The organism is Pseudomonas sp. UBA6699 (assembly GCF_002454615.1).
In the GTDB taxonomy this organism is placed as follows: Bacteria; Pseudomonadota; Gammaproteobacteria; order Pseudomonadales; family Pseudomonadaceae; genus Aquipseudomonas; species Aquipseudomonas juntendi.
On the sequence record NZ_DKJF01000053.1, the window covers coordinates 1 to 50,278 of the forward strand.

Here is a 50,278-nt window from a genome sequence, read left to right on the forward strand (position 1 = left end):
CGCGACACAAGGCCGCCCCTACAGGACGGTGCCGGTTTCACAGGCGCCGCTATCCTTTAGGGGCGGCCTTGTGTCGCGAAAGGGCCGCACAGCGGCCCCAGCGGTCTATCAGGTTGTCACAGCGCTGCAATGCGCGCGTGCTGCTCGGTGAAGTTGGCCAGGGCCTGTTCGGACTCGGCCAGCTTGGCGCGCTCCTTCTCGATCACCGCAGGCGGGGCCTTGTCGACGAAGGCAGCGTTGGACAGCTTGCCACCCACGCGTGCCACTTCGCCCTGCAGGCGCTGAATTTCCTTGTTCAGGCGCGCCAGCTCGGCATCCTTGTCGATCAGCCCGGCCATCGGTACCAGCACTTGCAGGTCACCCACCAGCGCAGTAGCCGACAGCGGTGCCTCTTCGGCATCGCTCAGCACGGTGAACGATTCGACCTTGGCCAGCTTCTTCAGCAAGGCTTCGTTCTCTTGCAGGCGGCGCTGGTCGTCGGCGTTGGCGTTCTTCAGGAACAGCGGCAGCGGCTTGCCCGGGCCAATGTTCATTTCGGCGCGGATGTTGCGCAGGCCGACCATCAGCTCTTTCAGCCATTCGATATCACCTTCGGCGGCAGCATCGATGCGGCTTTCATTGGCCACCGGCCATGGCTGCAGCATGATGGTCTTGCCTTCGATACCGGCCAGCGGTGCGATGCGCTGCCAGATTTCCTCGGTGATGAACGGCATGAACGGGTGTGCCAGGCGCAGCGCCACTTCCAGCACGCGCACCAGGGTGCGGCGGGTGCCGCGGGCGCGCTCGACCGGGGCATTTTCGTCCCATAGCACAGGCTTGGACAGCTCCAGGTACCAGTCGCAGTACTGGTTCCAGATGAACTCGTACAGCGCCTGGCTGGCCAGGTCGAAGCGGAACTGCTCCAGCTGGCGGGTCACTTCGGCTTCGGTGCGCTGCAGCTGCGAAATGATCCAGCGGTCAGCCAGGGACAGCTCATAGGCCTCGCCGTTCTGGCCACAATCCTCGCCCTTGTCCAGCACGTAGCGGGCAGCGTTCCAGATCTTGTTGCAGAAGTTGCGATAGCCTTCGACGCGGCCCATGTCGAACTTGATGTCGCGGCCTGTGGAAGCCAGCGAGCAGAAGGTGAAGCGCAAGGCGTCGGTGCCGTAGCTGGCGATGCCTTCGGGGAATTCGGCCTTGGTCTGCTTGGCGATTTTCTCGGCCAGCTTGGGCTGCATCATGCCGCTGGTGCGTTTTTCCAGCAGGGCGTCGAGGGTGATGCCGTCGACGATGTCCAGCGGGTCCAGCACGTTGCCCTTGGACTTGGACATCTTCTGGCCCTGGCCATCACGCACCAAGCCATGCACGTACACGGTCTTGAATGGAACCTGCGGGGTGCCGTCCTCGTTCTTGATCAGGTGCATGGTCAGCATGATCATGCGCGCAACCCAGAAGAAGATGATGTCGAAGCCCGTCACCAGTACGTCGGTGGAGTGGAACTTCTTGAGGAATTCGGTCTGCTCCGGCCAGCCCAGGGTAGAGAAGGTCCACAGGCCCGAGCTGAACCAGGTGTCGAGCACGTCGTCGTCCTGGCGCAGCACCACATCGGCGCTCAGTTGGTGCTTGGCGCGCACTTCCTGTTCGTTGCGGCCAACGTAGACCTGGCCGGCCTCGTCGTACCACGCCGGAATGCGGTGGCCCCACCACAGCTGGCGGCTGATGCACCAGTCCTGGATGTCGCGCATCCACGAGAAGTACATGTTCTCGTACTGTTTGGGCACGAACTGGATGCGGCCGTCTTCTACGGCAGCAATGGCAGGCTCTGCCAGCGGCTTGGTGGACACGTACCACTGGTCGGTCAGCCAGGGCTCGATCACGGTACCGGAACGGTCGCCTTTCGGCACTTTCAGGGCGTGGTCGTCGATGCTGACCAGCAGGCCCTGGGCGTCCAGGTCGGCCACGATCTGTTTGCGCGCCACGAAGCGGTCGAGGTTGGCGTACTGCGCCGGCAACTGGGTGTCGACCTGCTCGTTGACGCTGCCGTCGAGGTTGAAGGCCTGGGCGTTGGCCAGCACGACGGCATTCTTGTCGAAGATGTTCAGCAGCGGCAGGTTGTGCCGCTTGCCGACTTCATAGTCGTTGAAGTCGTGGGCCGGGGTGATCTTCACGCAGCCGGTGCCGAACGCCGGGTCGCAGTAGTCGTCGGCGATGATCGGAATGCGGCGGCCCACCAGCGGCAGCTCGACGTACTTGCCGATCAGTGCCTGGTAGCGTTCGTCATTCGGGTTGACCGCCACGGCGGCGTCGCCCAGCAGGGTTTCCGGGCGAGTAGTGGCAACCACCAGGTAACCCTCGCCTTCGGCGGTCTTGGCGCCATCGGCCAGCGGGTAGCGCAGGTTCCACAGGTGGCCTTTTTCGTCGTGGTTTTCCACTTCAAGGTCGGAGATGGCCGTGTGCAGCTTGGTGTCCCAGTTGACCAGGCGCTTGCCGCGGTAGATCAGGCCATCTTCGTGCAGGCGCACGAAGGCTTCCTTGACCGCTTCGGACAGGCCGTCGTCCATGGTGAAGCGCTCGCGGCTCCAGTCGACCGACGAGCCCAGGCGGCGGATTTGCCGGCTGATATTGCCGCCGGACTGATCCTTCCATTCCCAGACCTTCTCCAGGAACTTCTCGCGGCCCAGATCATGGCGGTTCTGGCCCTTGGCCTCGAGTTGGCGCTCGACCAGCATCTGGGTGGCGATACCGGCGTGGTCGGTGCCTGGCTGCCACAGGGTGTCGCGGCCTTGCATGCGGCGGAAACGGATCAGGGCATCCATGATCGCGTTGTTGAAGCCGTGGCCCATGTGCAGGCTGCCGGTGACGTTCGGCGGCGGGATCATGATGGTGTAGGACTCGCCTGCACCTTGTGGAGCGAAATAGTTCTCGGACTCCCAGGTGTTGTACCAGGAAGTTTCGATGGCGTGCGGCTGGTAGGTCTTATCCATGCGCGGCGGGACCCTGTGCATTTATTCGGGAAAGCCGGGAAGTATAACCAAGCTGGGGGCCGCAGGCGACAAGCTGCTGACAACTGTCGGAACTGTGTTGCCTGCTGCCACAAGCCCACCACAGGCATTGAGGTCCCTGTAGGAGCGAACATGCCCGCGAAGCAGGCACACCGATGTGCGGTTTTACTCGGAACGCTTGATCAACCGCTCGATGCGCGCATCCAGCCGGCGCTTGATTTCGTTCTCGATATGCGGGGTGAAGTCGTTGATCACGTCCTGCATGATCATCTGCGCCGCGGCGCGCAGCTCACTCTCCAGGTGCAGCAGGGTGTCCTGGCGGCGCGTCTGCGGGTCTTCCTCGGGCGCAGCCGCCTCGGTAACCGGCGCGTCCGGCAACAACGGAAGTTGCTCGACCGTTTCGGTCAGCAGGGGGGGTTGCAGGTCGGCATCGCCGAGCAACTGGCGGATCGACTCAAGGTCGTCGAGCAGGTGAGCCGAGTCGGGCAGGGGGGAGTGCTTGTCCATCGTCGTCAAAGTCGCTGTAAGCGGTGGTCTTGCAGAGCATAGCCCTGTTCACGGTAGAAACGGAATCGCTCTCGCGCCGATTGGCGAATGTCGGGCGCCTCGACGACGATTTCCGCCACCCGCTCGAACTGGCCGACAAAGCCCGGCACGCTGGCGCCCAGGTTGATCAGCAGGTCGTGATGGTCACCGGCGTGTTCCGCCAGGCCCAGGGCCACGCCGGCGTCGGCATGCACCTCGGCCAGGTCGTGGGGCACGAAGGCTTCGCCCTTGAAGCGCCACAGGCGCAGGTCCAGTTCGTCGCGTTGCTCGGCATCCTGGCAATGCAGGTAGACCCGGTGGCCAAGGCGCCAGGCCTTTTCACACAGTTTGCAGGCGAAATCGAGCCGCGCCGACAGCGAGTCGGTAGGCAGAATATAGAAGTCGACTTTGCTCATGGTCGGTATGGCCGGCCGGTGGCGCGCCAGGCACCACCGGCGTCATGGCCTCAGGCGCCAGCGCGGTCCAGCAGGTACTGGGTCAGCAGCGGCACCGGGCGACCCGTGGCGCCCTTGTCCTTGCCGCCGCTGACCCACGCCGTACCGGCGATGTCCATGTGCGCCCAGTTATAGGCCTTGGCGAAACGCGACAGGAAGCAGCCTGCGGTAATGGTGCCGGCCTTCGGCCCGCCGATGTTGCCCATGTCGGCGAACGGGCTGTCCAGTTGTTCCTGGTACTCGTCGAACAGCGGCAGTTGCCAGGCGCGGTCGTCTGCGCGCTTGCCCGCGTCGAGCAATTGCCCGACCAGGTCGTCGTTGTTGCCCATCAGGCCGGAGGTGTGGCTGCCCAGGGCGACGATGCAGGCGCCTGTCAGGGTAGCGACGTCGATCACCGCCTGTGGCTTGAAACGCTCGGCGTAGGTCAGGGTATCGCACAGCACCAGGCGGCCTTCGGCGTCGGTGTTGAGGATTTCCACGGTCTGGCCGCTCATGGTGGTGACGATGTCACCCGGGCGGGTGGCGCCGCCACTTGGCATGTTCTCGGCGCAGGCCAGCAGGCAGACCAGGTTGATGGGCAGTTGCAGTTCCAGCACCGCACGCAGGGTGCCCATGACGCTGGCGGCACCGCACATGTCGTACTTCATTTCGTCCATGCCGGCGCCGGGTTTCAGGCTGATGCCGCCGGTGTCGAAAGTGATGCCTTTACCTACCAGCACGAAGGGCTTGTCGGCCTTCTTGCCGCCCTGGTAGTTGAGCACGATCAGGCGTGGCGGCTGGTCGCTGCCCTGGCCCACGGCGTAGAAGGCGCCCATGCCCAGGTCCTTGATTTTCTTCTCGTCGAGCACTTCGACCTTCAGTGCCTTGTGCGCCTTGCCCAGGTCCTTGGCCTGCTCGGCAAGGAAGCTCGGGTGGCACAGGTTAGGTGGCAGATTGCCCAGGTCGCGGGTGAACGCCATGCCGGTGGCGATGGCGCTGGCGTGCTTCACCGCGCGCTCGACGTCGGCCTGGCCGGCCTTGTCTGCCAGCAGGGTGACTTTTTTCAGTGCGCGCGGCTCGACCTTCTGGCTCTTGAAGCGGTCGAACACGTATTCGCCGTCCTGCAGGGTTTCGGCCAGCAGGCGGTACTTGCCGTAATGGGCATCGCGGTTGCTGACGGCGATATCGTCCAGGGCCAGCACGGCATCGGCGCCGTTGAGCCCCTTGAGCACACCGGCGACGCTGGCGACCAGCTTGCGCCAGGCGCGGTCGCCCAGGGCTTCGTCCTTGCCACTGCCGACCAGCAGGACGCGTTCGGCCTTGAGGCCCGGAAGGTTGTGCAGCAGCAAGGTCTGGCCCGGTTTGCCGGCCAGGTCACCGCGTTTGAGTACCGCGCTGATGGCACCCTCGGTGGCCTGGTCGACGGCCTTGGCCACCGCGCCAAGTTTGCGATTTTCACCGACTGCAATGACCAGGGTGGCGGTTTTTACCGATGCAGCAGCTACGCTTTTTACAACCAGTTCCATGTCAGGGTCCCCGAATGATCGATACAAATGGCGCTGTACATTGCAGCGCTCTGGACGGGCCTGGCCGCGTCGTCGCGCGCCAGCGGAAAAGCTGCCAGTTTGAGCCTGCCGCCCGCGTGCTGACAACCCCGTTATGCGCCTTCACGCGCCGCCAAGTGACAGGCGCAGCCAATCACAGGATAATGCGCGCACTTTACATGGAGGTTCGCCTTTGGCGAACCGGCATTGGTCTTGGATGTACTAAGTCATTGTTTGGCGCCATTGCATGGCAGTCCACCCTGACAACCCAGGAGTGTCTGGTTTGATCGTCTTTCGTTATCTGTCCCGCGAGGTCCTGGTGACCTTGAGCGCCGTCAGCGCCGTGCTGCTGGTGATCATCATGAGTGGGCGCTTCATCAAGTACCTGGCCCAGGCCGCCCAGGGCGTGCTCGACCCGGGCGTATTGTTCCTGATCATGGGTTTCCGCCTGCCGGGTTTCCTGCAGCTGATCCTGCCCTTGGGGCTGTTCCTCGGCATTCTGCTGGCGTACGGCCGCCTGTACCTGGAAAGCGAAATGACCGTGCTCTCGGCCACTGGCATGAGCCAGCAGCGCCTGCTGGGCATGACCATGGCGCCGGCTGCACTGGTGGCGCTGCTGGTGGCCTGGCTGAGCCTGAGCCTGGCGCCACTGGGCGTGGCCCAGGTGCAGCAGATCATCGCCCAGCAGGACACCCTGACCGAGTTCGACACCTTGGTGCCAGGCCGTTTTCAGATGCTGCGTGACGGCTCGCGGGTCACCTACACCGAGCAACTGTCGGACGACCGCGTCAAGCTCGGTGGCGTGTTCATCTCCGAGAAACGCTTCAATCAGGACAAGACCAAGGACCGTGCGCCGTCGGTGCTGGTGGCGGAAAAGGGCCACCAGGAGATCCAGGCCGATGGCAACCGTTACCTGGTGCTGGAAAACGGTTACCGCTACGACGGTAACCCCGGCCAGGCCGACTACCGGGCCATCAAGTACGACACCTATGGCGTGTTGCTGCCCAAGCCGGAAGTGGCCGAGGAAGTGACCGAGCGCGAGGCCATTCCGACCCTCGACCTGTTCGGCAAGACCGACCTGCGCGAACGCGCCGAACTGCAATGGCGGCTGTCATTGCCGATCCTGGTCTTCGTGGTGACCCTGCTGGCGGTGCCGCTGTCGCGGGTCAACCCGCGCCAGGGCCGCTTCCTCAAGTTGCTGCCGGCGATTCTTCTGTACATGGCCTACCTGACAATGCTGATTTCCGTACGTGGCGCCCTGGAGAAGGGCAAGTTGCCGATTGCCTTGGGCATGTGGTGGGTGCACGGGCTGTTCCTGCTCATCGGCCTTGGCCTGATGTACTGGGAGCCATTGCGCCTCAAGCGTGCCGCCCGCCGTGCGGAGGTGGCCCATGGCTAAGCTCGACCGCTACATCGGCCAGAGCGTGCTGCTGGCCATCCTGGCAGTGCTGGGGATCATCCTCGGCCTGGCCTCGTTGTTCGCGTTCATCGATGAGATGGGCGACCTGAGCGACACCTACACGGTGATGCAAGCCGGTTACTACGTCTTGCTCACCGCGCCACGGCGGCTGTACGAAATGCTGCCCATGGCTGCGCTGATCGGCTGCCTGATTGGCCTGGGCAGCCTGGCCAGCAGCAGCGAACTGACCATCATGCGTGCGGCCGGTGTGTCCATCGGGCGTATCGTCTGGGCGGTGATGAAGCCCATGCTGGTGCTGATGCTGGTCGGCCTGCTGATTGGCGAATACGTGGCGCCGGTCACCGAGAACAAGGCCCAGGCTGACCGCTCGCTGGCCCAGGGTGGGGGCGAGGCGCAGAGCTCCAAGCGTGGCATGTGGCATCGCCAGGGCGAGGAGTTTGTGCACATCAACGCCGTACAGCCCAACGGCCTGTTGCTCGGCGTGACCCGCTACCGCTTCGACAGCGAGCGCAAGATCCAGACGTCGAGCTTTGCCCGGCGTGCCCAGTACACCGACGATCACTGGTTGCTCAGCGACGTCAGCACGACCTTCTTCCGCGGGGACCACACCGAGGTGGTGAAGGCCCCCACCGAGCGCTGGGACGTGTCGCTGACTCCGCAACTGCTGAACACCGTGATCCTGGCGCCGGAGTCGCTGTCGATCACCGGCCTGTGGGACTACATCCACTACCTGTCCGACCAGGGCCTGAACAACGCCCGTTACTGGCTGGCGTTCTGGACCAAGGTCCTGCAGCCGATGGTGACTGCGGCACTGGTGTTGATGGCCATTTCATTCATCTTCGGCCCGCTGCGCTCGGTGACCTTGGGCCAGCGGGTGTTCACTGGCGTGCTGGTGGGCTTCGTATTCCGCATCGGCCAGGACCTGCTCGGCCCTTCGAGCCAGGTGTTCGGCTTCCCGCCCTTGCTGGCGGTGGTCATCCCGGCGGGCATTTGTGCCCTGGCCGGTGTGTGGTTGCTGCGCCGGGCGGGGTAATGGCTTGAGCTGGAGATAATGCTTGTCTGTTAAGCGTTACTGGGGCTGCTTTGCAGCCCTTCGCGGGCACGCCCGCTCCCACAGGTTTGGCGCTGAACTCAAGAAATGCGCGATCCCCTGTGGGAGCGGGCGTGCCCGCGAAGGGTCGCAAAGCGGCCCCAAATTACTTAACTGACAGGCATTAACCCTAGGTCGGCTTTTTCATTGGGGCTTTCTATTTCTTCTGTTTCGGCACACGCACCAACTGGCTTTCGGAATAGATGTCATGCCAGCCCCGCTTGCGTTTGTCGATCAGCGCCCAGAAGAAACCCAGCCCCAGGCACAACCACGACGCCATTGACACCACAAAGCGCAGCAGTGCCTGCCACAGGCTGATCGCCGAACCATCTGCGTTCTGTACCCGTACGCCCCACACCTGCATGCCCAGCGTCTGCCCGCCGTGGGTCCAGAACTTGGCGAAAAAGCCGAACAAGGCGAACAGCAGCACCGTGGACAGCAACGGGTCGCCGTCCAGTGCGCCTGCCTCGGTCAGCTCGCGCATGCGGGCTTCGCCAATGATCGCCATCTGGATCATCTTGTAGGCCCCAGCGGTCACGATCAGCAGCGCGGTGCACAACAGGAAGTCGTAGAACATCGCCGCCAGGCGTCGGCCCAGGCCGACCGGCGGAAAATCACCCTGGGGTGTGAGCAAAGGCTTGGACATGCAAAACGGCTCCAGAAGATGAAGCCGCTATTCTACGGGCAAAAAAAAGCCCCTGCACTTGGCAGGGGCTTTTGCAGTCGGGTTCGGCTTAGCTTGCAACCTGGACTTTATCCGCTTGCATGCCTTTCTGGCCCTGCACGGCCTCGAAAGTGACCTTTTGGCCTTCTTTCAGGCTCTTGAAGCCGTTGCCTTCGATTGCGCGGAAGTGCACGAACAGATCCGGACCGCTTTCTGGGGTGATGAAACCGTAACCTTTTTCGTCATTGAACCACTTGACGGTACCGTTCTGACGTTCAGCCATTGTCTTATTTCCTATGGAGCTCGAATTTTGATGACAGTTACTTTCGCACGTTGTGTAAGCGAAAGATTACTGGGCTGGGTTGCAGGAAAGTAAGAGACGTCGAACGGGTTGTAGCAACGCTTGGCTACTGGCCCAGGTCACGAACTATTGCGACCCATGCAAACACAGTGGAATGACTCTACGCCAACTCCCGAGCGAAAAACAAGCCCTCGGCCACGCGGAAAAACGGCCTTTTTTCACGCACCGATCACCATCGTGCAAACGGCATGGTGGCTGGCCTGGCGCCATGTTCAAAAGTTACCGGGCAGGTTTCGGAAACGAATATGCCACGCCTGCCCGCAACCTTTACAAAGCCGATTCACCCACGGTAGTAACGTTGCGCCACGAAAGGCATTTTGCTGACTTTCAAGGCCACCTTCTTGCCACGCACCACGGCAAATAGCGCGGTGTCGATTGCCGCATGTTCACTATCGATATAACCCATTGCAACGGGCGCCCCAAGTGTCGGGCCAAAACCGCCGCTGCACACTTTGCCGACCAGTTTATCGTTGGCATCGACAATGTCCGCGCCTTCGCGTACAGGCGTTCGCTCTTGCGGCAACAGGCCGACACGTTTGCGTGCCACACCGTCGCGCTGCTGGGTAAAGATGGCCTCGGCGCCCGGGAACCCACCCGCACGCTGGCCGTCGGCGCGGCGCACCTTGGAAACCGCCCACAGCAAGCTGGCCTCGACTGGGGTGGTTTCGCTGTTCATGTCGTGGCCATACAGGCACAGGCCGGCTTCCAGGCGCAGCGAATCACGGGCACCCAGCCCGATCGGCTGTACTTCCGGTTCGGCCAGCAGGCGGCGGGCCAAGGCTTCGGCAGCGCCGGCCGGCACCGAGATCTCGTAGCCATCTTCGCCGGTGTAGCCCGAGCGGCTGACGAAGCAGTCTTCGCCCAGCAGTTTTACCCCCCGCAACTGCATGAAGGTCATGTTGGCCACTTCCGGCGCCAGCCGCGCGAGTACATGCGCTGCCGCCGGGCCCTGCAGGGCCAGCAGCGCACGCGCCTCGAACAGCGGCTGCACGTCGCAGGCGTTGCCGATCTGCGCTTGCAGGTGAGCCAGGTCCTGCGCCTTGCAGGCCGCGTTGGCCACCAGGAACAGCTTGTCGTCGCCCAGGTTGGCGACCATCAGGTCGTCAAGAATGCCGCCTTGCGCATCGGTGAACATGGCATAGCGCTGCATGCCCACTGGCAGGTCGATGATGTCTACCGGCACCAGGCTTTCAAGGGCTTTGGCAGCGTTGGCACCGTGCAGGATGATCTGGCCCATGTGCGACACATCGAACAGGCCGGCCTGTTCACGGGTATGCAGGTGCTCCTTGAGGACGCCCAGCGGGTACTGCACCGGCATGTCATAGCCCGCGAACGGCACCATGCGCGCCCCCAGCTCCAGGTGCAAGGCATGCAGTGGGGTCTTGAGCAGTGTTTCGGACATCGGTGACTCCTTGCTTTCGTTAGTGGGTCAACACTCGATGATGTTGACGGCCAGGCCGCCACGGGCGGTCTCTTTGTATTTGCTTTTCATGTCGGCGCCGGTCTGGCGCATGGTGCGGATGACCTTGTCGAGCGACACGTAGTGCTGCCCGTCGCCGCGCAAGGCCATGCGCACCGCATTGATCGCCTTTACCGAGCCCATGGCGTTGCGCTCGATGCAGGGCACCTGGACCAGCCCGCCAATGGGGTCGCAGGTCAGTCCCAGGTTGTGTTCCATGCCGATTTCGGCGGCGTTCTCCACTTGCTGCACACTGCCGCCCATCACCTCGCACAGCGCCCCTGCAGCCATCGAGCAGGCCACCCCGACTTCGCCCTGGCAGCCCACCTCGGCACCGGAGATGGAGGCGTTTTCCTTGTACAGGATGCCGATGGCCGCAGCCGTGAGCAGAAAACGCACCACCCCGTCTTCGCTGGCACCGGGCACGAAGCGCATGTAGTAGTGCAGCACCGCGGGGACGATACCGGCGGCGCCATTGGTGGGCGCGGTGACCACCCGCCCGCCATAGGCGTTTTCCTCGTTCACAGCCAGCGCATACAGGTTCACCCAGTCCAGTACCGACAGGGCATCGCGCAGGCTGGCCTCCGGGTGCCGGCTGAGCTGGCGGTACAGTGCCGGTGCCCGGCGCCTGACCTTGAGCCCACCCGGCAGAATGCCCTCATGCTGGCAGCCGGCTTCGACGCAGTCCTGCATCACTTGCCAGATGCGCAGCAGCCCGGCGCGGGTTTCTGCCTCTGGGCGCCAGGCCTGCTCGTTGGCCAGCATTACCTGGCTGACCGCCAGGTTGTGTGTGGTGCAGTGGCCAAGCAGCTGTTTGGCGGTGGTGAACGGGTAGGCCAGGGCGGTGCTGTCCTCGACAATGCGGTCGTGGCCGGCGGCGGCTTCGTCAACCACGAAGCCGCCGCCCACCGAGTAGTACTCGCGGCTGCGGATTTGAAGGCCGGCGTTGTCGAATGCGCGGAAGATCATGCCGTTGGGGTGGTAGTCCAGTGGCTTGCGGATCATTGCCAGGTGCTGCTTTTCATTGAAGGCAATGGTGTGCTCGCCCAGCAGCTTGAGCTTGCCACTGCTGCGGATCGCCTGCAGGCGGGCGGGGATGCTGTCGGTATCGAGGGTGTCCGGCTGTTCGCCTTCAAGGCCGAGCAACACAGCCTTGTCACTGCCGTGGCCTTTGCCGGTGGCACCCAGTGAGCCATACAGCTCGGCCTTGACGCTGGCCGTTTTGGCCAGCAGGCCATCACGGCGCAGCCCTTCGGCAAACCGCGCAGCGGCGCGCATCGGGCCGACGGTGTGGGAACTGGAGGGGCCGATGCCGATCTTGAACAGGTCGAAGACGCTCAAAGCCATTGCTCGTTCCCTCCAGAAAGAAAAGGCGAGTGCTGCGCACTCGATCGCCGGCAAGCCAGCGCCCACAGGTACGACGTTCCTGTGAGAGCAGGCTTCTTACAGGTGCAGCACAACCCTTGCAGGCAGTGGAGCCCTTGTGGGAGCCGGCGAGCCGGATCAGGCGTCCTGATAGCTCTCGATCGACGGGCAGGCGCACACCAGGTTACGGTCGCCGAATACGTTGTCGACGCGGCCGACCGGTGGCCAGTACTTGCCTTCCACCAGGCCAGGCAGCGGGTACACCGCCTGCTCGCGGCTGTAACCGTGCGCCCATTCGCCAACCAGCTCGGCCGCGGTATGCGGGGCGTTTTTCAGCGGGTTGTCGTCTTTGTCCAGGCTACCGTCCTCGACCGCGCGGATTTCTGCGCGGATCTGGATCATGGCGTTGCAGAAGCGGTCCAGTTCTTCCTTGGACTCGCTTTCGGTCGGTTCGATCATCAGCGTGCCGGCCACCGGGAAGGACATGGTCGGGGCGTGGAAGCCGAAGTCGATCAGGCGCTTGGCCACGTCGTCGACGCTGATGCCGCTGGTGTCCTTCAGTGGGCGCAGGTCGAGGATGCATTCGTGTGCTACCAGGCCATTGCCGCCGCTATACAGGACAGGATAGTGCTCTTCCAGGCGGCGGGCGATGTAGTTGGCGTTGAGGATCGCCATCTGCGACGCACGCTTGAGGCCGGCACCGCCCATCATGCGGATGTACATCCAGGTGATCGGCAGAATGCTGGCGCTGCCGAACGGCGCGGCGCACACCGCACCCTGGGTATTTTGCAACTGCGCATGGCCGGGCAGGAACGGCGCCAGGTGCGACTTGACGCCAATCGGGCCCACCCCCGGGCCGCCGCCACCGTGCGGAATGCAGAAGGTCTTGTGCAGGTTCAGGTGCGACACGTCGCCGCCGAACTTGCCCGGCGCGCACAGGCCGACCATGGCGTTCATGTTGGCGCCGTCGATGTACACCTGGCCACCGTTGTCGTGAATGATCGCGCAGATTTCGCCGATCGCTTCCTCGAACACGCCGTGGGTCGATGGGTAGGTGATCATGATCGCGGCCAGGCGCTCGCGGTGTTCGATGGCTTTGGCGCGCAGGTCCTCGACATCGACGTTGCCGCGGGCGTCACAGGCGGTAACCACCACCCGCATGCCGGCCATGTTGGCGGTAGCGGGGTTGGTGCCGTGGGCAGAGGAGGGAATCAGGCAGATGTCGCGGTGGCTTTCGCCACGGCTGCGGTGGTAGGCACGTATGGCCAGCAACCCGGCGTACTCGCCCTGCGAGCCGGCGTTGGGCTGCAGCGACACGGCATCATAGCCGGTAGCAGCGCACAACATTGCTTCCAGCTCGGTGGTCATCTGCAGGTAGCCCTGGCTTTGCTCGGCCGGCGCAAAGGGGTGCAGGTTGCCGAACTCGGCCCAGGTCACCGGGATCATTTCGCTGGCTGCGTTCAGCTTCATGGTGCAGGAGCCCAGCGGGATCATGCTGCGGTCCAGCGCCAGGTCCTTGTCTGCCAGGCGGCGCAGGTAGCGCATCAGTTCCGTTTCGCTGTGGTAGCGGTTGAATACCGGGTGTTGGAGGATGGCCGACTGGCGCAGCAGGGCCGCGGGCAGCAGCGAACCGGTGCTGGCAGCCAGCGCGGCGAAGTCAGGCAGGGGCTGGTTGCCAGCGAACAGTTGCCACAGGGCCTGCACGTCAGCCTGGGTGCTGGTCTCGTCCAGCGACAGGCCCAGGTGGGCGGCGTCGACCTGGCGCAGGTTGATACCTTGGGCGCGGGCCTGCTCATGCAGGCTGGCAGTGGCGGTGCCGGTGGCCAGGGTCAAGGTGTCGAAGGCTGTTGCACCGACCACTTGCAGGCCCAGGCGGTTCAGGCCGGCTGCCAGAACCGCGGTCAGCGCCTGGGTGCGCTCGGCGATGCGCTTGAGGCCGGCCGGGCCGTGGTACACGGCGTACATGCTGGCGATATTGGCCAGCAGCACCTGGGCGGTGCAAATGTTGCTGGTGGCCTTCTCGCGGCGGATGTGCTGCTCGCGGGTTTGCATGGCCAGGCGCAGGGCGGTCTTGCCGAAGCGATCGATCGACACGCCGACCAGCCGGCCTGGCATGTCGCGCTTGAAGGCGTCACGGGTGGCGAAGTAGGCCGCGTGTGGGCCGCCGAAGCCCAGGGGCACGCCAAAGCGCTGGGCGCTGCCGATGGCCACGTCGGCATCGAACTCACCCGGTGGGGTCAGCAGGGTCAGGGCCAGCAGGTCGGCTGCCACGGCGACCAGCGCGTTGGCGGCATGGAAGCGCTGCACCACTTCACGGTAGTCGAACACCTCGCCATTGCTGGCCGGGTATTGCAGCAGCGCGCCGAAGAAGGCACTGGCATCGCCCAGCTCGCGTTCGTCGCCGACCACCACGTCGATGCCCAACGGCTCGGCGCGGGTGCGCAGTACGTCCAGGGTTTGCGGGTGGCAGTGCACCGACGCGAAGAAGCTGTGGCTGGCCTTGTTCTTCGACAGGCGCTTGCAGAAGGTCATGGCCTCGGCTGCGGCGGTCGCTTCGTCGAGCAGCGAAGCGTTGGCGATCGGCAGGCCGGTGAGGTCGCTGATCAGGGTCTGGAAGTTCAGCAACGCTTCCAGGCGGCCCTGGGATATTTCCGGCTGGTAGGGCGTGTAGGCGGTGTACCAGGCCGGGTTTTCCAGCAGGTTGCGCAGGATGGGGGCCGGGGTGTGGGTGTTGTAGTAGCCCTGGCCGATGAAGCTTTTGAACAGCTGGTTCTTGCCGGCGATGGCCTTGAGTGCTGCCAGCGCGTCGGCTTCACTCTGGCCGTCGTGCGCGCCGAGCACGCTGGTGCCCTTGATGCTGTCGGGGATGACCGCCGCGGTCATGGCGTCCAGCGATTCGAAACCGAGGGCGGCGAGCATGGCCTGCTCGTCGGCGGTGCGCGGGCCGATGTGCCGGGCGATGAATTCGTTGGCGGTGCTGAGGTTGATGGTCATGGCGCAGTCCTCAGGCTTCAGCGTTGGCTTTGATCAGGCGGTCATAGGCGTCCTGGTCGAGCAGGGCGCTGACTTCGCTGATGTTGGCCGGGGTGAAGCGGAAGAACCAGCCTTCGCCCATCGGGTCTTCGTTGACCAGCTCCGGGCTTGAGTCGAGCTGTGCGTTGACTGCAACCACCTCGCCGGTCAGGGGCATGTACACGCCGCTGGCAGCTTTCACCGACTCGACGGTGGATGCTTCGCTGCCTTTCTCGTACTGCTGCAACTCGGGCAGTTGCACGAACACCACATCGCCAAGGGCGTTCTGGGCGAAGGCGGTGATGCCCACGGTGACACTGCCATCGGCTTCGACGCGCAGCCATTCGTGATCTTCGGTGAAACGCAACTCGCTCATGCGGAATCCTCGGGCGTTGGGCGCGGTGTGCCCGCGCTCTTGGGTCGGGATTCCCATAGCAATAATGCGGCCAATTTCAAAAAAGGCTTATAAAACAATAAGTTAAATTTTTATTGAGGCGCTCGATTTTTGGCGGTGGAACGAAAACGCTACATCGCACGCGGGTTGAAAAAGCGTTTCTCTATCAAACCCTTGTGTAACCGCATGCGTACACCGATGTAGCGTTTTCCATACGGTGTAATCAAAGCGTTACAGTGCCGCGACGCCTGTTTGGCACGTTACTGCCAACCCCATAGTCGGGCGACGCCACAGGTACGGTAAAGGGCATCAACCTGCCATGAACAGCGGCAGTGCCAGATAGAGTTTGATCACGATGACATTGATGATGTCGATGAAGAACGCCCCCACCATGGGCACCACCAGAAAGGCAATGTTCGAAGCGCCGTAGCGCTGGGTCACTGCCTGCATGTTGGCAATGCCAGTGGGCGTGGCCCCCAGGCCAAATCCGCAATGGCCGGCAGCCAATACCGCTGCATCGTAATTGCGACCCATCACCCGGAACGTCACGAAAATTGCGAACAGCGCCATGATCAGTGTCTGTGCGGCCAATAATGCGAAGAACGGCAAGGCCAGCGCTGCCAGGTCCCATAGTTTGAGCGACATCAAGGCAATGGCCAGGAACAGCGACAAACTGACATTGCCCAGTACCGAAACTTCCCGTTCGAACACACGGTAGAAGCCGAATGCGGATAGCCCATTGCGCAGCAATACACCCACGAACAGCACACACACAAACGTCGGCAGTTCGAATGCAGTTCCTTTGAGTGCGCCATTGAGCAAAGAACCGGCAAGCAGGCTTACCGCAATCAGCGCCAATGTTTCTACAAATGAAAACGATGTTATCAGGCGCTCTTTGTCAGGCCGCTCGAAACCCTGGGGCAGTTGCGGCAGTTCCTCATCGGCCCCCGGCGTTTTCACCCGCTTGATCAGCAGCCGGGCAACCGGCCCGCCGATCAGGCCGCCCAGCACCAGCCCGAAGGTGGCCGAGGCCATCGCCAGTTCCGCAGCCGAGGCCAGGCCGAACTTTTCGCTGAACGTGGCGCCCCAGGCGGCGCCGGTGCCGTGGCCGCCGGACAGGGTGATCGAACCGGCCAGCAGGCCCATCAATGGGTCCAGCCCCAATGCCGAGGCCAGGCCGATGCCCATGGCGTTCTGCACCAGCAACAGGCTGGTGACCACCAGCAGGAAGACCACCACCACACGGCCGCCTTTTTTCAGGCTGGCAAAGTCTGCGCTCAAGCCGATGGTGGCGAAGAAGGCCAGCATCAAGGGTGTTTGCAGTGAGGTATCGAACTGCACCTGCACATCGAAACTGCGCAACGCCAGCAGGGCAAAGGCGACGACCAGGCCACCGGCAACGGGTTCCGGAATATTGTAGACGCGCAACAAACCAATCCGTGCAACCAGCCCGCGCCCCAATAACAGGACGAGAGAGGCGGCTACAAGTGTCCCGTAAAAATCGAGTTGAAACATCAGGTGCTCTCGTTATATCCAGTAGCGAACCACGCTCCGCACTTGGGCGGATCAGTGGGATGACAAGTGGCAATACACCGTCACCATTCTACGAGGCATATGTGGGAGAGTATCTTTCACGCGCGTAGGAAAGGTCTGAACAACTACCGGGTTATTGCAACGACTATCAGCCTTTGCCGGGTATTCCATATTTACGCAAGCGCTGGGCAATGGCGGTGTGCGAAGTGTGCAAGCGCGCAGCCAGTTGCCGGGTGGAGGGGTAGCTGGCGTACAGACGTTGCAGCAGCTCACGCTCGAAATCGCCCACGGCTTGCTCCAGGCTGGCCACTTCGCCATCTTGCCCGCGCGCCACCGAGGTGCCGGCGATGTCCAGGTCATCGATGTCCACCAGGTTGCTTTCGCAGATGGCCGCCGCACGGAAAATCACGTTCTGCAGTTGGCGCACGTTGCCCGGCCACGGGTTGGCCAGCAGCGCCGAATGGGTGGCCGGGGTCAACCGGCAGGCTGGGCGCTGGATCTGCGTGCAGGCCTGCTGCATGAAGAAGTGCGCCAGCATCAGGATGTCCTGGCCGCGGTCGCGCAGGGGCGGTACCTGCAGGTTGAGCACATTCAGGCGGTAGAACAGGTCTTCGCGGAAGCTGCCTTCGGCCACCATGCGCTCCAGGTCGCGGTGGGTGGCGCTGATGATGCGCACATCGACCTTCACTTCGCGGTCGCCGCCCACCCGGCGGAAGCTGCCGTCACTGAGGAAGCGCAGCAGCTTGGCCTGCAGGTACGGTGACATTTCGCCGATCTCATCCAGAAACACCGTACCCTGGTTGGCCAGCTCCATCAGCCCCGGCTTGCCGCCGCGTTGCGCGCCGGTGAAGGCGCCGGGTGCGTAGCCGAACAGTTCGCTCTCGGCCAGGCTCTCGGGCAGGGCGGCGCAGTTCAGCGCCAGGAACGGTGCCGCCTGGCGGCTGCTGATGGCATGGCAGGCGCGGGCCACCAGCTCTTTGCCGGTGCCGGTTTCGCCATGCACCAGCAGCGGCGCATCGAGTGCGGCAACGCGCATGGCGCGTGCTTTGAGGGTACGGATGGCCGGTGACTCGCCCAGCAGGGCGTCGAAGCCCTCGGCGTGGTCGTGGTGCAGGGCCGACAGGCGTTCGCCCATGCGCGATGGCGGGTAAAGCGTCAGCAGGCCACCGGCGTTGGTAATGGGCATGGCATCGAGCAGCAGGCTGTGGCCGTTCAGTTGCATCTCGCGCATGGGCAGGTGGAAGTTGTTGTCCAGAAGCGCCTGCAGCAGCCCGGCGTCGCCGAACAGCTCGCCCACCGAGCGCCCGGCCGATTCGCGGCCGCACAGCTCGATCAGCGCCGGGTTGGCCAGCAACACCTTGCCGGCGCTGTCCACGGCCAGGACCGGGTCGCTCATCGCTGCCAGCAATGCATCCAGTTGCAGGTGCCGACGTTGCCCGGGAAGGATGTCGACCACGTCCACCGACTGAACCCCGTGCACTTCGAACAGTGCGTCGTGCAGCTCTTCGAGCACCGCGGGGCTGAGCGTCGGGGCGTCGATGTAGACGTTCGGCGGGACCATCTCCACGGCGTCCAGGTTGAGGTTGCGGGCACCGAGCAGGGCTAGCACTTCCTGAGTGATGCCGACGCGGTCGATGAAGCTGACGTGGATGCGCATGGGGACGTAGAGGGTGGTGGCCGGGGAGGGCGGTAGTATGCCTCAACATCGCCGGGGCTGCCTTGCAGCCCCAAACTTGTGAAAATCACTCCAGGTGTTCTCGCTTGATCGGGTCGCCCGACTTCACATCCAATTTTTCGCGAATGTCCGCGAACATATGGTCATAGAGCTTGTGCGGTGAACTCAGGTTTTCGAATTTCTTCGGCGACGGCAGGTACGCTTGCGCCCTGCGCGTCAGCAGCATGAGAAAGCTGGGCAGGGCCTGGTCCTTGGGCAGGAAGAACGCTTCATCGACTGCCTTGCCTTCGATGCTGCCATGCATGCGGAACTGAATGCCTCTACCTTCCTTGGGGTCCGACACTGCCTCGTATTCGATGTTCAGGTCATAGCTGTGGTCATCTTTGTTCAGCGCAATGCGCTCGATGTGTACATGACCGGGGTGGTACTGGGCCATGGAAAGCTCCTTGGGAAGGTCGAAAATGACGGGCCGCGCAGGCCCGCCCACTGCATTCAACGGTAGCTGATCCCCGGCTTCGCGGTCGAAACCCGGGTGCCGGCTGTGCCTTTGACAATTTCCTCGATGTTTTCCAGCGAACTGATCACTGCCACCTTGCCGGTATGGCGGGCAAAATCACAGGCGGCCTGCACTTTCGGCCCCATGGACCCCGCGGCAAAACCCAGCCGCTGCAGTTCGTCGGGGTGCGCTTGGGCGATGGCTTTCTGCGTAGGTTTACCCCAGTCAATGTACGCCGCATCCACGTCGGTGGCGATGATCAGAAGGTCGGCTTCCAGTTGCTCTGCCAGCAGCGCCGAGCACAGGTCTTTGTCGATGACCGCCTCCACCCCTTTGAGCTTGTGGTTTTCATCGTACAGGGTGGGGATGCCGCCGCCGCCCGCGCAAATCACGATGCTGCTCTTTTCCAGCAGCCACTTGATCGGGCGGATTTCAAAGATGCGCTTGGGTTTCGGGCTGGCCACCACACGTCGGTACTTGTCGCCGTCAGGCTTGACCACCCAGCCCTTCTCGTTGGCCAGGCGCTCGGCCTCGTCTTTGCTGTAGACCGGGCCGATGAACTTGGTCGGGTCCTTGAAGGCCGGATCGTTGGCGTCGACTTCAACCTGGGTCAGCAAGGTCGCGAACGGCACTTCGAAGGCCAGCAGGTTGCCCAGCTCCTGCTCGATCATATAGCCGATCATGCCCTCGGTCTCGGCGCCCAGCACGTCCAGCGGGTAAGCCTCGTCCGGTTTGTAGGAAAGGCCCTGCAACGACAGCAGGCCGACCTGCGGGCCGTTACCGTGGGCAATGACCAGCTCGTTGCCGGGGTGGATCTTGGCGATCTGTTCGGCGGCGGTGCGGATATTGGCACGCTGGTTGTCAGCGGTCATGGGTTCGCCGCGGCGCAGCAGGGCGTTGCCGCCCAATGCAACAACGATACGCATGGGGAATGTCCTTTTGAGGTGGGCTTGGGGGTGCAAGCGGCAAGCGGCAAGTTGCAAGTTGCAAGTTGCAAGTCGCAAGTCGCAAGCAGAAGCAGGCCGGTGTGATCAGCTGCTTTCAGCTTTCAGCTTTCAGCTTTCAGCTTGCCGCTTGCCGCTTGCCGCTTTCAGAGGTCAGCCAGGGTCGAAACCAGGATCGCCTTGATTGTGTGCATGCGGTTTTCCGCCTGCTCGAAGGCAATGCAAGCGGGCGACTCGAATACGTCGTCGGTCACTTCGATGCCGTTGGCCAAGTCCGGGTACTGTTCGGCAATCTGCTTGCCCACCTTGGTTTCGGAGTTGTGGAACGCCGGCAGGCAATGCATGAACTTGGTGCGGGGGTTGCCAGTGGCCTTCATCAGTTGCGCATTCACCTGGTAAGGCTTGAGCAGCTTGATACGCTCGCCCCAGGCCTCGATCGGTTCACCCATCGATACCCACACGTCGGTGTGCACGAAGTCCACGCCCTTGACCGCGGCCAGCGGGTCTTCGGTCAGGGTGATACGCGCGCCACTTTCTTCTGCGTACTGCTTGCAGCGCTCAACCAGGTCCTCATGTGGCCACAGCGCCTTGGGCGCGGCGATGCGCACGTCCATGCCGAGTTTGGCGCCGATCAGCAGCAGCGAGTTGCCCATGTTGTTGCGCGCATCGCCCAGGTAGGCGTAGCTGATGTCGTGCAACGGCTTGTCGCTGTGCTCGCGCATGGTCAGCACGTCGGCGATCATCTGGGTAGGGTGATACTCGTCGGTCAGGCCGTTGAACACCGGCACCCCGGCGAACTTGGCCAGCTCCTCGACGATTTCCTGCTTGAAGCCACGGTATTCGATGGCGTCGTACATGCGCCCGAGTACGCGGGCGGTGTCCTTCATGCTTTCCTTGTGGCCGATCTGCGATGAGTTGGGGTCGATATAGGTGACATTGGCACCCTGGTCGTAGGCCGCCACTTCGAAGGCGCAGCGGGTGCGGGTGGAGGTTTTTTCGAAGATCAGGGCAATGTTGTTGCCCTTCAGGTGTTGCTGTTCGGTGCCGGTGTACTTGGCGCGCTTGAGGTCGCGGGACAGGTCCAGCAGGTAGCGCAACTCGCGCGTGGTGTGGTGTTCCAGGCTCAGCAGGTTGCGGTTGTGAATGTTGAACGCCATGACTTTTCTCCTTGGGTAGGGTGAACGCACCGGCCGCCGCTGGGTAAGCGCGGCCGGGGTAATGGGCGTTAGTAATCGATGGGGTCACGAATGATCGGGCAGGTCATGCAGTGGCCGCCGCCCCGGCCCCGGCCCAGTTCGCCGGCGCTGATGGTGATGACCTCGATGCCAGCCTTGCGCAGCAGGGTGTTGGTGTAGGTATTACGGTCGTAGCCGATGACCACGCCTGGTTCGAGGGCCACCACGTTGTTGCCGTCATCCCACTGTTCGCGTTCGGCGGCGAAGCTGTTGCCGCCGGTTTCGACCACCCGCAGCTTGACCCCGAGCTGTTCGCCGACCACGTCGATGAACGACTTGTTCACGCGGCGCACGTCCATGCCATACGGCTTGCTTTCGTCCGGGCGAATGATGAACGGCACGATTTCCTTGACCACTTCCGGGAAGACCGTGACCAGGTCGCGGTCGCAGAAACTGAACACGGTGTCCAGGTGCATGGCGGCGCGCGACTTGGGCAGGCCGGCGACCACCACTTCCCTGACCGCACCGTGGGCGAACAGGCTCTGGGCCAACTGACCGATGGCCTGGCGCGAGGTGCGCTCGCCCATGCCGATCAGCACCACGCCATTACCGATCGGCATCACGTCGCCACCCTCGAGCGTGGCGTTGCCGTGGTCCTTGTCCGGGTCGCCATACCACACCTGGAAGTCGGCGCTGGTGAACGCCGGGTGGAATTTGTAGATGGCGGTGGTGAGTAGCGTTTCCTGGCGCCGTGCTGGCCAGTACATCGGGTTCAACGTGACGCCGCCGTAGATCCAGCAGGTGGTGTCACGGGTGAACTGGGTGTTGGGCAAAGGTGGCAGGATGAAGCTGGAGTGCCCCAGGTAGTCGTTGTACATCTTGACCACTTCGGCGCCTTCGCTCTGCGGCAGGTCCTGGCCGGCCACGCCGCCGATCAGGAATTCGGCCAAGTGGCGCGGTTCGAGACCTTCCAGCCAGCTGCGCACTTCATTGGTCAGGCCCACGCCGACGGTATCGGCGGTGATCTTGCGGTCCAGAATCCACTTCAGCGCTTCCGGTTGCTGCACGATGTCGGTCAGCAGGTTGTGCATTTCCAGCACATCCACGCCACGCTCACGCATCTTGGTGACAAAGTCGAAGTGGTCACGCTTGGCCTGGTCGACCCAGATCACATCGTCGAACAGCAGTTCGTCACAGTTGCTCGGCGTCAGGCGCTTGTGCGCCAGGCCCGGTGCGCACACCATGACTTTGCGCAGCTTGCCGGCCTCGGAGTGCACACCGTACTTCTGTTTTTCAGCGGACATGGTTTCATTCCTCCAATGGGACGAAAGCGTGGTCAAAGGGTCAGGAAGCCGTCGTACAGGCCATAGGCTGCCACCAGGGCGCCGATCACCACGGCGGCGAAGATCAGCTTTTCCACGTTGGTGAAGATGGGTTGGCCCACTTCACGCTTGGCCTTGGCGAACAGGATCGCGCCAGGGGCGTACAGCAATGCCGACAGCAGCAGGTATTTCACACCGCCGGCGTACAGCAGCCAGATGGCGTACAGCAGGGCGATAGCGCCGATGATCAAGTCTTTCTTGCGTTCGGCCAGGGCCTGCTCATAGGTTTCGCTGCGCAGCGCCAGCAGGAAGGCGTAGGCCGCCGACCACAGGTAGGGCACCAGAATCATGGAGGTGGCGAGGTAGATCAGCGACAGGTAGGTGCTGCTGGAAAACAGCGTGATCACCAGGAAGACCTGCACCATGGCGTTGGTCAGCCACAGCGCATTGGCCGGTACCTGGTTGGCGTTCTCGCGGCGCAGGAATGCCGGCATGGTGTGGTCCTTGGCGGCGGCGAACATGATTTCGGCGCACAGCAGCACCCACGACAGCAAGGCCCCCAGCAACGAGATGATCAGGCCGACACTGATCAGTACCGCCCCCCAGTGGCCGACCACATGCTCCAGCACGGCGGCCATCGACGGGTTCTGCAGCTTCGCCAGTTCCGGTTGGGTCATGATGCCCAGCGACAGCACATTGACCAGTACCAGGAACAACAGCACGGTCACGAAGCCGATGACCGTGGCCTTGCCCACGTCGGCGCGCTTTTCGGCGCGTGACGAGAAGATGCTCGCACCCTCGATACCGATGAACACCCATACGGTGACCAGCATCATGTTGCGGACCTGGTTCATCACACTGCCCAGTTCGGGCGTGCCCCGGCCCCAGATGTCGGCGGTGAAGATGTCCAGCTTGAAGGCGAACAGGCAGATCAGGGCGAACAGCACCAGCGGCACCACCTTAGCCACGGTGGTCACCAGGTTGATGAACGCCGCTTCCTTGATGCCGCGCAAGACCAGGAAATGCACGGCCCATAGCAGTAGCGAGGCGCCGATGATGGCGGCTGGCGTGTTGCCCTCGCCAAAGACCGGGAAGAAGTAGCCCAGGGTGCTGAACAGCAGCACGAAGTAGCCGACGTTGCCCAGCCAGGCACTGATCCAGTAGCCCCAGGCCGAAGAAAAGCCCATGTAGTCGCCAAAGCCGGCCTTGGCGTAGGCATAAACCCCGCCATCGAGGTCTGGTTTGCGGTTGGCCAGGGTCTGGAACACGAAGGCCAGGGTCAGCATGCCCACGGCAGTGATGGCCCAGCCGATCAGTACCGCGCCAACCCCTGCGCTGGCCGCCATGTTCTGCGGCAGGGAGAATATGCCGCCGCCAATCATCGAGCCGACCACGAGTGCAACTAATGCACCGAGTTTCAATTTTCCGGATGAATCAGACATTTAACAACTCCTGCCAGGAGAAAGTTGACGACAGCATAAATCCGCCGTCTCAGCCATTCGCTGACGTGGGTCAGGTCATGGTGCCGTGAAGTAGGAAAAAACCTTCACGGTGCTCCTGGAGTGTGCCGACATCTCAAGCTGCAGGCCTTGCGCACTGGCACCTCCATGTCATTCTAGAGCAAACGCTCTGTTCAACCTGCGATGCTTGACGCTAGTCGCTTTCGCGGCTTTCGCCACTTTTTTACGCATATTTCGAGTTTTATCACTTTCTTTTCCAGTGACTATCTAGCTGCTAGTTTTTACAGAATCTATTTATAGATAAAACTGTTATTACCGCGCGTCATTTTGTGAATGGGTTCACTATAAGCAAGCGTTTCTATATGGCCGCAAACGCTGTTGCATTCGTACGACATTGGCGAAAAACGGGGGATACATGAGCGAACCGGGTCAGAAGCTACGCTTGGGCGCGCTGATCGCGTTGGTGGTCGGCTCGATGATTGGCGGCGGGATATTCTCGTTGCCGCAGAACATGGCGGCGCGTGCCGATGTAGGGGCGGTGCTGATCGGCTGGACCATCACTGCGGTGGGCATGCTGGCCCTGGCCTCCGTGTTCCAGACCCTGGCCAACCGCAAGCCGGAACTGGACTCGGGAGTATATGCCTACGCCAAAGCCGGTTTTGGCGACTACATGGGCTTCTCATCGGCCTGGGGCTACTGGATCAGCGCCTGGCTGGGCAACGTCGGTTACTTCGTATTGCTGTTCAGCACCCTGGGTTTCTACTTCCCTGTATTTGGCGAGGGCAATACGCCTGTCGCCATCGGTTGTGCCTCAGTCCTGCTGTGGGCGGTGCACTTTCTGGTCTTGCGCGGCATCAAGGAGGCGGCGTTCATCAACCAGGTGACCACCGTGGCCAAAGTGGTGCCCATCCTGATTTTCGTGGTGATTGCCGCATTCGCCTTCCGCGCCGATATCTTCACCCGGGATATCTGGGGGTTGAGCAACCCTCAGTTCGGAGGTGTGCTGGAGCAGGTGCGCAACATGATGCTGGTGACCGTATTCGTGTTCATCGGCATCGAGGGCGCCAGCGTCTACTCCGGGCGGGCCCAGCGCCGCTCCGATGTGGGCAAGGCCACGGTCATCGGCTTTCTCGGTGTGCTGGCGCTACTGGTGCTGGTCAACGTGCTGTCCCTCGGGGTGATGACCCAGCCGGAGCTTGCCGGTTTGCAGAACCCTTCGCTGGCGTCGGTGCTGGAGCATATCGTCGGCCCTTGGGGCGCATTGCTGATCAGTATCGGCCTGGCGGTTTCGCTGCTGGGGGCGTTGCTTTCCTGGGCATTGTTGTGTGCCGAGATTCTTTACGCCACCGCTCGTGACAAGACCATGCCGCGCTTCCTGGCCAAGGAAAACGCCAACCATGTACCGGCCAATGCCCTGTGGCTCACCAACTGCATGATCCAGGGTTTCCTGCTGATCACGTTGTTCTCGGCCGGCACTTACACCAGCCTGATCTACCTGGCGTCGTCGATGATCCTGGTGCCTTACCTGTGGTCGGCGGCCTATGCGCTGCTGCTGGCGGTGCGTGGCGAGAGCTACGCCGCGCAGCCACGGTTGCGGCGCAAAGACGTGCTGGTGGCGCTGGTTGCCTTGCTCTACGCCATCTGGCTGCTGTATGCCGGCGGGCTCAAGTACCTGCTGTTGTCGGCATTGCTGTATGCCCCGGGCGTGATCCTGTTCGCCAGGGCCAAGCATGAGCAGCGGCAAACCCTGTTCACCACGTGGGAAAAGCTGATTTTCGCGGCCGTGCTGGCAGGCGCGGCGCTGGCCGCCTACGCCCTGTATTCAGGGTTGCTGAGCTTGTGATGGGGCTGCGCAGGCGTGCTCCGGGCGTGACCAGATCCACAGGTTGCCCAGGGTCATGCCGGCGATGGCGAGGAATACCGGCCAGTGGTGTTCAAGAAAGGTCAGCATCAGGCCTGCACAGAGCAGCATGCTGAAGGTAGCGCTGACCTTGGCGCGGCGCTGGATCACCTTGCCGTTGCGCCAGTTGTACAGAATCGGCCCAAACAGGCGGTGGTTTTCCAGCCAGGCCGACAACCGTGGCGAACTGCGCGTTGCAGCCCACGCTGCCAGCAGGATGAATTCGGTGGTTGGCAGGCCGGGAATGACGATCGCGACCAGACCCACCCCCAGGCTCACGTAAGCCAGTATTCCATACAGCAGGCGGGCGAGTTTCGAGCGGGCGGGTCGGGTCATGGTCTCACTGCAAAAAACGGTGCGGCCACCAGAAGGGTGGCTGGCTAAGGCGTATCAAACCAGCGCAGCATCTGCAGCATAGGCATGCTTGAGCAGCTCGGTGAAGCGCTCGAATGCCGCTACTGCGCCGCGCTCGGCAGCCGCGTCTTCTTCGGCCGACAGGTCCAGGGCATCCAGGATGCGGGTGAACTGCTTCCAGCCTTCAGCACGGCCACCGGCCGGCTCGCCCAGGTGCCGGGCGCCGAAGCTGTCGGACAGGCCCAGCGCTGCGGCCCGTTTGATCAGAAACGCAGCGCCCAGTTTGGAGCCTTCGGAGACGAAGATCCAGCCCATTGCCTCGCCCAGGCTCGGATTGGCCAAGGCACCCGGCACCGCGGCCGGCACCTGGGTGTCGAGGTCGGCGAGGTCGAGGCGGGCTTGGTCGGCCCGGCAGCGCGCGGCCAGGTCGGGGACGATGGCGATCAGTTGCGGGTCGTTGTACAGGGCCTGCAGCTCGGATTGGAACAGGTACTGGGCGACCACGAAGCGGGCGAAACTTTCGCGGCTGTCGAATGGGGCGTGGGACTTGACCAGGGCATCCAGCTCGGCGTGCGGGGCGTGGGTGATCTGGTTCAGGCGCTGGGAGCGCAAGGCTGGGCGGTCGATCATGGGGCAGTCCTTGGAAAGAGGGCGTCTAGAGACAAGACGAAGCAGCGGGGGCGGAACAGTAAAAAAAACCGGGTATCTACAGACGGGTCATTGCGTTGCCTGTGGGATCGGGCGCCGCGCGGGCGGCGCCTGATCCCACAGGCGCTGCAAACCTGAAACCTTCAGATATCCCACACCACATTGATGCCGAAGTTGCGCCCCGGCATGCTCAAACGGTCGATGTTGGCCGGCTGGGTCACAGCCGCTTCACCCTGGCCGTCATAGCTGCGTACCGAGTCCCACTGCCAGTATTTCTTGTCGGTCAGGTTGTACAGCCCGGCGTTGATGGTGACGTCGTCGGTCACCTTGTAGAAACCGGTCAGGTCCAGCACGCCATAGCCTGGCGTGCGGAACTTCGTGCTCGAACCGTCTGGCGAGTAGAAGGTGCTGTCGTCGACCCGGGTCTTGCGCTTGACCAGCGTCCAGCTCAGCAAGCCACCATAGTTGTGTTGCTCGTAACCCAGGCCGAACACGCCTTTGAGCGGGTTGACCGTGTTCAGCGGTTCGCCGGTGTCATCGTTACGGCCATAGGTATAGGCAATCGAGCCCTGGGTATACAGGCCTTGTGGCGCTCCGAAGTGGTCAAGGTTGAGGCGGCCCTTGACCTCGGCGCCCTTGATGGTGGCGTGCTTGATGTTGTTGGCCTGGAAGGTCTGTTCCAGGTTGGCGCTCTGCACGGCGTCTTCGTCGATGAAGTCGCGGTACTTGTTGTAGAACACCGCCACGTCGAAGTTACCGGCGTCGAAGTTGCCGCGCAGGCCGGTTTCGTAGCCCTTGCTCTTTTCAGGCTCCAGCCCTGGGTTGCCTTCTACCCGGTAGCCTTGGTCTAGGTTGACGAATTTCCCGTACATGGACTTGGCGGTCGGCGTGCGGAAGCCCTCAGCGTACTGGCCGTACCAGGTGTAGTGGTCATCGAAGGCGTAGGTCAGGCCGAACTTGGGCGAGACGCGGTGCCACGTCTTGTCCGAGTCGTCCTGGGAGGTGGGCGCGGTGGCGGTGGACTCCAGGCCACGCAGGAACGCCTCGGTGAACTTGGGCTGCATGCGCGTGTAGTCGTAACGGGCGCCTGGCAGGAAGGTCCAGCGGTTCCAGCGGATTTCATCCTGCACGAACAGGCTGTAGGTGTTCACGGTCGGGTCCGGGAAATCACTGACCAGCACCTGGCCGTCGGCCGGGCGCGGCGCGCCGGCGGCAGCGCAACCCGAGCCTACGGCCAGGCAGGTGCCCGTGCCGCTGCGCGACCCGGTGATTTTCTCGTGCTTGAGGGTGGTGCCGTAGGTCAGCAAGTGGTCGGTGCTGCCGATGCTGAAGGCTTTGTCCAGCTGGGCATCGAATACCCACTGGCGGTCCTTGTAACGTGTGTCGCGGGTGCGCAGTACCTGGCGGCCAGGTGGCGCATAGATTTCATCGGTGTGCTGGTCGGTCTTGGCGACCTGGTAGTTCAGGCTCCACTTCACCTGGTCAGCGAACAGCGTGTCCAGGCCGAATTCATGGTTGATGCCGAAGCGTTCGCGGGTGATGGTGTCGTTGCCGCTGCGCGCCTTGTAGTAGCCCATGCCCCCGAACCCGGGTATGAACGGCCCTCCCGCGGCGCTGAGGATATTCTGGTCGCGGTCATCCTTGTAGCGCTCGTAAGTAACGCCCAGGCGGGCGTCGTCAGCGTAGTTCCAGCCTGCCTTGGCCAGCACGTTGGTGGTGCGCACGTCCATCGGGTTGGCTTCGGTACGGGCCAGGCCGGCGCCGCTGTGATGGCCTTGGGTCTCGGTCTCGTGGCCATTGCGCTGGCTCAGGTGCAGCAGGCCGTCGACATCGCCCTGACGCCCGGCGACGGTGGCCGAGGTCAGCCAGCTTTCGTCCGCCGAGCTGTAACCGCTTTTCAGGCGTGCGCCAACATCCTTGCCTGGCTTGATGATGTCGTCGGGGTCGAGGGTGAAGTAGCTGACCGCGCCGCCGATCGCATTGCTGCCATACAGCACCGAGGCCGGGCCGCGCAGGATTTCCACGCGCTTGACGATTTCCGGGTCGACATAGTTGCGTTGGGTTTGCGCGTAGGGGCCGTAGAAGAAACTGTCGGGGATCGCCACACCGTCGACCTGGGTGAGAATCCGCTCGCCGTCGATACCGCGGATGTTGTAGCCGTTCAGGCCACTGCGCTGGCCGGTGCCGGCCACCGACACACCCGGTTCGTAACGCACCAGGTCCTGGATGTTGTTGACGTTCTGGCGGTCCAGTTGCGCTCGGGTCTGCACGCTGACCGTGCTCGGCACCTGGCTCACGTCCTGGGCACTGCGGGTGGCGCTGACGGTCACTTGCTGCAGCGCGATCACATTGTTCGCGGCCTGGCGTTCGAGTACCACATTGGCATTGCCGATCTTGCGAAAGCTCAGCCCGGTGCCCTGCAACAGGCGCTTGAGCGCGGCATCTGGCGGCAGCGCACCCTGTACACCGGGTGAGGCCACGCCTTCGGCCAACTCGGCGCTGAAGCCAACCTGCCAACCGGTGACCTGGCTGAAGGCGTTGATGGCCGACACCAGCGGTTGCTGGCCGATGCTGAAGCGGTAATCGCCCATGCGCGGGCTGCTGGCGCGGGCCGGTTCGGCAGCCAGCGCCGGCAGGCTGCAGGCGCCGCTGGCGAGCAATGCCAAGGTCAGCAGCGAAAGCTGCCCGGTACGGCGGGGAAGGGAAGACGAGCGGGTAATACCTGTGTACATCGAAAGCGCTCCCAAACGTGCAGACAGTTATAGGTGTCTGTTCTCGTTTGTTAAACAAGAATCAGTTGCATTGGCTATAACGAGACGGATGGGGGCGCAAAACCGCGTAAAAATAAATGCAAAAGCGTTGAACAGGCATGCCGGGCTGCGCGGCGGCGTGGCCGCAGGGGAGGCAAACAGTCAGTTCAGGATGACCAGCGCCGGGTACTCATGCAACTGGGCGGAGGTGATGTGAGCCAGCGCGCGCAGGGTTTCCAGCGGCTGGTCGAGGCGGTAGTTGCCGGTTACGGCAATGTCATCCAGCTGGGTATTGCGGTTGATGATCCAGCCGGGGTAATAGCGCCGGACTTCGGCCAGTACCTGGCTCAGCGGGCAGTTTTCGAACACCAGGCGGCCATCGACCCAGGCCAGGTCCTTGTGCATGTCGGGGCGCTGGCGCTGGCCAATGCCCTGGGGGCCCACACTGATGCTGTCGCCAGCGCTGAGGCGTATGCGCTGGTCACGCGCACCTTGCAGGTCGACATCGCCGCGCTGCACCCGCAGTTGCGCTTCACCGTTGAGGTAGCGCACGGCGAAATCGGTATCGCGTGCTTGCGCGCGCAATGGCCCGGCCTGGACTTCCAGCGGCATCGGCGCGTTCTGCGGCACCTGGAAGTAGGCTTCACCCTGCAGCAGGCGCGCGACCTGGCGGCCGCCGCGGCGGTCACTGGCGAACGCCGAATTGGTATTCAGCAGCACCTTCGCGCCATCGTCCAGTTGCAGGCGCTGGCGTTCGCCGACCACGGTCAGGTGGTCGGCCTGCAGGCGTGTCGGCAGGTTGCCGAAGGTCACCAGCCCAACCAGCAGCACGGCTGCCGTCGCCAACGGCTTCCAGTGGCTGCGCAGGCGCCCGCGCCACGACCGACGCTGCTGCCGGTGCATCTGCGTGGCCACCTGGTGCAGCGGCATACCGTTCCACAGCGCTTCTGCCTCGACATAGGCTTCGGCGTTTTCTGGCGCTGCGCTCAACCAGGCCTGGAAGGCGAGGGTGTCTTCGGCATCGGCGCCTTGCAGGCGTACCAGCCATTCCAGCGCCTCGTCCATGGCACGCGCACGGGCATTGGGCCCGGCAGGTGACGGGTGAGGGGCGGGGCTGTCGGTCACGGGGAATCCTTGCGTGGTTTTTTGCAAATGATCAAGGCTGCGGCGTGGTGTGGCAAGGGCTTTACGTTGAGGGGCTGGCCAGCGGCCGGTTCACTTCAGGCGCTCGGCGACGCCCATGCAGATGGCCATGATCAGCTTCAGTTCCTTTTGTACCGTACTGGCCGAAACATTCAGTTGCTCGGCAATTTCCAGGTAGGTGGCGCCATGCAGGCGGCTGAGAATGAAGATGCGCTGCTGGCGCTCGCTCAGCTGGTTCAGGCTGATGCTCAGGTGCTTGAGCAGTTGTTCGGCGTGCGCGGCATCCTCGCTGCTGCTGGCCGGTGCGGCCACGCTGTGCAGCACCTCGTCGGGCACGTCGTCGACCAGCATGCGGGCCTGCACCCGGCGGGCGCGCAGGTGGTCGAGCGCCAGGTTGCGGGCCGTCTGGAACACGAAAGGTTCGATGTGCTCGACAGGCCGCTCGCCCAGGGCGCGCGACACCCGCAGGTAGGTTTCCTGCAGCAGGTCCTCGGCGGTGCTGGGGTTGCCGACCATGCGCTGCAGGGTGCGCAGCAGGGAAAGGCGCTGGAGGAGGAAGACGGCGTTGAACCGGGACTGACTCACGAGAAGACCTGACCGACCAAAAGCTAATGATAATGCTTATCATCTATGCGAAAGGTCAAGTCTGGGAATGTTAGGAAAAGGTAAAGATTGTGAGCCCGCTGGTGGCTGGGGGAGGATGTTCTGTGTATTCGAGACCGAGCGCCGCCCGCGCGGCGCCGGGTCTCACAGGCGCCAAAAGTGCCCCGTCAGGCTCACCGTGCCCTGCACAACGCCAGGCAGTTATCCAGCATGCGGTTGCTGAAGCCCCACTCGTTGTCATACCAGGCCAGCACCTTGAGCATGCGCCCGTTGGCGCGGGTGTGGTTGGCATCGAAGATCGACGACAGCGGGTTGTGGTTGAAATCGCAGGAAACCAATGGCAACGCGTTATAGCCCAAGACCTTGGAATGCTTGCTCGCCTCGAGGAACAACTGGTTGACCTGCTCGGCGGTGGCCTCGCGTTTGAGGTTCACGGTCAGGTCCACCAGCGACACGTTGATCACTGGGACCCGCACGGCCATACCGGTCAGTTTGCCGGCCAGTTCCGGCAATACCAGGCCTACCGCCTCGGCCGCGCCGGTCTTGCTGGGGATCATCGACTGGGTTGCCGAGCGCGCGCGGTACGGGTCGCTGTGGTAAACGTCGGTCAGCACCTGGTCGTTGGTATAGGCGTGGATGGTGGTCATCAGGCCTTGCTCGATGCCGAACTCGCGGTGCAGCACCTGGGCGATCGGTGCCAGGCAGTTGGTGGTGCACGAGGCGTTGGATATGACCTGGTGCGAAGCCCGCAGCACGTCATGGTTGACCCCGTACACCACGGTGGCATCAGCCCCTTTGGCCGGCGCCGAGACAATCACCTTGCCCGCCCCGGCAGCCAGGTGGGCAGCTGCCTTGGCCCGCTCGGTAAACAACCCGGTGCATTCGAACACCACATCGATCGCTTCGGCCTTCCACGGCAGTTCGGCCGGGTTGCGAATGGCACTGACCGCGATACGGTCACCATTGACCGTGAGGCTTTCGTGGTCGGCCTCGACCGTGGCGTCGAAGGTGCCGTGCACGCTGTCGTACTTGAGCAGGTGGGCGTTCATGGCGCTGTCGCCCAGGTCGTTGATGGCGACGACCTGCAGGTCCTGGCGGTAGCCTTGGGTATACAGTGCGCGCAGGACGTTGCGGCCGATGCGGCCGAATCCATTGATGGCGATGCGAAGGGTCATGGCAGTACCTCTGGCAGTCCGAGTGAAACCTGTGGCACAAAGGAGCTTCACTGAAACGGTTTTGTTGTTGGAATTACAAGATTATTCACTATCAGATAGAAAACAAGCCTTTTTAGTGGCAGTATTTTGTTTAAACATACAACGAGTGGTGGGGCAATATGCCTCTACCGATGCAGCGGGCTCCTGGTCTTGAGCCTAGGCGGCAATCGGTTGGAGGGGAAATGCCCGGTAAACCGCCCTTACAATTAGTCTGGAGTCCAGTACATGCATCCGCGCATCCTTGAGGTCACCCAGCGGCTGGTCGAACGCAGCCGAGCCACCCGCGAACGCTACCTGCAGCTGATTCGCGGCGCGGCCAGTGACGGGCCCATGCGCGCCAGCCTGCAGTGCGCCAACTTCGCCCACGGGGTGGCCGGTTGCGGGAGCGACGACAAGCAAACGCTGCGCCTGATGAACGCCGCCAACGTGGCCATCGTCTCGGCCTACAACGACATGCTGTCGGCCCACCAGCCGTACCTGCACTTCCCCGAGCAGATCAAGCAGGCCCTGCGCGAGGTCGGCTCGGTCGGCCAGTTCGCCGGTGGCGTGCCGGCCATGTGCGACGGCGTGACCCAGGGTGAGCCGGGCATGGAACTGGCCATCGCCAGCCGGGAAGTGATTGCCATGTCCACCGCGGTAGCGCTGTCGCACAACATGTTCGACGCCGCGCTGATGCTGGGCATTTGCGACAAGATCGTCCCCGGGCTGATGATGGGCGCGTTGCGCTTTGGCCATTTGCCGACCATTTTCGTGCCGGGCGGGCCGATGGTTTCCGGCATTTCCAACAAGCAGAAGGCCGACGTGCGCCAGCGCTATGCCGAAGGCAAGGCCAGCCGCGAGGAGCTGCTGGAGTCGGAGATGAACTCCTACCACAGCCCGGGTACCTGCACCTTCTACGGCACCGCCAATACCAACCAGCTGGTGATGGAGGTGATGGGCCTGCATCTGCCTGGCGCGTCGTTCGTCAACCCGTACACGCCGCTGCGCGATGCGCTCACCGCCGAGGCCGCGCAACAGGTCACGCGCATGACCAAGGCCAGTGGCAGCTTCATGCCGCTGGGCGAAATCGTCGACGAGAAGGCGCTGGTCAACTCCATCGTTGCCCTGCACGCCACGGGTGGCTCCACCAACCATACCCTGCATATCCCGGCAATTGCCCAGGCTGCCGGCATACAGCTGACCTGGCAGGACATGGCCGACCTCTCCGAGGTCGTGCCCACCCTGTCGCATGTCTACCCCAACGGCAAGGCTGACATCAACCACTTCCAGGCCGCTGGCGGCATGGCCTTCCTGATCCGCGAGCTGCTCGATGCCGGCCTGTTGCACGAAGACGTCAACACCGTCGCCGGCCACGGCCTGCGCCGTTACACCCAGGAGCCGTTCCTCGATGATGGCAAGCTGGAATGGCGCGAAGGCCCGCTGCAAAGCCTGGACGAAAGCATCCTGCGCCCGGTCGCGCGGCCGTTCTCGGCCGAAGGCGGCCTGCGGGTGATGGAGGGCAACCTGGGGCGTGGCGTGATGAAGGTTTCGGCTGTAGCTGCCGAGCACCAAGTGGTCGAGGCCCCGGCGCGGGTGTTCCACGATCAGCAGTCGCTGGCCGATGCGTTCAAGGCCGGTGAGCTGGAGTGTGATTTCGTGGCCGTGGTGCGCTTCCAGGGCCCCCGTTGCAATGGCATGCCCGAGCTGCACAAGCTCACGCCGTTCCTGGGCGTGCTGCAAGACCGCGGCTTCAAGGTGGCGCTGGTTACCGACGGGCGCATGTCCGGCGCCTCGGGCAAGATCCCGGCGGCGATCCACGTGTGCCCCGAAGCCTATGACGGTGGCCCGCTGGCACGGGTGCGCGATGGTGATATGGTGCGCGTTGATGGTGTCGAAGGCACGCTGCGGGTACTGGTATCGGCCGAAGAACTGGCCAGCCGCGACCTGCCGCCGGCGCCCCAGGGCAATGACCTGGGGTGCGGGCGCGAGCTGTTCGGCTTCATGCGCATGGCGTTCAGCCCGGCAGAGCAGGGCGCCAGTGCCTTCACCTCTGCCCTGGAGAACCTTAAATGAAGGACCTGCTGGTTGGCGATATCGGCGGCACCAACGCCCGTTTTGCGTTGTGGCGTGACAACCAGTTGCACGAGGTAAAAGTCTTCGCTACCGCGGACTACACCAGCCCGGAGCAGGCTATCGAGGCCTATCTGCATGGCCAGGGCATCGCCCGCGGCGGCCTGGCCGCGGTGTGCCTGGCGGTGGCAGGGCCGGTCGAGGGCGACGAGTTTCGCTTCACCAACAACCACTGGCGCCTGAGCCGCCTGGCGTTCTGCAAGACCTTGCAGGTCGAGCGGCTGGTGTTGATCAATGATTTCACCGCCATGGCGTTGGGCATGACCCGCCTGCAGGAAGGCGAAGTGCGCCAGGTGTGCCCCGGCCAGGCAGACCCCACGCGCCCGGCACTGGTGATCGGCCCGGGCACCGGCCTTGGCGTGGGTTCGCTGCTGCGCCTTGGCGGGCAGCACTGGCAGGCCTTGCCGGGCGAAGGCGGGCATGTCGACCTGCCGGTGGGCAACGCCCGCGAAGCGGCGATCCACCAGCAGATCCACCAGCAAATCGGCCATGTCAGTGCCGAGACGGTACTCAGCGGGGGTGGCCTGGTACGGCTTTACCAGGCCCTGTGTGCGCTGGACGGCGACGCCCCACGGCACACGTCCCCGGCGCAGATCACCGATGCAGCACTGGGCGGCGAGCCACGGGCACTGGCGGTGATCGAGCAGTTCTGCCGGTTCCTGGGGCGCGTGGCCGGGAACAATGTGCTTACCCTGGGCGCGCGCGGTGGGGTCTATATCGTTGGCGGGGTCATCCCGCGGTTTGCCGAGTTGTTCCTGCGCAGCGGGTTCGCCGCCAGCTTTGCCGACAAAGGCTGCATGAGCGGCTACTTTGCGGGTGTGCCGGTGTGGCTGGTGACGGCGGAGTTTTCCGGGTTGCTGGGGGCGGGTGTGGCGTTGCAGCAAGCGCTGGACCATTGACTGGGGCCGCTTTGCGGCCCATCGCGGGCAAGCCCGCGAAGGGCTGCAAAGCAGCCCCAATAAAAACAGGCAGCAAAGACCTGTAACCAAGAAGAGGAAGGACCACCTTGAGCACTGCCGGCAAATCGATCCTGATGGTCGACGACGACCAGGAAATCCGTGAACTGCTGCAAACCTATTTGAGCCGCTCCGGCTTCCAGGTGCATGCCGAAGCCGACGGCGCGGGCTTTCGCCGCGCGCTGGACAGCAGCCCCTGCGACCTGGTCATTCTCGATGTCATGTTGCCCGATGAAGATGGTTTCAGCCTGTGCCGCTGGGTTCGGCAGCATCCGCGCCGGGCGCGTGTGCCAATCATCATGCTCACTGCCAGTTCCGATGAAGCCGACCGGGTCATCGGCCTGGAGCTGGGTGCCGACGACTACCTGGGCAAACCGTTCAGCCCGCGCGAGCTGCAGGCGCGGCTGAAGGCCCTGCTGCGCCGCGCCGAGTTTGGCCAGGCGGCGCCGGGGAGCGCGGTGCTGGCCTTCGATGACTGGCGCCTGGACACGGTCAGCCACCGGCTGTTCCACCGCGATGGTGAGGAGGTGATTCTCTCCGGTGCCGACTTCGCACTGCTCAAGCTGTTCCTCGACCACCCACAGCAAATCCTCGACCGCGACACCATCGGCAACGCCACCCGCGGCCGCGAGCCGATGCCGCTGGACCGTATCGTCGACATGGCGGTCAGTCGCCTGCGCCAGCGCCTGCGCGACACCGATAAACCTCCCCGGCTGATCCGCACCGTGCGCGGCAGCGGTTACCTGTTGGCGGCGCATGTCTGCTGTGCGCCCTGAGCGGCGCTGGCGCTTGCTGCCCCGCTCACTGCTGGGGCGCATGCTGCTGCTGACCCTGCTGGTGGTGCTGCTGGCCCAGGGGTTGTCGAGCATCATCTGGGTTTCCCAACTGCGCGCCAGCCAGTTGCAGGGGTTGCGGGCCAGTGCCAGCAGCCTGGCCCATTCGATGAGCGCCAGCGTCAGTTACTTCCGGTCGTTGCCAGTGGCCTACCGGCCGCTGGTGCTCGACCAGTTGCGCAGCATGGGCGGCACGCGGTTTTTCGTATCGCTCAACGCCACCCCGCTGGACATGCAGGCGTTGCCCGTCACGGCGCGCAAGCAGGCGGTGATCGATGTATTCCAGCAGGTGTTGCACGAGCGCCTGGGGTCGCAGATGGAAATTTCCGTCGAGTTCGTCGGGCCTGACGAGCTGCGCATCTTCAACAGCGGCCTCAAGCTCGACGAGCTGCCGCGCTCGTGGGCGCATTACTCGCTGACGCTCGAGCCCCTCAAGCCACCGGTGCTGGTCACGCAGATCCGCCTGGGGGAGGGGGAGTGGCTGTACATCGCCTCGTTGCTGCCCGAGCCGTATACCGGCCTGGAAGCCGAACGCCTGCCACGCCAGCAGGTGGGGTTCATGGTGCTGACCACGGCCTTGCTGTTGCTGTTCATCGGCTTGCTGGTGCACTGGCAAAGCTGGCCACTCAAACGCCTGGCCCGGGCCGCGCGGGAAATGTCGCTGGGCGCTGATGTGGCGCCGCTGGCGGAAGGTGGCGGCAGCGAAGTGGTCGAGGTGAGCCGGGCATTCAACAGCATGCGCGAACGTATCAGCCGTTACCTGACCGAACGCAGCCAGTTGTTCAGCGCCATATCCCACGACCTGCGCACACCAATAACCCGCCTGCGCCTGCGTGTCGAGCTGTTGGAAGACGAGCGCCTGCAAGCCAAGTTCAGCCAGGACCTGGACGAGCTGGAGCTGCTGGTCAAAGGCGCCCTGCAATGTGTGAAGGACACCGACATCCACGAGAACATCGAGCCCGTCGACCTCAATCAGGTGCTGGATATCCTGGCCGAGCCTTACCTGGCCGATGGCCGCGTCACTGTGTACGGCAAGGCGCTTGCACCGTACCCCGGCAAACCTCTGGCCCTGCGACGCTGCATCGGCAACCTGATCGACAACGCCATCAAGTACGGCGAACGGGCGCAACTGCGTATCATCGACAGCGCCGAGGGCTTTGTGCTGCAGGTGGATGACCAAGGGCCGGGGGTACCCCAGCAGCAGCTGGAGCAGGTGTTCGAGCCACACTTCCGCCTGGCCGCCCAGCAACAGGGTTACGGGCTGGGGTTGGGGATTGCACGCAATATTGCCCATAGCCATGCCGGCGAGGTGAGTTTGCTGAACCTGCGCGACGGCGGGCTGCGGGTAACCTTGTTCCTGCCGCGAGGCATGGACTGATTTTCCGTGTTGCCTGCAAGGGCCGCACGGGTTTCAAGGTTTGCCCTCAGGTCACTCAATTGTCACTGCCCAGTGACAATCCCAACCTCCTTCGTGACATCTGCCTCGACCCCGCTGGCTAGAATTCGCACACGACTGGCAAGGATAAAGCTGGCTCATGAATACCCACCTACTGCCCTCCACCAGCTGGCTGAAAGCCCCGGCTCATACGGCCTGGCGCCTGGCCGAGGCACAGCGGCTGCTGGCCTTTGCCAAAGCCGCGAAACGCCCGGACGGCTTCGGCAACCTGGATGCCAAAGGCCAACTCGCCGCTGGTGCCCGCGCCGAAACCATGAACACGGCGCGCATGACCCACTGTTTTGCCCTGGCTCACCTGCAAGGCATTCCAGGCTGCCTGGCCTACGCCGAGCACGGCGTGGCCGCCCTGCGCGGCGCCATGCAAGATGCCAGCTATGGGGGCTGGTTCGCTCACCCCGATGGCCAGCAGGACAGCGGCAAGGCCGCCTACCTGCATGCCTTCGTCGCCCTGGCCGCCAGCTCTGCCGTGGTGGCGGGCGCCGCCAGTGCCAGGGGCCTGCTGGCAGACGCCACCGAGGTGATCGAGCGGCATTTCTGGAGCGAAGCCGAAGGTGCCCTGCAAGAGGCTTACTCCCGTGCCTGGCAATTGCCCGAGCCGTACCGTGGCGCCAACAGCAACATGCATGCGACCGAGGCGTTCCTGGCCCTGGCTGATGTCACCGGCAACACGCTGTGGCTGCAACGCGCGTTGCGTATCGCCGAACGCATCATCCATACCCATGCCGCCGGTAGCGGTTACCGGGTGATCGAACACTTCGACGTGCACTGGCAGCCCGTGGCGGACTACAACCACGACCACCCCGCCGATCATTTCCGGCCCTTTGGCACCACGCCTGGGCACGCCCTGGAATGGGCGCGTTTGCTACTGCACCTGGAGGCCAGCCTGCAACGTGCCGGGCTGCCGGCACCGCAGTGGCTGGCAGAAAGTGCCAGCGGGCTGTTCGAGGCCGCCTGCCAGCACGCCTGGAACGTCGATGGCGCAGAGGGTTTCGTCTACACCCTGGACTGGGCCAACCGCCCGGTGGTGAATGCGCGCCTGCACTGGGTGCACGCCGAAGCGTGCGCCGCCGCCGCGGCCTTGTTGCAGCGTACCGGCGAAGCCCGTTACGAGCAGTGGTACCGCACCCTCTGGGGGTTTATCGCCAACCACTTCATCGACCCTGTGGCGGGCAGCTGGCACCACGAACTCGATAGCAACAACCGGCCGGCCGGGACCATCTGGCCGGGCAAGCCCGACCTCTATCACGCCTACCAGGCGCTGCTGCTGCCAGGCTTGCCGCTGGCGCCCAGCCTGGCCAGCAACCTGGGCAGCAATGTAACCAAATGATGACATTCACGCATCGCTTCGTTACCTGACGGGGCGGGCACGCTGTTTAGACTCCATGCAACGCAAGCATTTGACTTGCACGCATAACAACAAGAAAGGTGCTTCGATGAATTCCAAACTCTGTCTCGCCGCTGCTATCTCGCTCGCCTCCTTACTGCCGCTGGGCGCCAGCGCCGCCGAAAGCAAAGGCAGTGTAGAGGTGGTGCACTGGTGGACCTCTGGCGGTGAAAAAGCAGCGGTCGATGTGCTCAAGGCGCAAGTCGAGAAAGACGGCTTCACCTGGAAGGACGGCGCCGTTGCCGGCGGCGGCGGGGCCACTGCCATGACCGTACTCAAGAGCCGCGCAGTCGCCGGCAACCCACCCGGTGTGGCGCAGATCAAGGGGCCGGACATCCAGGACTGGGCGGCCACCGGCCTGCTCGATGCCGATGTGCTCAAGGACGTGGCCAAGGAAGAAAAGTGGGACTCGCTGCTCGACAAGAAGGTCGCCGATACCGTGAAGTACGACGGTGACTACGTTGCCGTGCCGGTCAACATCCACCGTATCAACTGGCTGTGGATCAACCCCGAAGTCTTCAAGAAAGCCGGCATCGACAAGGCGCCCAGCACCCTCGACGAATTCTATGCCGCTGCCGACAAGCTCAAGGCCGCCGGCTTCATTGCGCTTGCCCATGGCGGCCAGCCTTGGCAGGACAGCACCGTGTTCGAAAACGTGGTCCTGGCAGTGATGGGCGTCGATGGCTACAAGAAGGCCCTGGTCGACCTCGACAGCGCCACCCTGGCTGGCCCGCAAATGGTCAAGGCACTGACCGAGCTGAAAAAGGTGGCCACCTACATGGACCAGGATGGCAAGGGCCAGGACTGGAACCTGGAAGCGGCCAAGGTCATCAACGGCAAGGCCGGCATGCAGATCATGGGTGACTGGGCCAAGAGCGAATGGACCCTGGCGAAGAAAACCGCCGGCAAGGATTACCAGTGCGTCCCATTCCCCGGCACGGACAAGGCCTTCTTGTACAACATCGACTCGCTGGTGGTGTTCAAGCAGAACGACGCCGGAACATCCGCCGGGCAGCAGGACATCGCGCGCAAGGTGCTGGGCGAGGACTTCCAGAAGGTCTTCAGCATCAACAAAGGGTCGATTCCGGTGCGTAACGACATGCTCGGCAACATGGGCAAGTATGGCTTCGACAGCTGCGCGCAAACCTCCGCCAAGGACTTCCTCGCCGACGCCCAGACGGGCGGCCTGCAGCCAAGCATGGCGCACAACATGGCCACCACGCTGGCCGTGCAGGGCGCGTTCTTCGATGTGGTGACCAACTACATCAACGACCCCAAGGCCGACCCGGCCGATGCGGCGAAGAAGCTGGCGGCGGCCATCAAGGCGGCCCAGTAAAGGCTGACGCGGTCCCGTTGTAGGAGCGGCCTTGCGTCGCGATGGGCTGCGCAGCAGCCCCAAACCTGCGCACTCGATCTTTCAGGTAGGTGTCGAACTTGAGTCCTCAGGGCTGCGCTGCAGCCCATCGCGACGCAAGGCCGCTCCTACCCGGAGTGCAGCGCCTTTGAGGTGAACCATGACCACAACTACCGCCCAATTGCGGGCCTCACCCCTGGACGCGCTGCAGCGCTGGCTACCCAAGCTGGTGCTGGCACCGAGCATGTTCATTGTGCTGGTGGGCTTCTACGGCTACATCCTCTGGACATTCGTGCTGTCCTTCACCACCTCGACCTTCCTGCCCACCTACAAGTGGGCGGGCCTGGCGCAATATGCCCGGCTGTTCGACAACGATCGCTGGTGGGTGGCCAGCAAGAACCTGCTGCTGTTCGGCGGCCTGTTCATCGCCATCAGCCTGGCCATTGGCGTGTTGCTGGCGGTATTGCTGGACCAGCGCATTCGCCGCGAAGGTTTTATCCGGACCATTTACCTGTACCCCATGGCCCTGTCGATGATCGTTACCGGCACCGCCTGGAAGTGGCTGCTCAACCCTGGCATGGGCCTGGACAAGCTGCTGCGCGACTGGGGCTGGGAGGGCTTCCGGCTGGACTGGCTGATCGACCCGGACCGGGTGGTGTACTGCCTGGTGATCGCCGCCGTGTGGCAGGCATCGGGCTTCATCATGGCCATGTTCCTGGCCGGGCTGCGCGGGGTTGACCAGTCCATCATCCGCGCCGCGCAGATCGACGGCGCCAGCCTGCCACGCATTTACTGGACAGTGGTGCTGCCCAGCCTGCGCCCGGTGTTTTTCAGTGCGCTGATGATTCTTTCGCACATTGCCATCAAGAGCTTCGACCTGGTGGCGGCGATGACCGCCGGTGGCCCGGGTTACTCATCCGACCTGCCGGCCATGTTCATGTACTCGTTCACCTTCAGCCGCGGCCAGATGGGCATGGGGTCGGCCAGCGCCATCCTCATGCTGGGCGCGATTCTGGCGATCCTCGTGCCTTACCTGTACTCGGAGCTGCGGAGCAAACGCCATGCATAGCGCATCGAATAGCCCTGCCGAAAAACCGGCACTGAGCCTTGGCCGTATCGCCATCCATGGCGTGTTGCTGATCGCTGTGCTGCTGTACCTGGTGCCGCTGGTGGTGATGCTGCTGACCAGCTTCAAAACCCCGGAAGACATCAGCACCGGCAACCTGCTGAGCTGGCCCGCGGTGATCACTGGCATTGGCTGGGTCAAGGCCTGGGGTACCGTCAGCGGTTACTTCTGGAACTCGATCATGATCACCGTGCCGGCGGTGCTGATCTCCACTGCCATCGGCGCGTTGAACGGCTATGTGCTCTCGATGTGGCGCTTCCGCGGGTCGCAGCTGTTCTTCGGGCTGCTGTTGTTCGGCTGCTTCCTGCCATTCCAGACAGTGTTGCTGCCGGCCTCGTTCACCCTCGGCAAGCTCGGCCTGGCCAGCACCACCAGTGGCCTGGTGCTGGTGCACGTGGTCTACGGGCTGGCCTTCACCACCCTGTTCTTCCGCAACTTCTACGTGAGCATCCCGGATGCGCTGGTCAAGGCGGCGCGCCTGGATGGCGCCGGGTTCTTCACCATTTTCCGCCGCATCATCCTGCCGATGTCGACGCCGATCATCATGGTCTGCCTGATCTGGCAGTTCACCCAGATCTGGAACGATTTCCTGTTCGGCGTGGTGTTTTCCAGCGGCGACTCGCAACCGATCACCGTGGCCCTGAACAACCTGGTGAACACCAGCACCGGCGCCAAGGAATACAACGTCGACATGGCGGCGGCGATGATCGCCGGCCTTCCAACCCTGCTGGTCTACGTGGTGGCAGGCAAATATTTCGTGCGCGGGCTGACGGCCGGCGCAGTCAAGGGGTAAGTCATGGCAACGCTCGAACTGCGCAATGTAAACAAGACCTACGGCACCGGCCTGCCCGACACCCTCAAGGACATCCAGCTGTCGATCAGCGACGGTGAGTTCCTGATTTTGGTTGGCCCGTCGGGCTGTGGCAAATCGACCCTGATGAACTGCATCGCCGGCCTGGAGCAGATCACCGGCGGGGCCATTCTCATCGACGGGCAGGACGTCAGTGGCATGAGCCCCAAGGACCGCGACATCGCCATGGTGTTTCAGTCCTATGCGCTGTACCCGACCATGAGCGTGCGCGAAAACATCGAATTTGGCCTGAAAATCCGCAAGCTGCCGCAGGCGGCAATCGATGAAGAGGTGGCGCGGGTGGCCAAGCTGCTGCAGATCGAGCACCTGCTGGCGCGCAAACCGGCGCAGCTGTCGGGCGGCCAGCAGCAGCGTGTGGCCATGGGCCGGGCACTGGCGCGGCGGCCGAAGATCTACCTGTTCGACGAGCCGCTGTCCAACCTGGACGCCAAGCTGCGGGTCGAGATGCGTACCGAAATGAAGCTGATGCACCAGCGCCTGAAGACCACCACCGTGTACGTCACCCATGACCAGATCGAGGCCATGACCCTGGGCGACAAGGTTGCGGTGATGAAAGATGGCATCATCCAGCAGTTCGGTACCCCGCAACAGATCTACAACGACCCGGCCAACCAGTTTGTCGCCAGCTTCATCGGCTCGCCGCCAATGAACTTCATTCCGGCCCGCCTCAAGCAACAGGATGGTCGCCTGCTGGCGCTGCTCGACAGCGGCCAGGCGCGCTGCGAGCTGCCCTTGGGGCTGGCCGCCAATGAACAGGATGGCCGTGAAATCCTGCTGGGCATCCGCCCTGAGCAGATCGCCCTGGGGGCCAGCGAGGGCAACGGCCTGCCGGCCATTCGTGCCGAAGTGCAGGTCACCGAACCCACCGGGCCGGACCTGCTGGTGTTCGTCACCCTCAACCAGACCAAGGTGTGCTGCCGCCTGGCGCCCGATGTGGCCTGCCAGGTTGGCGACAACCTCAACCTGCAACTGGACCCGGCGCGGGTGCTGCTTTTCGACGCCAACAGCGGCGAGCGGCTGCACCTGGCCAGCACTGCCGCAGCCACCAAGGACAACGTGGCTCACTTCAAAGGCCGTTAATTCGTCTACATCATCAATAAGAAAAAGAGGACGCAAAGGGATGGAACAGCGCAAACGTATCAAGACATTGGGGTCGCTGGCATTGCTCGCCGTGGTAGGCAGCGCCAGTGCACAAGCTGCCGAGGCATTTTCCAGCGAATCGAAGTGGATGACCGGCGACTGGGGCGGCACCCGCACCGAGCTGCTGGACAAGGGCTACGATTTCACCCTCGATTACGTGGGCGAAATGGCCGGTAACCTGCATGGCGGCTACAACGACGACAAAACCGCGCGCTACAGCGACCAGTTCGCCCTTGGCGCGCACTTGGACCTGCAGAAGATCTTTGGCTGGCACGATGCCGAATTCAAGCTGGCGATCACCGAGCGTAGCGGCCGTAACCTGTCCAACGACCGCATCAGCGACCCGCGCGCCGGGCAGTTCAGCTCGGTGCAGGAGGTGTGGGGGCGCGGCCAGACCTGGCGCCTGACCCAGATGTGGGTCAAGCAGAAGTACTTCGACGGCGCACTGGATGTGAAAGTCGGCCGCTACGGCCCGGGTGAGGATTTCAACAGCTTCCCGTGCGACTTCCAGAACCTGGCCTTCTGCGGTTCGCAGGTGGGCAACTGGGTAGGCGGCATCTGGTACAACTGGCCGGTCAGCCAGTGGGCGCTGCGGGTGAAGTACAACATCACCCCGGACTTCTTCGTGCAGGTCGGTGCCTTCGAGCAGAACCCGTCCAACCTGGAAACCGGCAACGGCTTCAAACTCAGTGGCAGCGGCACCAAGGGCGCGATCCTGCCGGTGGAGGCGGTGTGGTCACCCAAGGTCAACGGCCTGCCGGGCGAGTACCGCCTGGGCTACTACTACAGCACCGCCAAGGCCGACGATGTCTACGACGACGTCAACGGCAACCCGCAGGGTATCACCGGCAACGCGTTCAAGTCGCACTCCAGCAAGCATGGCTGGTGGGTGGTGGCGCAGCAGCAGGTCACCGCCCATGCCGGGGATGTGAACCGCGGCCTCAGCCTGTTCGCCAACTTCACCGTGCACGACAAGGCCACCAACGTGGTCGACAACTACCAGCAGGTGGGGTTGGTGTACAAAGGCGCGTTCGACGCCCGGCCCAAGGATGACATCGGCTTTGGCGTGGCACGCATCCATGTGAACGACGACGTGAAGAAGCGTGCCGAGCTGATCAACGCGCAGAACGGCATCGACGATTACGACAACCCAGGCTTCATGCCATTGCAGCGCACCGAGTACAACGCCGAGCTGTACTACGGCTTCCACGTCACCAACTGGCTGACCGTGCGGCCCAACCTGCAGTACATCAAGAGCCCGGGTGGGGTTGACCAGGTGGACAATGCGCTGGTCGCCGGCTTGAAGATTCAGTCGTCATTCTGAGGGCAATTGTTGTAAATTTACGCCAATCCATTTTCGGCGCCCAACACCCACTGCCCTGCAGTGGGTGTTGGGGATAGGCCGAGACAGCGCTACCTCAAACAAAAAGAGCTCTGACCCATGCCTGAACATCCGCTCCATCGCTTCTTCACCTCGCAGCGGCCGCGGCCGACATTCGAGTGGGAGCGTTACCAGCAGCGCGATGTACTGATCATCGACCACCCCCGTTGCCAGGCGGTATTCAGCCGCCAGGGCGCGCAACTGCTGCATTTTCAGCCGGCGGGCGAGCGGCCTTGGCTGTGGTGCGCCGAGCAGTGGCCGCAGGTGGGGGCGATACGCGGTGGTGTGCCGGTGTGCTGGCCGTGGTATGGCCGCCACCCCAGCGAAGACCTGTGGCCGGCGCATGGCTGGGCGCGGTTGCTGGACTGGAAGCTGGTGGACAGTCGCGAGGACGAGGAGGGCGTAAGCCTGAAGTGGCAATTGGACCTGTGCGACTGGCAGGTCGACCTGCATGCCCGGTTGGGCAGCCGCATGGAGCTGAGCCTGAGCACCGAGCACCAGGACAGCCAACCCTGCCAGTTGAGCCATGCCTTGCTGGCCTACTGGCGTATCAGTCACGTTTCCGAGATAGCGCTGTCTGGGCTGGAGGATATCCAGGGTTATGACCGGCTCAACCGTCAGGCCTGCCGCGAGGACGGTGCGCTGAAGCTCAAGGGCGGCTGCCAGAAGGTCTACCCGGGCACGCCGCGGGTACAACTGCAGGACCCGGCCTGGCAGCGCGAGCTGTGCATCGACACGGGCGACAGCGACGACACGGTGGTCTGGCACCCGGGCAATCGCCCGTTGATGGGCGTGACCGGGCGGGAATGCCAGGGCTTTGTCTGCGTCGAGGCGGCCAGTGGCAGCGGCGAGGGCTTGACCCTGGCGCCGGGGCAGCGTGCCCACCTGCGTTTGCAGGCGCACCGGCTCAGTTGAGTTCGTCGTCCTCGATCGGGTAGCGGCTGGCGTTCAGGCTTTCCTTGATCTTGCGCAGGTGCGGCTGGAAATCCACGCCACGGCGCAGGGTCATGCCGGTAGCCAGGACATCGAGCACGGTCAGCTGAATGATGCGCGAGGTCATTGGCATGTAGATGTCCGTGTCTTCGGGCAGCGGGATATGCAGGCTCAGGCTGCAGGCGTTGGCCAGGGGCGAGCCGGCGGCAGTCAGGCCCAGTACCGAGGCACCGTTTTCGCGGGCCAGGCGTGCCACATCGACCAGTTCGCGGGTGCGCCCGGTGTAGGAAATGATCACGAACAGGTCACCAGTGTGGGCCACCGAGGCCAGCATGCGCTGCATCAGCACGTCGGCATGGGCCGATACCGCCAGGTTGAAGCGGAAGAACTTGTGCTGTGCATCGAGGGCCACCGGGGCGGAGGCGCCAAGGCCGAAAAAGTGGATTTGCCGGGCCTGGATCATCATGTCCACGGCACGGCTGACCTGCATCGGGTCCAGTTGCTGGCAGGCACTGTCGAGTGAGGCAATGGCGCTGGCGAAGATTTTCTGGGTATAGGCCGCCGGGTCATCGTCGGCCTCTACTGCGCGGCTGACATAGGCAGCGCCGCTGGCCAGGCTCTGTGCCAGTTGCAGCTTGAGCTCGGGGTAGCCGCTGACGCCGAACGAGCGGCAGAAACGGTTGACGGTCGGCTCGCTGACCTTGGCCGCCTGGGCCAGCGCAGCGATGCTGAAACGGGTGGCTTGTTGCGGGTTGAGCAGGATGACTTCGGCGACTTTGCGTTCGGCCTTGTTCAGCTCGTCGAGGCGTCCCTGGATCTGTTCCAGGAGGTTTCGCACGCGGTCCATGGGTATGTCCTTGGGTCGGGAAGACAGCCGGCTGTGGGAGCAGCAGGCTTTTTGCACGGTCGTCTATCGTACTGTCGGTGCGGTTGGTGTACCACTTGTCTGTAACACTTGTGTGTAATGTTGTGGTTTTTACTACATTTCCCCTTGAAAACCGTATGTGAAAGCGGTATTCCTAGACCAACTTTAGGAAAGAACCAACATCATGGCTGCAATCAGTGTCGAACCTTGCACCTTTGCCCTGTTTGGCGCCCTCGGCGACCTGGCGCTGCGCAAGCTGTTTCCTGCGCTGTACCAACTCGACCGCGCCAATCTGCTGCACCCCGACACCCGTCTGCTGGCGCTGGCGCGTGAGGCCGGCAGTGCGCAGGCGCACCTGGATCACATCGAAGCGCACCTGCGCCGGCATGTGCCCGAGGCCGATATCGAGCCGGCTGCACTGGGGCGCTTCCTCGCCCGGCTGAGCTACCTGCACCTGGACTTCCTGCAGCCCGAAGGCTATCAGGCGCTGGCCGAGCAGTTGCCCGGCGAGTTGCCGTTGATCGCCTACTTTGCCACCGCCGCGGCTGTATACGGGGCCATTTGCGAGAACCTTGACAAGGCCGGCCTGGTGGCGCGCACCCGGGTAGTGCTGGAAAAACCCATTGGCCATGACCTGGAATCGTCACGCCGGGTCAACGACGCTGTCGCGCGGTTCTTCCCGGAAAGCCGGGTCTACCGTATCGACCACTACCTGGGCAAGGAGACCGTGCAGAACCTCATTGCCCTGCGGTTTGCCAACAGCCTGTTCGAAACCCAGTGGAACCAGAATTCCATCTCCCATGTGGAGATCACCGTTGCCGAAAAGGTCGGTATCGAAGGCCGCTGGGGCTACTTCGACAAGGCCGGGCAACTGCGCGACATGATCCAGAACCACCTGCTGCAGCTGCTGTGCCTGATCGCCATGGACCCGCCCAGCGACTTGTCTGCCGATGCCATCCGCGAGGAAAAGGTGAAGGTGTTGAAGGCACTGGCACCGATCACGGGCGACGCCCTGAGCACCCGCGTGGTGCGTGGCCAGTACATTGCCGGCTACAGCGACGGCAAGCCGGTACCGGGCTACCTGGAAGAAGACAATGCCAACGCGCAGAGCGATACCGAAACCTTCGTCGCCCTGCGTGCCGACATTCGCAACTGGCGTTGGTCGGGCGTGCCGTTCTACCTGCGTACCGGCAAGCGCATGCCGCAGAAGCTGTCGCAGATCGTTATCCACTTCAAGGAAACCCCGCACTACATCTTCGCCCCGGAACAGCGTTTGCAGGTGGGCAACAAGCTGATCATCCGCCTGCAGCCGGATGAAGGCATTTCGTTGCGGGTGATGACCAAGGAGCAGGGGCTGGACAAGGGCATGCAACTGCGCAGTGGCCCGCTGCAACTGAATTTTTCCGATACCTGGCGCAGTGCGCGGATTCCGGATGCCTACGAGCGGCTGTTGCTCGAAGTGATGCGCGGCAACCAGAACCTGTTCGTGCGCAAGGATGAAATCGAGTATGCCTGGAAGTGGTGCGACCAGTTGATCGCCGGCTGGCGTAATGCGGGCGATGCGCCCAAGCCTTACGCGGCCGGCTCCTGGGGGCCAATGAGCTCGATTGCACTGATCACACGCGATGGGAGGGCGTGGTATGGGGATATCTGAACTGAAACTGCCAGCGGTCGTGAACGTACACGAGTTGGCAAACGCCGAGGCGCTGGCCGCCACGCAGGCCCACGACGTGGCCGAGCGCCTGCGCGCTGCGGTTGCTGCCAAGGGGCAGGCCTGCGTGGTGTTGTCCGGTGGCCGCAGCCCGGTGCCCTTCCTGGAAAAACTGGCCAGCGAAGCGCTGGACTGGGCCAAGGTCACCGTCAGCCTGGCCGATGAACGCTGGGTGCCGGTAGAGCACGCCGACAGCAATGCGGGCCTGCTGGCCCGTCACCTGTTCCAGGGTGATGCGGCCAAGGCCCGCTTCATTGGCCTGTACCAGCAGGCGGAAAACCTCGACGCCGCCGCACTCATGGCCGACCAGGCGTTGGCCGAGCTGCCGCAGATCGACGTGCTGGTGCTGGGCATGGGGGACGATGGCCATACCGCTTCGCTGTTCCCGGCCAGCCCGAACTTGGAAGCAGGCCTTGACTTGGCTGGCCAACGTCGCTGCCTGCCGTTGCTGGCGCCCAGCGTGCCGCACCAGCGCCTCTCGATGACCCGCGCCTTGCTGGCCAGTGCCGGCTTTACCGCGCTGGCCGTGCAGGGCCAGGGCAAACTCGCCACCCTGCGCGCCGCGCTGGCTGGCAACGACCTTACCGAAATGCCGATTCGCGCTTTTCTTCACGCCCCCCTGGACATCTACTGGTGCCCATGAGCCAAGGATCCACAGTCATGACCACCCTTGAACGCCCACAGTCCAAGCTCTCGATGGCCGACAAAGCCGCGCGGATCGACGCCATTTGCGAAAAGGCGCGCATCCTGCCGGTAATCACCATCGCCCGTGAGGAAGACATCCTGCCGCTGGCTGACGCACTGGCTGCTGGCGGTATCCGTACCCTTGAAGTGACCTTGCGCTCAGCGCTTGGGCTGAAGGCCATCGAGGTACTGCGCAAGCAGCGCCCGGAGCTCTGCGTGGGCGCCGGCACTGTTCTGGACCGCGGTATGTTCGCCGCCGTTGAAGCCGCAGGTGCACAATTTGTCGTCACCCCAGGCATTACCCCGGAGCTCCTCCAGGCCGGGGTGGATAGCGAGATCCCGCTACTGCCAGGCATCAGCACGCCGTCTGAAATCATGCTGGGGTATGCCCTGGGCTACCGTCGCTTCAAGCTGTTCCCTGCTGAAATCAGCGGTGGCGTGGCGGCGATCAAGGCGTTCGGCGGGCCTTTCGGCGATATCCGCTTCTGCCCAACCGGTGGTGTGAACCCGGCCAATGTGCGCAATTACATGGCCTTGCCCAACGTGATGTGTGTAGGGGGCACCTGGATGCTCGACAGCAGCTGGATCAAGAATGGCGATTGGGCGCGGATTGAAGCGTGCAGTGCCGAGGCGATGGCGCTAGTGGACGCCAACTGAATTTGTTGTGTGCTTTACGGCTTATGGGGCGCTTGGTCGGCGCCCCTTTTTTTTGCCTGGCTTTCTTGCAGCGCCGGGCTTATGGATCGAGTTCTCTGCGCGACAGCGCAGCCCTTAGGGCTGTGTGATCTCCCACAGGAATACCGCAGCACTCGAAGCCTGTGCAGTACCCTGTGGGAGATTCTATGGTTCCTGGCAAGGGTAGCCGCAGCATCTTCAGCGCCTGTGAGATCGAGCGCCGCCCGCGCGGCGCATCGCGAGCTGCGGTCGCTGCTTGTATGTTGTGACTGGCCTGGCGGGAGAAGATATTCTCGTCAGGCTGAAGAAGCACTTCCGGGGAGGCCGATCGCTC

General features: G+C 63.3%; 41 protein-coding genes. 17 read left to right on the forward strand and 24 right to left on the reverse strand.

Going from position 1 to position 50,278, the window contains the following annotated elements:
- Positions 1-116 precede the first annotated feature (116 nt).
- The 4 genes from B3361_RS10130 to B3361_RS10145 form a co-directional block, all read right to left on the reverse strand.
- On the reverse strand, positions 117-2,963 hold the full coding sequence (locus B3361_RS10130) for a valine--tRNA ligase (RefSeq protein WP_029886779.1): 2,847 nt from the start codon (positions 2,961-2,963) through the stop codon (positions 117-119).
- Positions 2,964-3,146: 183 nt separating this feature from the next.
- Complete coding sequence (locus B3361_RS10135) at positions 3,147-3,488, reverse strand: hypothetical protein (RefSeq protein WP_009687043.1); 342 nt, start codon at positions 3,486-3,488, stop codon at positions 3,147-3,149.
- Positions 3,489-3,493: 5 nt separating this feature from the next.
- Positions 3,494-3,922, reverse strand: coding sequence for a DNA polymerase III subunit chi (locus tag B3361_RS10140; protein ID WP_009687042.1), 429 nt, complete (start codon positions 3,920-3,922; stop codon positions 3,494-3,496).
- 50 nt (positions 3,923-3,972) lie between these two features.
- Positions 3,973-5,466 (reverse strand): leucyl aminopeptidase, encoded by a 1,494-nt coding sequence (locus tag B3361_RS10145; protein WP_009687041.1) that lies wholly within the window; start codon positions 5,464-5,466, stop codon positions 3,973-3,975.
- 301 nt (positions 5,467-5,767) lie between these two features.
- On the opposite strand from B3361_RS10145, the gene lptF reads away from it, so the two are divergent.
- Both lptF and lptG read left to right on the forward strand, forming a co-directional pair.
- Complete coding sequence (lptF, locus tag B3361_RS10150; protein WP_029886778.1) at positions 5,768-6,883, forward strand: LPS export ABC transporter permease LptF; 1,116 nt, start codon at positions 5,768-5,770, stop codon at positions 6,881-6,883.
- Positions 6,876-7,937, forward strand: coding sequence for an LPS export ABC transporter permease LptG (gene lptG, locus B3361_RS10155; protein ID WP_029886777.1), 1,062 nt, complete (start codon positions 6,876-6,878; stop codon positions 7,935-7,937). Before lptF ends, lptG begins: the two co-directional genes overlap by 8 nt.
- Before the next feature lie 214 nt (positions 7,938-8,151).
- Here lptG and B3361_RS10160 read toward each other — a convergent pair whose 3' ends face one another.
- The 13 genes from B3361_RS10160 to arcD (B3361_RS10220) all read right to left on the reverse strand — a co-directional run bounded on the left by B3361_RS10160 (position 8,152) and on the right by arcD (B3361_RS10220) (position 23,836).
- Entirely contained in the window at positions 8,152-8,640 is a 489-nt protein-coding gene (locus B3361_RS10160) for an RDD family protein (RefSeq protein WP_286920196.1), read from the reverse strand.
- 88 nt (positions 8,641-8,728) lie between these two features.
- Positions 8,729-8,941 (reverse strand): cold-shock protein, encoded by a 213-nt coding sequence (locus B3361_RS10165; RefSeq protein ID WP_054905899.1) that lies wholly within the window; start codon positions 8,939-8,941, stop codon positions 8,729-8,731.
- 358 nt (positions 8,942-9,299) lie between these two features.
- The gene (gene gcvT, locus B3361_RS10170; protein WP_286920197.1) at positions 9,300-10,421 is read right to left on the reverse strand and encodes a glycine cleavage system aminomethyltransferase GcvT; all 1,122 of its coding nucleotides are present in this window, start codon (positions 10,419-10,421) and stop codon (positions 9,300-9,302) included.
- Positions 10,422-10,448: 27 nt separating this feature from the next.
- Positions 10,449-11,825, reverse strand: coding sequence for an L-serine ammonia-lyase (locus B3361_RS10175; protein ID WP_054881587.1), 1,377 nt, complete (start codon positions 11,823-11,825; stop codon positions 10,449-10,451).
- A 156-nt stretch (positions 11,826-11,981) separates the two neighbouring features.
- Entirely contained in the window at positions 11,982-14,837 is a 2,856-nt protein-coding gene (gcvP, locus tag B3361_RS10180) for an aminomethyl-transferring glycine dehydrogenase (protein ID WP_029885503.1), read from the reverse strand.
- Between the two features lie 10 nt (positions 14,838-14,847).
- Positions 14,848-15,231: a glycine cleavage system protein GcvH gene (gcvH, locus tag B3361_RS10185; protein WP_009687031.1), complete on the reverse strand. Its 384-nt coding sequence runs from the start codon at positions 15,229-15,231 to the stop codon at positions 14,848-14,850.
- A gap of 327 nt (positions 15,232-15,558) precedes the next feature.
- Positions 15,559-16,764 (reverse strand): sodium/glutamate symporter, encoded by a 1,206-nt coding sequence (gltS, locus tag B3361_RS10190; RefSeq protein WP_286920198.1) that lies wholly within the window; start codon positions 16,762-16,764, stop codon positions 15,559-15,561.
- Positions 16,765-16,930: 166 nt separating this feature from the next.
- The gene (locus tag B3361_RS10195) at positions 16,931-18,439 is read right to left on the reverse strand and encodes a sigma-54-dependent transcriptional regulator (protein WP_029885501.1); all 1,509 of its coding nucleotides are present in this window, start codon (positions 18,437-18,439) and stop codon (positions 16,931-16,933) included.
- An 85-nt stretch (positions 18,440-18,524) separates the two neighbouring features.
- The gene (locus tag B3361_RS10200) at positions 18,525-18,893 is read right to left on the reverse strand and encodes a DUF5064 family protein (RefSeq protein ID WP_054905896.1); all 369 of its coding nucleotides are present in this window, start codon (positions 18,891-18,893) and stop codon (positions 18,525-18,527) included.
- Positions 18,894-18,949: 56 nt separating this feature from the next.
- Positions 18,950-19,879 (reverse strand): carbamate kinase, encoded by a 930-nt coding sequence (gene arcC, locus B3361_RS10205; protein ID WP_009683385.1) that lies wholly within the window; start codon positions 19,877-19,879, stop codon positions 18,950-18,952.
- A gap of 164 nt (positions 19,880-20,043) precedes the next feature.
- A complete protein-coding gene (locus B3361_RS10210; protein ID WP_009683386.1) occupies positions 20,044-21,054 on the reverse strand; it encodes an ornithine carbamoyltransferase in 1,011 nt (336 codons plus the stop codon).
- 68 nt (positions 21,055-21,122) lie between these two features.
- Positions 21,123-22,376 carry an arginine deiminase gene (gene arcA, locus B3361_RS10215; RefSeq protein WP_009683387.1) on the reverse strand — a complete coding sequence of 418 codons (1,254 nt, stop codon included), beginning with the start codon at positions 22,374-22,376 and terminating at the stop codon, positions 21,123-21,125.
- 32 nt (positions 22,377-22,408) lie between these two features.
- On the reverse strand, positions 22,409-23,836 hold the full coding sequence (gene arcD, locus B3361_RS10220; protein WP_009683388.1) for an arginine-ornithine antiporter: 1,428 nt from the start codon (positions 23,834-23,836) through the stop codon (positions 22,409-22,411).
- A 433-nt stretch (positions 23,837-24,269) separates the two neighbouring features.
- Here arcD (B3361_RS10220) and arcD (B3361_RS10225) point away from each other — a divergent pair, with 433 nt between their 5' ends.
- Positions 24,270-25,697, forward strand: a complete 1,428-nt coding sequence (gene arcD / locus B3361_RS10225; RefSeq protein WP_054906274.1) for an arginine-ornithine antiporter — start codon at positions 24,270-24,272, stop codon at positions 25,695-25,697.
- On the opposite strand, the gene B3361_RS10230 is transcribed toward arcD (B3361_RS10225), so the two are convergent.
- The 6 genes from B3361_RS10230 to gap all read right to left on the reverse strand — a co-directional run bounded on the left by B3361_RS10230 (position 25,677) and on the right by gap (position 32,427).
- Entirely contained in the window at positions 25,677-26,090 is a 414-nt protein-coding gene (locus B3361_RS10230; protein WP_154211641.1) for a YbaN family protein, read from the reverse strand. The two genes, arcD (B3361_RS10225) and B3361_RS10230, sit on opposite strands and share 21 nt — an antisense overlap.
- Before the next feature lie 54 nt (positions 26,091-26,144).
- Entirely contained in the window at positions 26,145-26,738 is a 594-nt protein-coding gene (locus tag B3361_RS10235; RefSeq protein ID WP_009683391.1) for a biliverdin-producing heme oxygenase, read from the reverse strand.
- 161 nt (positions 26,739-26,899) lie between these two features.
- Positions 26,900-29,488 (reverse strand): TonB-dependent receptor, encoded by a 2,589-nt coding sequence (locus B3361_RS10240; protein WP_054881594.1) that lies wholly within the window; start codon positions 29,486-29,488, stop codon positions 26,900-26,902.
- A gap of 180 nt (positions 29,489-29,668) precedes the next feature.
- A complete protein-coding gene (locus B3361_RS10245; protein ID WP_286920199.1) occupies positions 29,669-30,631 on the reverse strand; it encodes a FecR family protein in 963 nt (320 codons plus the stop codon).
- A gap of 90 nt (positions 30,632-30,721) precedes the next feature.
- Positions 30,722-31,234, reverse strand: a complete 513-nt coding sequence (locus B3361_RS10250) for an RNA polymerase sigma factor (protein WP_054881596.1) — start codon at positions 31,232-31,234, stop codon at positions 30,722-30,724.
- 191 nt (positions 31,235-31,425) lie between these two features.
- Complete coding sequence (gene gap, locus B3361_RS10255; RefSeq protein ID WP_054881597.1) at positions 31,426-32,427, reverse strand: type I glyceraldehyde-3-phosphate dehydrogenase; 1,002 nt, start codon at positions 32,425-32,427, stop codon at positions 31,426-31,428.
- Between the two features lie 264 nt (positions 32,428-32,691).
- Between gap and edd the strand changes: the two genes are divergently transcribed.
- From edd to B3361_RS10310, 11 genes are all read left to right on the forward strand, one after another.
- On the forward strand, positions 32,692-34,518 hold the full coding sequence (gene edd / locus B3361_RS10260; RefSeq protein ID WP_286920200.1) for a phosphogluconate dehydratase: 1,827 nt from the start codon (positions 32,692-32,694) through the stop codon (positions 34,516-34,518).
- The gene (locus B3361_RS10265; RefSeq protein ID WP_054905910.1) at positions 34,515-35,474 is read left to right on the forward strand and encodes a glucokinase; all 960 of its coding nucleotides are present in this window, start codon (positions 34,515-34,517) and stop codon (positions 35,472-35,474) included. The genes edd and B3361_RS10265 overlap by 4 nt, the downstream gene beginning before the upstream one ends.
- Before the next feature lie 107 nt (positions 35,475-35,581).
- Complete coding sequence (gltR, locus tag B3361_RS10270; protein WP_029885496.1) at positions 35,582-36,307, forward strand: two-component system response regulator GltR; 726 nt, start codon at positions 35,582-35,584, stop codon at positions 36,305-36,307.
- Positions 36,288-37,742 carry an ATP-binding protein gene (locus B3361_RS10275; protein WP_029885495.1) on the forward strand — a complete coding sequence of 485 codons (1,455 nt, stop codon included), beginning with the start codon at positions 36,288-36,290 and terminating at the stop codon, positions 37,740-37,742. Before gltR ends, B3361_RS10275 begins: the two co-directional genes overlap by 20 nt.
- 157 nt (positions 37,743-37,899) lie before the next feature.
- Complete coding sequence (locus B3361_RS10280) at positions 37,900-39,147, forward strand: AGE family epimerase/isomerase (protein WP_029885494.1); 1,248 nt, start codon at positions 37,900-37,902, stop codon at positions 39,145-39,147.
- 106 nt (positions 39,148-39,253) lie between these two features.
- On the forward strand, positions 39,254-40,540 hold the full coding sequence (locus B3361_RS10285; RefSeq protein WP_029885493.1) for an ABC transporter substrate-binding protein: 1,287 nt from the start codon (positions 39,254-39,256) through the stop codon (positions 40,538-40,540).
- A 178-nt stretch (positions 40,541-40,718) separates the two neighbouring features.
- Complete coding sequence (locus tag B3361_RS10290; RefSeq protein ID WP_009683405.1) at positions 40,719-41,627, forward strand: carbohydrate ABC transporter permease; 909 nt, start codon at positions 40,719-40,721, stop codon at positions 41,625-41,627.
- Positions 41,620-42,477: a carbohydrate ABC transporter permease gene (locus B3361_RS10295; protein ID WP_009683406.1), complete on the forward strand. Its 858-nt coding sequence runs from the start codon at positions 41,620-41,622 to the stop codon at positions 42,475-42,477. Before B3361_RS10290 ends, B3361_RS10295 begins: the two co-directional genes overlap by 8 nt.
- 3 nt (positions 42,478-42,480) lie before the next feature.
- Positions 42,481-43,635 (forward strand): ABC transporter ATP-binding protein, encoded by a 1,155-nt coding sequence (locus B3361_RS10300; RefSeq protein ID WP_029885492.1) that lies wholly within the window; start codon positions 42,481-42,483, stop codon positions 43,633-43,635.
- A 40-nt stretch (positions 43,636-43,675) separates the two neighbouring features.
- On the forward strand, positions 43,676-45,019 hold the full coding sequence (locus B3361_RS10305) for a carbohydrate porin (protein WP_054905909.1): 1,344 nt from the start codon (positions 43,676-43,678) through the stop codon (positions 45,017-45,019).
- Positions 45,020-45,136: 117 nt separating this feature from the next.
- Complete coding sequence (locus B3361_RS10310) at positions 45,137-45,991, forward strand: D-hexose-6-phosphate mutarotase (RefSeq protein WP_054905908.1); 855 nt, start codon at positions 45,137-45,139, stop codon at positions 45,989-45,991.
- Here the strand turns inward: B3361_RS10310 and hexR are convergent.
- A complete protein-coding gene (gene hexR / locus B3361_RS10315; RefSeq protein WP_172828429.1) occupies positions 45,984-46,847 on the reverse strand; it encodes a DNA-binding transcriptional regulator HexR in 864 nt (287 codons plus the stop codon). The genes B3361_RS10310 and hexR overlap by 8 nt on opposite strands.
- A 211-nt stretch (positions 46,848-47,058) precedes the next feature.
- Between hexR and zwf the strand changes: the two genes are divergently transcribed.
- The 3 genes from zwf to B3361_RS10330 are packed head-to-tail and all read left to right on the forward strand — an operon-like array spanning position 47,059 to position 49,926.
- Positions 47,059-48,528 carry a glucose-6-phosphate dehydrogenase gene (gene zwf / locus B3361_RS10320; protein WP_054905907.1) on the forward strand — a complete coding sequence of 490 codons (1,470 nt, stop codon included), beginning with the start codon at positions 47,059-47,061 and terminating at the stop codon, positions 48,526-48,528.
- Positions 48,515-49,228, forward strand: coding sequence for a 6-phosphogluconolactonase (gene pgl, locus B3361_RS10325; RefSeq protein ID WP_054905906.1), 714 nt, complete (start codon positions 48,515-48,517; stop codon positions 49,226-49,228). Before zwf ends, pgl begins: the two co-directional genes overlap by 14 nt.
- Positions 49,229-49,245: 17 nt before the next feature.
- Positions 49,246-49,926 (forward strand): bifunctional 4-hydroxy-2-oxoglutarate aldolase/2-dehydro-3-deoxy-phosphogluconate aldolase, encoded by a 681-nt coding sequence (locus B3361_RS10330; protein WP_054890314.1) that lies wholly within the window; start codon positions 49,246-49,248, stop codon positions 49,924-49,926.
- Positions 49,927-50,278: the final 352 nt, after the last annotated feature.

Excerpts from the sequence above, each read along its gene's own strand:
- B3361_RS10130 (WP_029886779.1), bottom strand. The coding sequence starts at position 2,963 with ATGGATAAGACCTACCAGCCGCACGCCATCGAAACTTCCTGGTACAAC.
- B3361_RS10135 (WP_009687043.1), bottom strand. The coding sequence starts at position 3,488 with ATGGACAAGCACTCCCCCCTGCCCGACTCGGCTCACCTGCTCGACGAC.
- B3361_RS10140 (WP_009687042.1), bottom strand. The coding sequence starts at position 3,922 with ATGAGCAAAGTCGACTTCTATATTCTGCCTACCGACTCGCTGTCGGCG.
- B3361_RS10145 (WP_009687041.1), bottom strand. The coding sequence starts at position 5,466 with ATGGAACTGGTTGTAAAAAGCGTAGCTGCTGCATCGGTAAAAACCGCC.
- lptG (WP_029886777.1), top strand. The coding sequence starts at position 6,876 with ATGGCTAAGCTCGACCGCTACATCGGCCAGAGCGTGCTGCTGGCCATC.
- B3361_RS10160 (WP_286920196.1), bottom strand. The coding sequence starts at position 8,640 with ATGTCCAAGCCTTTGCTCACACCCCAGGGTGATTTTCCGCCGGTCGGC.
- B3361_RS10165 (WP_054905899.1), bottom strand. The coding sequence starts at position 8,941 with ATGGCTGAACGTCAGAACGGTACCGTCAAGTGGTTCAATGACGAAAAA.
- gcvT (WP_286920197.1), bottom strand. The coding sequence starts at position 10,421 with ATGTCCGAAACACTGCTCAAGACCCCACTGCATGCCTTGCACCTGGAG.
- B3361_RS10175 (WP_054881587.1), bottom strand. The coding sequence starts at position 11,825 with ATGGCTTTGAGCGTCTTCGACCTGTTCAAGATCGGCATCGGCCCCTCC.
- gcvP (WP_029885503.1), bottom strand. The coding sequence starts at position 14,837 with ATGACCATCAACCTCAGCACCGCCAACGAATTCATCGCCCGGCACATC.
- gcvH (WP_009687031.1), bottom strand. The coding sequence starts at position 15,231 with ATGAGCGAGTTGCGTTTCACCGAAGATCACGAATGGCTGCGCGTCGAA.
- gltS (WP_286920198.1), bottom strand. The coding sequence starts at position 16,764 with ATGTTTCAACTCGATTTTTACGGGACACTTGTAGCCGCCTCTCTCGTC.
- B3361_RS10195 (WP_029885501.1), bottom strand. The coding sequence starts at position 18,439 with ATGCGCATCCACGTCAGCTTCATCGACCGCGTCGGCATCACTCAGGAA.
- B3361_RS10200 (WP_054905896.1), bottom strand. The coding sequence starts at position 18,893 with ATGGCCCAGTACCACCCCGGTCATGTACACATCGAGCGCATTGCGCTG.
- arcC (WP_009683385.1), bottom strand. The coding sequence starts at position 19,879 with ATGCGTATCGTTGTTGCATTGGGCGGCAACGCCCTGCTGCGCCGCGGC.
- B3361_RS10210 (WP_009683386.1), bottom strand. The coding sequence starts at position 21,054 with ATGGCGTTCAACATTCACAACCGCAACCTGCTGAGCCTGGAACACCAC.
- arcA (WP_009683387.1), bottom strand. The coding sequence starts at position 22,376 with ATGTCCGCTGAAAAACAGAAGTACGGTGTGCACTCCGAGGCCGGCAAG.
- arcD (WP_009683388.1), bottom strand. The coding sequence starts at position 23,836 with ATGTCTGATTCATCCGGAAAATTGAAACTCGGTGCATTAGTTGCACTC.
- arcD (WP_054906274.1), top strand. The coding sequence starts at position 24,270 with ATGAGCGAACCGGGTCAGAAGCTACGCTTGGGCGCGCTGATCGCGTTG.
- B3361_RS10230 (WP_154211641.1), bottom strand. The coding sequence starts at position 26,090 with ATGACCCGACCCGCCCGCTCGAAACTCGCCCGCCTGCTGTATGGAATA.
- B3361_RS10235 (WP_009683391.1), bottom strand. The coding sequence starts at position 26,738 with ATGATCGACCGCCCAGCCTTGCGCTCCCAGCGCCTGAACCAGATCACC.
- B3361_RS10240 (WP_054881594.1), bottom strand. The coding sequence starts at position 29,488 with ATGTACACAGGTATTACCCGCTCGTCTTCCCTTCCCCGCCGTACCGGG.
- gap (WP_054881597.1), bottom strand. The coding sequence starts at position 32,427 with ATGACCCTTCGCATCGCCATCAATGGATTCGGCCGCATCGGCCGCAAC.
- edd (WP_286920200.1), top strand. The coding sequence starts at position 32,692 with ATGCATCCGCGCATCCTTGAGGTCACCCAGCGGCTGGTCGAACGCAGC.
- B3361_RS10265 (WP_054905910.1), top strand. The coding sequence starts at position 34,515 with ATGAAGGACCTGCTGGTTGGCGATATCGGCGGCACCAACGCCCGTTTT.
- B3361_RS10275 (WP_029885495.1), top strand. The coding sequence starts at position 36,288 with ATGTCTGCTGTGCGCCCTGAGCGGCGCTGGCGCTTGCTGCCCCGCTCA.
- B3361_RS10280 (WP_029885494.1), top strand. The coding sequence starts at position 37,900 with ATGAATACCCACCTACTGCCCTCCACCAGCTGGCTGAAAGCCCCGGCT.
- B3361_RS10285 (WP_029885493.1), top strand. The coding sequence starts at position 39,254 with ATGAATTCCAAACTCTGTCTCGCCGCTGCTATCTCGCTCGCCTCCTTA.
- B3361_RS10290 (WP_009683405.1), top strand. The coding sequence starts at position 40,719 with ATGACCACAACTACCGCCCAATTGCGGGCCTCACCCCTGGACGCGCTG.
- B3361_RS10295 (WP_009683406.1), top strand. The coding sequence starts at position 41,620 with ATGCATAGCGCATCGAATAGCCCTGCCGAAAAACCGGCACTGAGCCTT.
- B3361_RS10300 (WP_029885492.1), top strand. The coding sequence starts at position 42,481 with ATGGCAACGCTCGAACTGCGCAATGTAAACAAGACCTACGGCACCGGC.
- B3361_RS10305 (WP_054905909.1), top strand. The coding sequence starts at position 43,676 with ATGGAACAGCGCAAACGTATCAAGACATTGGGGTCGCTGGCATTGCTC.
- B3361_RS10310 (WP_054905908.1), top strand. The coding sequence starts at position 45,137 with ATGCCTGAACATCCGCTCCATCGCTTCTTCACCTCGCAGCGGCCGCGG.
- zwf (WP_054905907.1), top strand. The coding sequence starts at position 47,059 with ATGGCTGCAATCAGTGTCGAACCTTGCACCTTTGCCCTGTTTGGCGCC.
- pgl (WP_054905906.1), top strand. The coding sequence starts at position 48,515 with ATGGGGATATCTGAACTGAAACTGCCAGCGGTCGTGAACGTACACGAG.
- B3361_RS10330 (WP_054890314.1), top strand. The coding sequence starts at position 49,246 with ATGACCACCCTTGAACGCCCACAGTCCAAGCTCTCGATGGCCGACAAA.